41 protein-coding genes and 1 tRNA gene (1 of these 42 cut by a window edge) are annotated in these 49,261 nt (G+C 37.8%); 15 read left to right on the top strand and 27 right to left on the bottom strand.

What is annotated here, in order from left to right; all coding sequences use genetic code 11:
- Window positions 1-525: 525 nt before the first annotated feature.
- The 8 genes from FEE95_RS08945 to FEE95_RS08910 form a co-directional block, all read right to left on the bottom strand.
- Window positions 526-599 (bottom strand) — tRNA-Arg (locus FEE95_RS08945).
- Between the two features lie 80 nt (window positions 600-679).
- Window positions 680-1,540 (bottom strand): fumarylacetoacetate hydrolase family protein, encoded by an 861-nt coding sequence (locus tag FEE95_RS08940; protein ID WP_138657517.1) that lies wholly within the window; start codon window positions 1,538-1,540, stop codon window positions 680-682.
- A gap of 10 nt (window positions 1,541-1,550) precedes the next feature.
- A complete protein-coding gene (locus FEE95_RS08935) occupies window positions 1,551-2,327 on the bottom strand; it encodes an SDR family NAD(P)-dependent oxidoreductase (protein WP_138657516.1) in 777 nt (258 codons plus the stop codon).
- 27 nt (window positions 2,328-2,354) lie between these two features.
- Window positions 2,355-3,785, bottom strand: a complete 1,431-nt coding sequence (locus FEE95_RS08930) for a c-type cytochrome domain-containing protein (protein ID WP_138657515.1) — start codon at window positions 3,783-3,785, stop codon at window positions 2,355-2,357.
- Between the two features lie 3 nt (window positions 3,786-3,788).
- Window positions 3,789-5,249, bottom strand: coding sequence for a DUF1501 domain-containing protein (locus FEE95_RS08925; protein WP_138657514.1), 1,461 nt, complete (start codon window positions 5,247-5,249; stop codon window positions 3,789-3,791).
- A 2-nt stretch (window positions 5,250-5,251) separates the two neighbouring features.
- On the bottom strand, window positions 5,252-7,594 hold the full coding sequence (locus tag FEE95_RS08920; RefSeq protein WP_138657513.1) for a PSD1 and planctomycete cytochrome C domain-containing protein: 2,343 nt from the start codon (window positions 7,592-7,594) through the stop codon (window positions 5,252-5,254).
- 101 nt (window positions 7,595-7,695) lie between these two features.
- Complete coding sequence (locus FEE95_RS08915) at window positions 7,696-8,229, bottom strand: YceI family protein (RefSeq protein WP_171037010.1); 534 nt, start codon at window positions 8,227-8,229, stop codon at window positions 7,696-7,698.
- A 13-nt stretch (window positions 8,230-8,242) separates the two neighbouring features.
- The gene (locus FEE95_RS08910) at window positions 8,243-9,289 is read right to left on the bottom strand and encodes a formylglycine-generating enzyme family protein (RefSeq protein ID WP_238474532.1); all 1,047 of its coding nucleotides are present in this window, start codon (window positions 9,287-9,289) and stop codon (window positions 8,243-8,245) included.
- A gap of 159 nt (window positions 9,290-9,448) precedes the next feature.
- On the opposite strand from FEE95_RS08910, the gene FEE95_RS08905 reads away from it, so the two are divergent.
- Window positions 9,449-10,129, top strand: coding sequence for a head GIN domain-containing protein (locus FEE95_RS08905; RefSeq protein WP_171037009.1), 681 nt, complete (start codon window positions 9,449-9,451; stop codon window positions 10,127-10,129).
- 30 nt (window positions 10,130-10,159) lie between these two features.
- Here FEE95_RS08905 and FEE95_RS08900 read toward each other — a convergent pair whose 3' ends face one another.
- The 5 genes from FEE95_RS08900 to FEE95_RS08880 form a co-directional block, all read right to left on the bottom strand.
- The gene (locus FEE95_RS08900) at window positions 10,160-10,342 is read right to left on the bottom strand and encodes a CPXCG motif-containing cysteine-rich protein (protein ID WP_138657603.1); all 183 of its coding nucleotides are present in this window, start codon (window positions 10,340-10,342) and stop codon (window positions 10,160-10,162) included.
- Window positions 10,343-10,451: 109 nt separating this feature from the next.
- Window positions 10,452-11,360 carry a leucine-rich repeat domain-containing protein gene (locus tag FEE95_RS08895; protein WP_171037008.1) on the bottom strand — a complete coding sequence of 303 codons (909 nt, stop codon included), beginning with the start codon at window positions 11,358-11,360 and terminating at the stop codon, window positions 10,452-10,454.
- 238 nt (window positions 11,361-11,598) lie between these two features.
- A complete protein-coding gene (locus tag FEE95_RS08890) occupies window positions 11,599-12,507 on the bottom strand; it encodes a leucine-rich repeat domain-containing protein (protein WP_138657509.1) in 909 nt (302 codons plus the stop codon).
- Window position 12,508: 1 nt separating this feature from the next.
- The gene (locus FEE95_RS08885) at window positions 12,509-13,405 is read right to left on the bottom strand and encodes a leucine-rich repeat domain-containing protein (protein WP_138657508.1); all 897 of its coding nucleotides are present in this window, start codon (window positions 13,403-13,405) and stop codon (window positions 12,509-12,511) included.
- 169 nt (window positions 13,406-13,574) lie between these two features.
- Window positions 13,575-15,488, bottom strand: coding sequence for an ABC-F family ATP-binding cassette domain-containing protein (locus FEE95_RS08880; protein WP_138657507.1), 1,914 nt, complete (start codon window positions 15,486-15,488; stop codon window positions 13,575-13,577).
- Between the two features lie 65 nt (window positions 15,489-15,553).
- Between FEE95_RS08880 and FEE95_RS08875 the strand changes: the two genes are divergently transcribed.
- Complete coding sequence (locus tag FEE95_RS08875; protein ID WP_138657506.1) at window positions 15,554-15,943, top strand: DUF983 domain-containing protein; 390 nt, start codon at window positions 15,554-15,556, stop codon at window positions 15,941-15,943.
- Here the strand turns inward: FEE95_RS08875 and FEE95_RS08870 are convergent.
- The 7 genes from FEE95_RS08870 to topA form a co-directional block, all read right to left on the bottom strand.
- Complete coding sequence (locus tag FEE95_RS08870) at window positions 15,933-16,988, bottom strand: NAD(P)/FAD-dependent oxidoreductase (RefSeq protein ID WP_138657505.1); 1,056 nt, start codon at window positions 16,986-16,988, stop codon at window positions 15,933-15,935. The genes FEE95_RS08875 and FEE95_RS08870 overlap by 11 nt on opposite strands.
- Window positions 16,989-17,105: 117 nt before the next feature.
- Window positions 17,106-18,005 (bottom strand): type IX secretion system ring subunit PorN/GldN, encoded by a 900-nt coding sequence (gene porN, locus FEE95_RS08865; protein ID WP_138657504.1) that lies wholly within the window; start codon window positions 18,003-18,005, stop codon window positions 17,106-17,108.
- A 56-nt stretch (window positions 18,006-18,061) separates the two neighbouring features.
- Complete coding sequence (porM, locus tag FEE95_RS08860; RefSeq protein ID WP_138657503.1) at window positions 18,062-19,624, bottom strand: type IX secretion system motor protein PorM/GldM; 1,563 nt, start codon at window positions 19,622-19,624, stop codon at window positions 18,062-18,064.
- 57 nt (window positions 19,625-19,681) lie between these two features.
- On the bottom strand, window positions 19,682-20,335 hold the full coding sequence (gene porL, locus FEE95_RS08855; protein ID WP_138657502.1) for a type IX secretion system motor protein PorL/GldL: 654 nt from the start codon (window positions 20,333-20,335) through the stop codon (window positions 19,682-19,684).
- Window positions 20,336-20,587: 252 nt separating this feature from the next.
- Window positions 20,588-21,943: a T9SS ring complex lipoprotein PorK/GldK gene (porK, locus tag FEE95_RS08850; RefSeq protein WP_138657501.1), complete on the bottom strand. Its 1,356-nt coding sequence runs from the start codon at window positions 21,941-21,943 to the stop codon at window positions 20,588-20,590.
- Between the two features lie 122 nt (window positions 21,944-22,065).
- Window positions 22,066-23,223, bottom strand: a complete 1,158-nt coding sequence (locus FEE95_RS08845; protein WP_138657500.1) for a formimidoylglutamase — start codon at window positions 23,221-23,223, stop codon at window positions 22,066-22,068.
- 172 nt (window positions 23,224-23,395) lie between these two features.
- Entirely contained in the window at window positions 23,396-25,894 is a 2,499-nt protein-coding gene (gene topA, locus FEE95_RS08840) for a type I DNA topoisomerase (protein WP_138657499.1), read from the bottom strand.
- 231 nt (window positions 25,895-26,125) lie between these two features.
- Here topA and FEE95_RS08835 point away from each other — a divergent pair, with 231 nt between their 5' ends.
- On the top strand, window positions 26,126-29,266 hold the full coding sequence (locus FEE95_RS08835; protein ID WP_138657498.1) for a WD40/YVTN/BNR-like repeat-containing protein: 3,141 nt from the start codon (window positions 26,126-26,128) through the stop codon (window positions 29,264-29,266).
- 28 nt (window positions 29,267-29,294) lie between these two features.
- Here FEE95_RS08835 and FEE95_RS08830 read toward each other — a convergent pair whose 3' ends face one another.
- Window positions 29,295-30,596 carry an LVIVD repeat-containing protein gene (locus FEE95_RS08830; RefSeq protein ID WP_138657497.1) on the bottom strand — a complete coding sequence of 434 codons (1,302 nt, stop codon included), beginning with the start codon at window positions 30,594-30,596 and terminating at the stop codon, window positions 29,295-29,297.
- Window positions 30,597-30,745: 149 nt separating this feature from the next.
- On the opposite strand from FEE95_RS08830, the gene miaB reads away from it, so the two are divergent.
- The 7 genes from miaB (at window position 30,746) to groL (ending at window position 37,591) form a co-directional block, all read left to right on the top strand.
- Window positions 30,746-32,176: a tRNA (N6-isopentenyl adenosine(37)-C2)-methylthiotransferase MiaB gene (gene miaB, locus FEE95_RS08825; protein ID WP_138657496.1), complete on the top strand. Its 1,431-nt coding sequence runs from the start codon at window positions 30,746-30,748 to the stop codon at window positions 32,174-32,176.
- A gap of 31 nt (window positions 32,177-32,207) precedes the next feature.
- Complete coding sequence (locus FEE95_RS08820; RefSeq protein WP_138657495.1) at window positions 32,208-33,476, top strand: sigma 54-interacting transcriptional regulator; 1,269 nt, start codon at window positions 32,208-32,210, stop codon at window positions 33,474-33,476.
- A gap of 127 nt (window positions 33,477-33,603) precedes the next feature.
- Entirely contained in the window at window positions 33,604-34,125 is a 522-nt protein-coding gene (locus tag FEE95_RS08815) for an LptE family protein (RefSeq protein ID WP_138657494.1), read from the top strand.
- Window positions 34,126-34,131: 6 nt separating this feature from the next.
- Entirely contained in the window at window positions 34,132-35,046 is a 915-nt protein-coding gene (locus FEE95_RS08810; protein WP_138657493.1) for a hypothetical protein, read from the top strand.
- 2 nt (window positions 35,047-35,048) lie between these two features.
- The gene (gene secG, locus FEE95_RS08805) at window positions 35,049-35,441 is read left to right on the top strand and encodes a preprotein translocase subunit SecG (protein ID WP_138657492.1); all 393 of its coding nucleotides are present in this window, start codon (window positions 35,049-35,051) and stop codon (window positions 35,439-35,441) included.
- Between the two features lie 137 nt (window positions 35,442-35,578).
- On the top strand, window positions 35,579-35,857 hold the full coding sequence (locus FEE95_RS08800) for a co-chaperone GroES (RefSeq protein WP_138657491.1): 279 nt from the start codon (window positions 35,579-35,581) through the stop codon (window positions 35,855-35,857).
- A 99-nt stretch (window positions 35,858-35,956) separates the two neighbouring features.
- A complete protein-coding gene (gene groL / locus FEE95_RS08795) occupies window positions 35,957-37,591 on the top strand; it encodes a chaperonin GroEL (RefSeq protein ID WP_138657490.1) in 1,635 nt (544 codons plus the stop codon).
- A gap of 97 nt (window positions 37,592-37,688) precedes the next feature.
- On the opposite strand, the gene FEE95_RS08790 is transcribed toward groL, so the two are convergent.
- The 6 genes from FEE95_RS08790 to FEE95_RS08765 form a co-directional block, all read right to left on the bottom strand.
- Complete coding sequence (locus FEE95_RS08790) at window positions 37,689-38,765, bottom strand: DUF3179 domain-containing protein (RefSeq protein ID WP_138657489.1); 1,077 nt, start codon at window positions 38,763-38,765, stop codon at window positions 37,689-37,691.
- A 5-nt stretch (window positions 38,766-38,770) separates the two neighbouring features.
- Window positions 38,771-39,742 (bottom strand): hypothetical protein, encoded by a 972-nt coding sequence (locus FEE95_RS08785; protein WP_138657488.1) that lies wholly within the window; start codon window positions 39,740-39,742, stop codon window positions 38,771-38,773.
- 65 nt (window positions 39,743-39,807) lie between these two features.
- Complete coding sequence (locus FEE95_RS08780; RefSeq protein ID WP_138657487.1) at window positions 39,808-40,167, bottom strand: heavy-metal-associated domain-containing protein; 360 nt, start codon at window positions 40,165-40,167, stop codon at window positions 39,808-39,810.
- Window positions 40,168-40,183: 16 nt separating this feature from the next.
- On the bottom strand, window positions 40,184-42,454 hold the full coding sequence (locus FEE95_RS08775) for a TonB-dependent receptor (RefSeq protein ID WP_138657486.1): 2,271 nt from the start codon (window positions 42,452-42,454) through the stop codon (window positions 40,184-40,186).
- Window positions 42,455-42,460: 6 nt separating this feature from the next.
- The gene (locus FEE95_RS08770) at window positions 42,461-43,186 is read right to left on the bottom strand and encodes a heavy-metal-associated domain-containing protein (RefSeq protein WP_138657485.1); all 726 of its coding nucleotides are present in this window, start codon (window positions 43,184-43,186) and stop codon (window positions 42,461-42,463) included.
- Window positions 43,187-43,318: 132 nt separating this feature from the next.
- Entirely contained in the window at window positions 43,319-43,735 is a 417-nt protein-coding gene (locus tag FEE95_RS08765; RefSeq protein ID WP_238474531.1) for an HYC_CC_PP family protein, read from the bottom strand.
- A gap of 127 nt (window positions 43,736-43,862) precedes the next feature.
- Between FEE95_RS08765 and FEE95_RS08760 the strand changes: the two genes are divergently transcribed.
- From FEE95_RS08760 to mrdA, 5 genes are all read left to right on the top strand, one after another.
- Window positions 43,863-44,315 carry a GAF domain-containing protein gene (locus FEE95_RS08760; protein WP_138657484.1) on the top strand — a complete coding sequence of 151 codons (453 nt, stop codon included), beginning with the start codon at window positions 43,863-43,865 and terminating at the stop codon, window positions 44,313-44,315.
- 106 nt (window positions 44,316-44,421) lie between these two features.
- Window positions 44,422-45,951, top strand: a complete 1,530-nt coding sequence (purH, locus tag FEE95_RS08755; protein ID WP_138657483.1) for a bifunctional phosphoribosylaminoimidazolecarboxamide formyltransferase/IMP cyclohydrolase — start codon at window positions 44,422-44,424, stop codon at window positions 45,949-45,951.
- Between the two features lie 65 nt (window positions 45,952-46,016).
- Window positions 46,017-47,045 (top strand): rod shape-determining protein, encoded by a 1,029-nt coding sequence (locus FEE95_RS08750; RefSeq protein ID WP_138657482.1) that lies wholly within the window; start codon window positions 46,017-46,019, stop codon window positions 47,043-47,045.
- A gap of 87 nt (window positions 47,046-47,132) precedes the next feature.
- Window positions 47,133-47,951 carry a rod shape-determining protein MreC gene (gene mreC, locus FEE95_RS08745; protein WP_138657481.1) on the top strand — a complete coding sequence of 273 codons (819 nt, stop codon included), beginning with the start codon at window positions 47,133-47,135 and terminating at the stop codon, window positions 47,949-47,951.
- 601 nt (window positions 47,952-48,552) lie between these two features.
- Window positions 48,553-49,261: the 5' end (the start) of a penicillin-binding protein 2 gene (gene mrdA, locus FEE95_RS08735; protein WP_138657479.1), read on the top strand. 1,208 nt of this gene lie beyond the right edge of the window; the window shows 709 of its 1,917 coding nt (coding positions 1-709); it begins with the start codon at window positions 48,553-48,555; the stop codon falls past the right edge of the window.

Here is a 49,261-nt window from a genome sequence, read left to right as displayed (position 1 = left end):
TGAATCATTATCAACATATGTCTTTAACTTTTGCGACCAAGGGCCTTTAATCTAAAGGACCTTCGGGAGAAAAAGCAAGATTGTCATGACAATGACACATCTTGAATTGCCGCTCAACTTCAAATTAGACGTGATGTCAAATTGAAACAAAAATAGTATGGGTTATCACTCTAAGAAGGAGAGTATTAGGTATGTTTAAGAAAAACTGAAAATCAGTAGTAATTTAAGAAACAGATCAAATTGTGAATTGCAACAAGAAATAAATAGGGGATATAACGATTTACGCCCTATCTCGATTTTAATTAACGCTTACCTATCGGGACGCTATAAAATCGAGACAGGTTCCGGCGCAAGGTAAGTTATGGTAAGATTTGGGTTTGTAGTACGAAACTTCCCTTTGTCTGCTCACGATTAAGTACTGATTTAATTTATGTTAAAAATTGTTAAAAATTAAGGTGTTTGCAAATTGTTTGCAAATAAAAAGCCTCAGAAGTACCATATCCTCTGAGACCTTAAGTATACTAGTGATGGCACTAGGATTCGAACCTAGGACCGCCTGCTTAGAAGGCAGGTGCTCTATCCAGCTGAGCTATGCCACCGTTTTTTTCAAATGTGGGTGCAAACTTACTAAAAATTCTAGTTTCTGCTACTCTAAAAACCATCAAAAATTTAATAGAATTCAATCTAATTTAAAAGCCCTTGCCACTTGCCTCGAAGTTCCTAATCCTTCAATTCCCAACTCAACCTCATCACCGGGTTTTAGATAACGAGGTGGGTTAAATCCTAGACCTACACCAAATGGCGTTCCAGTAGAAATTATATCTCCTGGAAGCAAAGTCATAAATTGACTGATATAGCTAATTGATTCTGGAATATTAAAGACAAAATCGGAAGTATTACTGTTCTGTAATTGTTCTCCATTCACATTTAGCCATAAATTTAGATTGTGAGGGTCTGTAATTTCATCCTTGGTAGCAATAAAAGGACCCAAAGGCGCGAATGTATCACAGCTTTTTCCCTTTACCCACTGCCCTTCACGTTCTATTTGAAATTCCCGTTCGCTATAATCATTATGCAACACATACCCTGCCACATGATTCATGGCCTCTGACTCGGACACATAGGAAGCCTTTTTACCAATTACTACGGCTAATTCAACTTCCCAATCCGTTTTAGTGCTTCCTTTTGGAATAACCACGTCATCATTAGGGCCAACTATTGCTGAGGTTGCTTTGAAAAAAAGTACAGGTTCTTTCGGAATTGCCATACCCGCTTCCTCTGCATGTTTGGCATAGTTCAATCCAATACATACAATTTTAGACGGCCGACAAAGAGGAGCTCCCAAACGGGTGTTTTCATCTACTTTAGGACAATTATCCTTGTTCGCGTTCAACCAGTTTTGCAGTCTCTCCAAACTATCACCTCCAAAGAAATTTTCATCGTAATTTTGTCCAAAGCCAGTCACATCCAGACGTGTGCCATCTTCCAATTGCACTCCTGGTTTCTCACTGCCTATATCTCCAAATCGTATTAGCTTCATCCTATTATTTTTAATCTCCGTTTAACTTAATGAATCCTCCATCAATAGGGAAATCCGTTCCCGTAATGAATGAGGCTTCGTCTGAGCAAAGATAAAGTGCCAAATTGGCAACCTCGTTGGGTTTTCCCATACGCCCAATAGGTTGTGTTTGAGAAAGCTCCTTAAACTTTTCCTTTGTTGAATCAGGAAAATTATTTTTTAGATACCCATCCACGAAAGGTGTATGAATTCTTGCAGGTGAGATACTATTACAGCGTATTCCATAGTCCAAATAATCTTTTGCCACGGAATACATCATTGTGAGTGAAGCGCCTTTGGACATTGAATAGGCAAATCTATCTTTGATGCCTACCGTTGCGGCTATAGATGCCATATTAAGGATTACGCCTCCTTTTTCCTTCATGAAAGGAATTACGGCATGAATACAATTGTATACGCCTTTTACATTTACGCTATAAATTCTATCCAAGTCCGCCTCTGTTGTTTTCTCGACATTGCCGATGTGGGCAATACCTGCATTATTAATTAATATATCGATGGGTTTCCCTTCTCCAATTTCAGCGACGTTTTGAAGCACCTGTTCATGAATTGTAACATTGCAAGCGTGTGCCTCTGCCAAACCTCCTTCATTTTGAATCTTTTTAATTACCTCAGAAGCGGATTCTTCATTAAGTTCGAAAACATGAACCTTGGCGCCGTTGCCTGCCAAAGCGACCGAAATAGCTCGCCCTATTCCACTACCCCCCCCAGTAACTATCGCTGATTTTCCTTGAAGATTAAATTTCATTGATTGGCAATTTCACTTAAATATAGTTCAGTTTTTCGAAACAGAATCTTTCTTGGCAAACGAAGCCTGTATTTCTGGGTCAATACCTGTATTGATTTGTAAGGACGGATTGGCTATTCTTAACTGTTGAAGTGCCTCTTCAGTAACTTCCGTTTTCCATAAATAAATCTGTTCCAGATCTCCCATATTCCGGATAACGGATAGAGTATTATCACCGATCTGGGTGTCATATATTTTTAAGGTTCTTAGTTTGGAGAGCACCTTCAAAGTATCTGTCTCAGCATCGGTAATTGGAGTTCCATCAATCTCAAGCCACTCCAGGTTTTCAAAGGCAGCAATTTGACCCATTTCAACCTGACTTATCGGTAATCCGCTCACATCCATCTCTATGATATTTTGGGCAATTGACTTCAATTTCGTTACTAAATCTGAATGATACTCGGGCGGTTTATACATATTGATACTTAATGCGTCAACATTGCCCGCTAATCTTTTAATTGTCAAATAGTCAGAACTAAGCCTCGCAATGGTTGTATCGGCTACGGCAGGCAATTCTGCCCAAGTTCTCAGTTCATCCGGCTTTTTAAATTTCTCAATAAGTGCTGCAAGGGGTTCATCATTATCTAAATGACTAAACCGTAAAGTATCCGAAGCACCAAGGGCTATCCATCGTTCTAAGATTTGAATTTCATTTTCGGTAAGATTCTTTTCTCCCTCAGGGGGCATATGTTTTTCATCTGAAACTGGAAGATGCAACCTCTGAATCAATTCGCTTTCCTCAGAATTCCCAGGAATAATTGTCGCACCACTTTCACCTCCTTTTAAAAGTTGGGATAAACTGGTCATCAGTAATTCCCCTTTCTGTTTATTTGGATTATGACAATTTACACATGATTCATCAAGAATTCTTGCTACTATATCTTTATAAATCAATGGGTTTTCAGGAATTTCCTCTTGTCTCTTCTCAGTAGGAAGCGCCAAAAATTCTTCCCCATGGGTTACCATTCCCCCATAGTGTCCCGTGAAACCGATTATTATAGCTAAGGCAACTTGAAGAGCTTTGGTATAGATTTTCCCTCCTAAATCGGAAGCATGCAACCAATACCAGATAACAGCCAAAATTGCCGTTCCTCCTCCTAACCATTGGTGCCAAAAAAGTAAATCGCCTTTTGTGCTGGTTTCTGTTCCAAGGAAAAAACCTGAAATAGCGGTAATCAAAGCCGCAATTGTAGCAATGGTTAATAACAATTTGGGAATCGTTTTTCCTGTCAATCCCAAAAAAACAGCAATCAAAAGAAGTACAATGGGAAAATGTAGTACTACTGGATGCCATCGCCCCAACCAAGCCACAAGATTTGGTAATTCAATGTAAGATTCAAAAATCAGACAAAAAATAAGAAAGATGGAAAGGCCGAAAATCACATAATCTACCCACCGCGAGTTATTTGAGTCGGTCATAAATTATGCAAGTAAGTCTTTAACCACATTACCGGCCACATCGGTCAATCGAAAACGTCGGCCTTGGTATTTATATATCAACTGTTCGTGGTCGATACCCATTTGGTGCATCAAAGTAGCATGAAAATCATTAATATGGACCGGGTTCTCTACAACATTATACCCGAATTCATCCGTCTTGCCGTAATTGAGTCCGGGTTTGATACCCCCACCGGCCATCCAAATACTAAAAGCCCTTGGGTGATGGTCGCGACCATAGTTTTCTGGGTCAAACTTTCCCTGCGCAAAATTTCCTCGCCCAAATTCACCTCCCCAGATGACTAAAGTATCTTCCAACATTCCTCGTTGTTTTAAATCCATAACCAAAGCTGCGGAGGCTTGGTCAACATCTTTAGCTTGCCCAGCCATTTCATTATGCAAATTGCCATGTTGATCCCAGCCTTGGTGGTACAGCTGAATAAAACGAACACCATTTTCCGCTAATCTACGTGCTTGCAAAGCATTGGCGGCATACGTACCCGGAACTTGACAATCTTCACCATATAAATCGATAATTGATTGTGGTTCTTTAGATATATCCATTACATCAGGAACCGACATCTGCATGCGATACGCCATTTCGTATTGGGCAATGCGCGATTCTATTTCGTCATCTCCGGTTTCTACATGATGTAATTTGTTAAGTGAAGACACATGGTCTAATAAATGTCTTTTATCCGAACGTGAGATACCGTCTGGGTCATTTAAATACAATACGGGGTCTTTACCAGAACGCAATAGAACTCCCTGGTGCTTTGAATCCAAAAAGCCACTAGACCATAATTTAGAATACAAGCCTTGGCTATTTCCTTTTCCCCTCGAGGTCAGTACGACAAATGATGGAAGATTTTTATTTTCATTTCCAAGTCCGTAACTCATCCAAGAACCCATGCTGGGGCGGCCTGATATTTGGCTTCCTGTTTGAAAAAAGGTGATTGCTGGATCATGATTAATTGCTTCGGTATGCATACTGCGGATTACCGTAATATCATCTGCGATTTTTGCAATATGAGGGAAAAAGTCACTAATCCACGTTTGACTTTCACCATGTTGTTTGAAACCAATCTTAGGCGGCATTAAAGGAAATTTATCCTGATTTGCAGTCATGTTGGTCAAACGCTGGCCTTTTCTGATACTTTCAGGCAAATCTTCTCCCATGCGCTTTCTCAAAATCGGTTTATAATCAAAAGTTTCAAATTGAGAAGGTGCACCGGCTTGAAAGAGGTAAATAATCCGTTTGGCCTTTGGAGCAAAATGTGGTAGTGAAAGCGGCAGACCTGTCGTTTCATTTGTACCTCTTTTGAACAAATCAGGAATCAACAGAGACCCCAAAGCCAATGAACCTATACCAACACTAAGTTGCGAGAAAAAATGTCTCCTATTTACTTTTAATGGGTTTTCAGATTTCTTTTTTTCCTCTTCCATAATTATTCTTTTGTTATGGTTTCATCGAGATTATAAATGACTTGTGCTGTAAGCATCAACGCGGCTGTTTTGGATGGATCAACACCTAATTGTTTATATTCACCCAGAGAGGCTAAATCTTTCGCATCCTCTATATTCATTGAAAACTGTTCGAGCTCATCATGGTAATACTTATCTAGCATTAATAACTCGTTCTCTTTCGGAGAGCGTATTAGAATTCGTTCAAAAATATTTTTCACTATGGAATTATCATCAATTCCAGAAGCTATAGTGCTTTGAGATAAGACCCGTGCTGCCTCCAAAACTTGTATGTCATTTTGTAGAGCCAGTGCCTGCAAGGGAGTATTAGTTTTTTGCCTTCGAACCTCGCAAAAATCCCGTGTGGGAGCATCAAAAATACTCATACTAGCAGGTGGCAAAGTTCGTTTCCAGAGCGTGTAGAGCGAACGTCGGTATAACTTCTCACCCGTATCCGTAACATAAGTAGTCAAAACACCACGATTACCACCCGCATTGGTTTCCTCCCATAGGCCCGGAGGTTGATAAGGTTTAACACTTGGTCCACCAATTTCAGGATTCAACAATCCACTAGTAGCCAATATATAATCTCGAATCATTTCTCCACTCATTCGAAAGCGAGGTGCCCTTGCCAAAAGCTTATTCTCAGGGTCAATTTTCTTGAGTTCCGGTCTTAAGGTAGAACTTTGCTGATATGTTGCCGAAAGCATGATTTTCTTAAGGAGGTATTTGATATCCCAGTCGTGTTCCACGAAATCGACCGCTAGCCAGTCTAACAATTCGGGGTGCGTTGGTAAACTTCCCTGTACACCGAAATCTTCAGCTGTCTCGACTATGCCTCTACCGAAAACCATTCCCCAAATGCGATTTACAAAAACGCGTGCAGTTAACGGATTTTCTTTAGACGTAACCCATTTTGACAGTCCTAATCTGTTTTTTGGCAACTCTTCTGAAAAAGGATATATAATCTCAGGTGTATTTGGAATAACAGAATCAGTAGGCTGGTCATATTCACCACGATTTAATATAAAGGTAGTTTTGGGAGCTGAATCGTTCATGACCATTACTTTGATTTTCTTCCCTTTTTCGAGATTTACAAAATCTAGTACCCCTTCAGTTTCCTTTGATGTGAGTTCAATAAAAGGTGGGTCAGCAAAGAACTTCTGATTTGCCGCCTGAACGGCATCCATTTGAATTCCTTGTTCATCCACATAATTGAAAAAAGAGAAAAATTCAAAATAGTTTTTTTGTGAAATGGCGTCATACTTATGGTCATGACAACGAGCACATTCGAGGGTAAGTCCGAGAATCCCTTTGCCTAATGTGTTTGTCCGGTCCAATACGTAATTTGTACGATATTCTTCCTGTATGACCCCACCTTCTTGGGTAATCGGATGATTTCGATTAAAACCTGTGGCCAATATTTGTTCCTTCGTAGCATTGGGTAGCAAATCACCGGCCAATTGCCATGTCAAGAATTCATCATAAGGCAAGTTTTTGTTAAACGCATGGATTACCCAATCGCGCCATGGCCACATCGTTCGGTAACTATCATCTTGATATCCATGCGAGTCGGCATAACGTGCAAGGTCTAACCATGACTGCGTCATTCGCTCACCATAAGCTGGTAGGGCTAAAAATTTATCTATTGCTTTAGAAATAATATCTACGGTATCATTCTTTAGCAATTTGTCTATTACTTCCTGTTTTGGGGGAAGCCCGGTTAAGTCTAAACTAATTCTCCTCAGCAAGGACTTAGTCGGTTCTTTTTCAGAAGGTCTTAAGTTGTTATCCTTTAACTTTTCGAGTACAAAACCATCAATCTCGTTGTTGCCCCAGTTTGAATTTTCGGTAGCTGGAATATCTTTTTTTATCGGGGAAATATAAGCCCAATGCTTCTCGAACTTTCCACCTTGTTTAATCCATTTTTTGATAAGTTCCTTTTCATGCGATTTCAGTTTCAATTGGGAATCTGGTGGAGGCATCAACACATTGGGGTCATCAGAAACAATGTTGGAATAGATTTCACTTTCGTTTGGCTTACCTTGAACTATAGCAAACTTTCCTGGACTTTCTGGCAGCTCTGCATATGCATTCTCTGCTATATCAAGTCGCAGACCCGCTTTGCGCTTATTAGCATCGGGACCATGACAGGTATAACAATTATCTGAAAGGATAGGTTTTATATGGAAGTTGTAATCGACTACATCAGGCATCTTCATGCTGACATAATCATCAGGAGCGCCATCAAAAACACCAGACTTAAATGCCCATAAAAGAGCAGTTACTGACAAAAGAACAATTGCGATAGTGAGTTTTTGCCTCATAGAGTCTTAAATGTGTGAACATTTGGTCAGTATTAAAGATACTAAATATATAAACCGAAAATCCGAGGCAAAACCATATGACCAAAAGATTATTTCAATAGTTATCCTTTTTTGAAAACCAAATCAAACTTGATGTTTACTTCATCGCCAACAACAATCTGCCCAAACATAGCGGATGGAGGCTCTATTCCAAAGTCTTGAAGAACTATTTTTTTTCCTCCTTTGATATTCATAGTATTTCCCTCAGAAGCAATTTCAGCAGTTATTTCAACGTTTTTTGTCATTCCAGCTATTGTAAGGGCTCCGAATAAAGTTGATGTATTTTTTAGCTGCTCAAATACAAAGGACACTTTAGGGTGTTCTTCTTTTTTTAAGGCTGCGTGCATTTTTTTATCCATAGCAGCACCACGTTCACTAATGATATCAGCGACGGCAACCTTGAAATTAATGGCGATTAGAGATTCATTTTGTTGCATAAGATTCCCTTCCATTTTGTTAGCTGAAACTGTCCAACTATGAGCCGTGGAAGTGCCATCTATGGTCAACTTGCTCTCTGATGACAAATTGTATGAATCTTGAGCTAATCCGACCATCGAAAACCCAAAAAAGAGGAATAACGCTAGTATTTTTTTCATTGTGTCTAATCTTTTATTCATCCAAGACGGTCTGCCAGAATTTTTTCTGCTCTTCTTTAGACGGCTGAACTTTGGGGCTCATCAAACGGAAGCCAACAAAATTCGAATCGGTAAACCACCAAAAACTCTTCGGAATCTGTGGGTCTCTTTTTTGCAATTTCATGCTTGATGCCGATCTCGCCGCTGAACGAAGCGTTTTGGCATCATCATCCCAAGAACCCCCTCGATATACTCTAGGGTGAATTACTGTCGGAGTCACCCAAGGGTTACTCGATTCCAACGTGGTGTATGCCTCGGTTTTATATTCGTCTAATGTCCATTCCGCAGCATTCCCATGCATATCATATAAGCCCCATGCATTTGGTTTTTTCGTTCCTACTTTGGCGTATACTCCATTTGAATTTTTATAGTGCACGGCATGCTCATCAAGAGCAGCAATATCTCCAAAACTATAGGCAGTCGTACTGCCAGCCCTTGCCGCATACTCCCACTCAGCTTCTGTTGGCAAGCGATAGAACTTTCCTGTTACGGTACTCAACCATTTGCAGAATACCAACGCTGAATAGGCTGACATACTTACCGCTGGAAAACCCTCTTTACCCATTCCATATGAAGGATCTTCGTAAGGTGGGCTTGGTCTGGTTATGGCATCTATCTTCATGGTTCGGTCATCATCTAACTTTACGAACAATTCTTTGTTCTGTTTGAAAAAAAGCTCAAAGACATCCCAGGTAACTTCATACTTTCCCATATAAAAAGCATCTACAGACACCTCTCGTTGTGGACCTTCATCTGTCTTCCTTTCCGCTTCTGTCGCAGGACTTCCCATTAAAAAAGTTCCCTTAGGAATTTCAATCATATCAAAAGAAACCTCGGTTGCTGGAACTGTTTCGGTATAACTTTCCTGTACTTTTATCTTGGCAACAACATTTTTTTCCAGAGGATTTTTAGCAGAATCAGAAGTTCCGACAACTTTCTGTTTGGATTTACATGAGACAAGCAAAAGTGCCAATACGAAGAAGGCCATTTTGTGAATATTGGTTCTTTTCAAATTCATCATTGGAATACTAGTTTTCTAAAAATATTAAAAAATAAGCTAAAGCTTTCAATTCACTTCCGTAAACTATTGAGAACTCAAGATTTATATCAAAATATCTTAAATTTGATGTACTTCATGATATTATCTTGAAATCAATACAAGAACACAAAAATGAAAACAATGAAAAATACTGTTACAACCTTAGTCTTCTTATTAGTAGCTTTTAATGCATTTGCTCAACGAGAAATCGTCAAAGAATTAGATTCGTTTAACGAAATAAAAGCTTTTGACCGTATCAAAACAATTCTTATAAAAAGCGATAAAAACAAAGTAGTGATTACAGGAGACGACCAAGATGAAGTCAATATTTCATTAAAAGATGGAACCTTAAAAGTGAAGATGGAATTTGATAATCAAATGGATGGAGGAAATGTAACCGTAAAAGTATATCACTCAGAAACACTCACCTTTATTGATGCCAATGAAGGTGCAAAAATTTCTTCAGAAGATACCGCAAAAGGAGATGAAGTTAAAATTGCCGCACAGGAAGGCGGAACAATTGACCTTAATGTAGATATCGATAACCTAGAGGTCAAATCAACTTCAGGAGCGGAAATCACCTTAACAGGCAAGGCTACCATACAAGAGGCGATTGCCAACTCTGGTGGTAAAGTCTACAATGATAAATTAAAGACCATTGAAACCAAGGTAACCGTTCAAGCTGGTGGAAGCGCTAGCGTTCATGCTTCTGATAAAATGAATGCTAAAGTCAGAGCTGGAGGTTCTATTTATATTTATGGAAATCCAAAAGATTTAGAACGCGATAAAGTCTTTGGCGGTAAAATTAGGGTAATGGATTAAGTGGGTATCCTTTTAGAAATAATTACTAATCTATTGTTCAATATCAGAAGCATCAAAAGCAATTAACTCATTTTCTTGAAATTCTGGAGTTATTTGTATGGGGTTACAGCACACTTCGCAATCCTCAACATATATCTGTCTAACTACTGAAGGATCTAGAAGCATAGATATTTCTTCCCAACAATAAGGACATTGAAAAAAATGTTCATACATATTCGGAATGGTTTGAAAACAATTTTTGACCATCACAAAGTTAAGATTAATAGAAAATAAAAAAGGAAGCATTTCATGCTTCCTTTTTTATTCAGAGTTGTTATAATAATCAATTCTCTTTTTCAAATTTAGTATCCGCCATTCTGGTTTCTTTTGTCTCCCTTGATTTGACTCCCTTGGCATTTGACCTTGTTGGGTTGTATTTTGTATTTAAACTTATGTTATCACTATCAAAAGTTGCTAAGGCGTCCATTTTTAGCTCTTGTAAATTCTCATAAGAGTTGAATTTATTTCCTTGAAGTTGTACAAATTCAAGACCCTCAAGCTTTTCTAATCCTTCCGGAGCGGCACCTTCAAAATTGTTATATGCCAGAACAAGGTGGGAAAGCTGTTTTAATTTTCCAAGATCAACTTCTATTGTACCATTAAGTTTGTTTCCAAAAAGTTCAAGGCTTTTTAGTTTAGTTAGATTTTCCATTGTAATCGGCATATTCCCCTTTAAAAAATTACTTGACAGGTTTAAAACTTCTAAATTCTTCGCTTCCCCAATACTCTCGGGAATTGAACCTTCAAACATATTATTAAAAAGAACCAATTCTTGTAAGTTAGATAAGCTTCCTATCAATTTTGGTATTGTACCCTTCAATCGATTCATTTCAAGTTTCAATACCTTCAGCTCCCCAAGTTTAACAACTTCTAAAGGTAACTCCCCTGTTAACTTGTTAAAAGCTAAGTTTAAAACTTCTATTTCTTTTAGTTCTTTGATACTCTCTGGAATGGTCCCTTGAAGGTTATTTTTATGCAAATTCAATGCAACAACATGATTATTCATAATTGTAACGCCATGCCAACTATCTGGAGTTGTATTTAAATCCCAGGAAAAGGTCCACTCATCGCCAGAAGTTGAATTGTACAAATCTGTCAAGGCCTGAATTTCACTTTTGGAAATTTGGGCATTTGCTGAAGAAAAAGAAAGAATAAACAAGAGGAAGTTAAAGCAGAATAGGATTCGTTTCATACGGCTACTAATTATCATTCACACAAGTCTCCCATTAACAAAGAGTATGATTTTTCGAAAAATTCAAGTATATTCAGGGGGACATGTCATACACTTGGTATTTACCTAACGTATGATTTCGCATTTTCTGATAATTTCCTACGATTTTTTACAAAAAACCTTATTAACCCAATTAGGGGATGCTCTCACACCCCCTAAAACCAAACTACTAACTAGAAAAAAGAACTACTAATCCTCCTTACTTATTGTCAATATCGTCATCCTCGAATTTTGTATCCGCCATTCGAATTTTATCCTTATTCGGGTTGTCAAATTCAAAATTAAAATCATTACCTGCATCATGATCAAAGGCTAGAAGCTTTTCTACATTCATCTGTCTCAAACCGTTAAACGACTCAAATCTGTTATTCTGAATCTGTAATATTCTTAGACTAGCTAGTTGGCCAAATTCAATGGGAATTGCCCCGCCCAATCGATTATTGGCCAATACCAGCTCTTTTAGATTTGAGAGCTTACCCATTTCTGAAGGAATCGTTCCTTCCAATGCGTTTTCAAAAAGCCCTAAACTTTCCAACTTGCTCAAACTTCCCAGAGAATTGGGGATTTGACCTTTTAAATTGTTACTTGATAGATTCAAAACTTTCAAGTTTTTAAGACTTCCCAAACCCTCAGGAATATGCCCTGTCAAGAAGTTATTAAATGCTGTAAGCTCTTCTAATTTCTCCAACTGCCCTATTGTCTCCGGTAATTCGCCTTTTATCCTATTCATTTCTAATTTTAAGACTCTCAACGCAGTTATTTGAATCAACTGCTTTGGTAGTTCACCTGTAATGCCGTTGAAAGCAACGTTGAGATGCGTAAGGTTTTTAAATTCTCCAATACTTTCGGGCAAAACCCCAACAAGATTGTTATTGAATAAATCAATTACTACCACTGTACCTTCTTTTATTTTGACACCCTCCCAGTTCAAAACACTTTCCTCTAGATTCCATGAATTTTTCCAATTTTCACCATCCGTTTGCTCATAAAGGTCAAGCAAGGCCCGTTTCTCTTGTTCAGAAATTTGGGCATATGTAAGATTGAAAGTGGGTAAAAAAACCGCTAACACTAGTACAATACGGGTTATATGTAAAGTTTTAGAACTCATTTTACTTATTGTCGTTATCGTCTTCGTCGAACTTGGTATCCACTGTTCTTGTATCTTTTCTGCTATAGATATCCTTAAAATCTTTTCTTTCAAACTTATTAGTCCCATTATCGAAGTCGAATAATGCCAAATCCGAATCAACCGGAATACTGTTTTTTAAATGAGTTTGGTCAAAACCATTCCGCTGCAATTGCAACACCTTTAGGTTGGGCAGTGAGAAAACAAGTGAGGGAAATTCTCCTGAAAGTCTGTTCTCAGAAAGTACCAACATTTTTAAATTTGAGAGCGAACCTATCTGTTCTGGCACATTTCCATAAATATTATTGTCTGCTATTTCGAATCGCTCTAAGTTCTTTAAGTTTCCAATGTTTTCAGGAATACGACCTGTAATGTTATTATCGGAAATTGAAATAACCTTTAACTTCTTTAGCTTACCAAGACTTTTCGGGAGAATTCCGGAAACTTTGTTTGCAAAAAGGTCAAGAACAACCAACTTCTTTAAATTTCCTATTTCATGGGGAATACTTCCAGAGACTTTGTTTTTGCCTAAGCGTAGCACCGCTAAATCTTTAAGTTGCACAATACTTTTAGGGAGCTTCCCATGGATTGTATTGAAAGCAAGATTGAGAGCTTGAAGATTTTTCAACTCCCCTATTGATTCTGGTAGAATTCCTATCAAATTGTTATTCATCAAGTTGATAGAAACTACTCTGTTCCCTTTTATTTCAACACCTTGCCATGTGGAAACGTCTTTGGATAAATCCCAAGAACTTATCCAGTCATTGCCTTTAGTACTTGTATAAAGGTCTATCAAAGCCATTTTTTCCGTTTCAGGAATTTTGGCAAATACGCTGCTATATGAAATAAGGAATACTAATATGTACAGGTGTTTTTTCATTAATCTGATTTCGTATTATAAAATATTATATAAGAATTACCCTACAAATAAACGTGAATAATAAGATATAGTGCAAAAGATATCGACCAATTACACCTCCAAATATGTTTTTTGTTGTGAAATGCTAAAAAAGTGTTGTAAGAATTAAGCTACTTTTTAAAATCTTCTTTTAAGATACGTTTTCTAAATCTAATGTGAGCTTTTCCCACCTTTTCATAAGCTCTTCAAGATTAGCTTTCTTTTTTTGGTACTCTTCAAAAAAATTGGCTTTTGCGATAGTCGCATCATAGTCCATAAGCAGTTCATGGTCTATTACCGCGATTTCCTTTTCAAGGGCTGAGATATTGCTTTCAACGGTACTCAATTTATTTTTGAGGGATTTTAGCTTTTTCTGATCCTCAAAGCTTTGTTGTCCACTTTTGGGCTTCTCTTTGACTTTAGGCATGTGTTGTTTTTTTTCAATGGCTCTAAAATCCTCAACTTTACGCTGGTCCAAATAGTAATCAATATCGCCTAAATACTCTTTAATCTTTCTATCCTTAAATTCATAAACTTTATTGGTAAGCCCTTGAAGGAAATCTCTATCGTGGGATACTAGTATTAAAGTACCCTCAAAGTTTTGAAGCGCCTGCTTTAGAACATTTTTAGATTTAATGTCTAAGTGGTTGGTAGGTTCATCCATCACAAGAACATTAAATGGCTGCAATAGCATTTTTGCCAAGGCTAACCTATTTCGCTCGCCACCAGATAATACTTTAACAAATTTGTCCACATCGTCACCCCTAAAAAGAAAGGAGCCCAAAATGTCTCTCACTTTACTTCTGTTCTTTTCGTTAGCAGCATCAAGCATAGTATCATGGACGGTTTTGCTCCCATCTAAATACTCCGCTTGATTTTGGGCAAAATATCCAATTTGAACATTGTGACCTAGTTTTACTTTTCCTTCATGTTCCAATTCTCCAACCATAATTTTGGCCAATGTCGACTTTCCTTGTCCGTTCTGACCTACAAAAGCCGTCTTACTATCACGTTCAAGTAAAAGATTAATATTCTTTAAAACATGATTGTCACCATAACTTTTTGAAAGATTCTCAATTTCAGTTACTACCTTACCCGGTGTAATTGAAATCGGAAAGCGTACATTCATTACGCTATTATCATCTTCATCGACCTCGATACGCTCAATTTTGTCAAGCTTCTTAATCAACGACTGCGCCATTGAGGCTTTTGTTGATTTCGCTCGAAATTTTTCAATCAAACGCTCTGCTTGTTGAATCTCTTTTTCCTGATTCTTCTGCGCACTTAATTGCTGTTGTTTCATCTCATTTCTAAGCACCAAATATTTTGAATACGGTTTGTTGTAATCATAAATACGTCCGAGCGAAATCTCGATGGTTCGATTAGTTACATTGTCTAAAAACATTTTATCGTGCGAAACAATTACCACAGCGCCAGCATATCCTTTTAGAAAATTTTCTAACCATATAATTGATTCAATGTCCAGGTGATTCGTAGGCTCATCAAGGAGCAAAACATCATTGCTTTGTAAAAGCAGTTTTGCCAATTCAATCCGCATACGCCAACCTCCAGAAAAGGTTTCGGTTTTTTTATCGAAATCTTCACGCTTAAAACCCAAACCTTGAAGTATCTTTTCGGTTTCTCCTTGATAGTTATATCCCCCTAAAATTTCATAGTGATGCGTAATATCGCTTAAATCGATAATAAGTTGATTGTAGCTTTCGCTTTCATAATCGGTTCGTTCTGCAAGCTGATGATTGATTTCATCTAATCTTAGCTCAAGGGCTTTGATTTCCACAAATGCCTGATATGATTCCTCTAAAACCGTGCGCCCTTGTTCAAAGTCGATATCTTGCCGTAGAAAGCCAATCTTTATATCTTTTTCTTTAGCTATGGTACCTGTATCATACTGCATATCCCCTACCAACAACTTCAACAAGGTTGACTTTCCAGCCCCATTTTTTCCGATAAGTCCGACACGATCACCGCCATTCAATCGGAACGATATCTCCTCGAATAAATATTCTCCTCCAAAAGACACGGAAAGGTTATGGATATTAAGCATTTTTTGTGATGATTGTTACATTAAAAAAGTAGGCGAACCTGTACTTTTGTACAAAGATTCTGCAAATGTTAAAAAAAGGAAACAAACTATACAGCATTTTAACAGGAAGTTGCCCTAAATGTCATCAAGAGAGTATGTATGTGAATAAAAACCCATACAAGCCAGGACATTTATTCAAGATGCACCAGCGTTGTTCGAATTGCAATACGAAGTATAAAATTGAGCCTTCCTTTTTTTATGGTGCAATGTATGTCAGTTATGGAGTGGGAATTGCTTTTGCTGTTGCTGCCTTTGTAATTTCAAAGTTACTTTTGGGAGCTGATTTAATTACTACTTTCATTGCCATTACAGCCACCATGGTCGGCTTTATGCCAGTAATCATCAGATTATCACGAAATATTTGGATAAACTTTTTTTTCAAATACGATTCTGAAGCTGCTCAAGCTAGTTCTTAAAGTGTTTCTTCGTAAAACGGTATATATCCATTTCTGGATAAACAGCTTTTCCTTTTTCAATCAAGTTCAATAGATGATCGGAAGCAAAGGGAGCAATCATAACTCCTCTTGAACCAAATCCGTTTAAAACGTACAAGTTTTCATACTTGGGATGCTTTCCCACCAAAGGTCTTCTGTCGGTTACCGTGGGACGAATTCCCGCCAATTGACCCACTATCTGATAATCACATTTTAAAAAGGCATCCAATTTTTGAAGCAACTCGATTTTTGATGCCTCGGTAGGGAGGTTAGTGGTGTCTTTCCATTTGTAGGTTGCTCCTACTCTATATAAATCATCTTTCCAAGGAATTAAAAAGATAGATGATTTAATGGTATTGGTTTCCTTTAAATCGGGAGCTTTAATAGTCAGGTATTCTCCTTTTGTACTCGTAAGGGGCAAGTAGCTGAAATAGGGGTTCTTTTTTAGCCCGAAGCCTTCGGCAAAGACAATCTGTTTTGCCTGTATTGATTTATAAGAAATTTTTTCTGAAGCAATATGTAAAGTTGCGTGGTCAAAAGTATCTTCAAAGAGCAAATCTTTGGAAAGCAAAAAATTGCTATAGGAAGAAAGCAATAGTTTGGTGTCAATTCTACCGGTATGAAGGACTTCTCCTAACCCGAAGGGGGCGTCAATATTCGGGTTTTTATTTTTTAGTATTTCAGGGGATAAATAATGCCTTAGCCCTATTTTATCAGAAACTTCAAACCACAAATTCTGTTCTTCGATTGAGGCAAACCTTCTTAACACAGGTACTTGATAATCTAATGTTACGCCCAACTTCTTTTCTAAAGATTTGTAAAAAGGGATAGCCATATCCAATTGCTCTTTCGCATTCCAGGCCATCGTAAAGCGTTTTAGAATAACTGGGTTGTACAATCCACCTGCTACAATAGAAGAAGTCTGTGAGGTATCGCTAATGACTTTAAAGGTTTTGCCACTTTGCTCAAGCCGTTCGCAGAATGATACTCCGGCAAGCCCAAGACCCACAACTAGATAGTCTAACATGCAGCAAAGTTACAAAGGCAGTAGGAATTAATTGGAACAAAAAAAGTCCCCAACGGAAACGTTGGGGACTTTTCATATATTCTTGAATTGGAATTCAAATAATTGTTTTGCTTTGAGCTAGTAGCTCCACATGTCTTGCTCTCTATCTCTGATGACCTCTTTAATTCTTTTGGCCTCCAGTAATTGGAACAAGGCATTATCAGCAACGTAATCGTTAACCTTTCGGTCACCGTGAACGTTGTCTTCTTTATAAATTACGCCGTTAAACCTTCTTGCATTCAGCAACATATCAAAAGATATGGGTTGTGCGGAATTACGCTGATTGAATACCTTAGCTTCATGAAGTATCTGTCTTGAATCTGGATACCATATCCAGAAAAGTGCTACTTTGTTAGCATTGATATCCATTGATTCATCATCGATAAAGTTGACATCTGGCGCAACAGGAGCGATACCTAATAAACGGTATTTTAATTCTCCTTGGCGTTTGTCAAAATACCACATTCCTTTTATGCGATACTCTTCAATATCTGCAGCAGTAAGTTCTCTTTCGTTGATATATTCCTCAGAAAGTTCTTCACCCGCATTTATCTGCTCGTATCCGTAATCGGTTGTGTCTCTCTTCTTTAATGTAGCCGCTAAATCACCATAAACTCTTTTTTCTGTAAAATAAGAATCTGCATATGCATCCAATTTACCGCTCTTAACATTTTTTATCAAAACGTGAAATAAAGACCTTCTATCAGATCCTATATCAACAGTATCCGTTGGATAGTACATAGGGAAATTTACACGCTCATCTAAATCGATGGTTTCCCATACAGTTTTAGACCAGAGGATATCTCTATCATCTACATAACCATACTCTAATGGAGCATCATTATCTAGTGCTTTTTGAGCTTCAGTCTTAATACCTATTTCTTGAGGCTTCTTCGCGTTCAATATGTTCGCTTGGGCCATCATTGAAGCAGGCAATAAGGTTACAGCTCCGATTAGTAAAACATTCTTCCAATTCATGTTTGAATCAATTTAAAATTACCGAGCGACTTACGCCGCTCGGTTATCTATTAGTATTAGTTTGTAATCTCCACAACTACAGGAGATACTTTCTTTAATTTATACGTTTTGTTATTGCTTATGTAAGCACTGATATCAAAGATTTGTACAGCATCGCCGCGCTTCGCTCTTTTCAAGGCCGACTTAGCTCTAGAATCTAATCTACCACCTTTAATAACTACTGTAGGTTGACCTGGTACTTTGAATTTGAATCCACTTACTTTCAGATTTAAATCAAAATCAAAGTCTTCTAAAATAGCACCAACTGTAGACTTCTCTAAGTTAGCTCTTCCCATTTTAGCACTACCAGTTTCTCCTCGTATAGAACCAGATGGTCTTGGAATATCTTTAATTCTGAATTCAGATCTAGAAGATACTTTTTGTCCATCAGGCAAAGTACCAGAAGCAGTAATAGTCACTGTTCTACCTTTACCAGGATTCATTACATACTTGCTACCACTACTCTTTCTAAGACCAGTTGCTGAAGCACTAACCTTATTGTTCGGGATGCCAGGTATAGAGATACTCATTGGGTTGGCTACACCACGATAAACAACGTTCATCTTGTCTGCAGCGATTAAAGCAGCATTAGGCTTAGAAATGGTTGCGAAAGAATTCTTTACAGGAACTTCAATCTCTTCACCATCTTGCTTGAAAAATAACTTTCCAGCTACTTCATGGTCTCCGGCAGCACCAGAACCAATAAGCATTTTAACACCACCAGCTTCAATTTTATAGTCTCTTCCTTCAGAAAGCTTTCTTCCATCAAGAGTCAACTCAGCTCTAACCGGCGTTGATGAATTGTCAGTTTTGCTAATGATAATTTTACCATCATACTTCTCGCCTGTATAGTAAGCAGACTTCTTAGCGAAAAGTGAAGTAGCGAAGTTCTTCAAAGATACCTGATCAGTTAATTCACCTGCTAACATTGTCTTTAAAGCATCCTCCTCAGTTGCTCTAATATCAGCTTGCATAGCGGTAAGTTTTGTCAATGAAGCTACTAAAGGAAACCTTTCGTAGTTATAGTTAAGCCAATCTATTTTTTCACCACTACGGTTTTCTACTTTACCGTTCTCATCTCCAGTTTGGAAACGTGATTTAATATTTGATTGTACTTCCTTGTCTTTTACCAGTTTGATAACACCATCACGATACGAATTGATTCTATTTAAGAAATCTTCTCCTTCCGGTGTAAGGTTATCACCTTGCCAAAATTTACTGTCAAGAAAATCAGACTTATCCATTACTTGATAGTCCGTTGGATCTTCAATATCTTTAACTGCTGCGTCTTTCAGACCTTGCAAGTAGTCGTAGTACTCCTGTGACATTGATTTGATTTTCTTAGCATTGTCGTAAAGAGGGCCATACTTGGCCGTATCTTCACCTGCTTTTGTTGCTAAACCATCTAAGAAAGCTAGGTTACTTTCTGTGGTTTTTGCATTAGAAGCTTCCATCTTTTCGGTCATAATACCGAAAGCAGCTAGAACTTCTTTACTCATATTTAGGGCCAACATCGCGATGAAGATCAAATACATAAGGTTGATCATCTTCTGACGTGGTGTTGCTTTTCCTCCTGCCATGTTTTCTAATTGGTTTTAATTATTATTTGATTTGGGGTCGTTATAACTAAAACTCAATTAGTTTCTGGTCATTGCGGTTAACATTCCACCGTATACTCCATTCAATGAAGAAAGGTTGGTAGCTAAAGATTCCATTTGCTCTTTCAAAGCAGCAGCATTTTGCAATTGCTCTTCGTTAGCTGTAGCTTGTTTACTAGCACTTTCTAATTGTACTTTGTAAAGGCTGTTCAAAGATTCCATCTGAGCGGCAGCTTGTACCATTTCATCAGAATACTTACGAGTAGATTCCATTGCATCAACTGTTGGAGCAATACCTTTGGCAGCACCTTCGAAGTTTCTAATACTAGAACCTAAGCTCTCCATAAGCTGTGCATCAACACCAGCTTCAGCTAAAAGATTATCCAATTTAGCAGATAAAGAAGCTTCAGTTTCTTTGATTTCAGCAAGTTCGTTGCTTTGAGCTCCGGTAGAAGCACCACCAGCTAATTCTGGGTATACTAAAGACCAATCGTACTCGTCATCTACTGGTTCGAATGCACTAATTGCAAAAATAAGTGCTTCAGTAATAAGACCTACTGCAAGTAATAAACCACCAGTAAGTGGACCGAACTCCCAGTGAAGGATTTTAAATAATGCTCCGATAATAACTACCGATGCTCCAAGGCCATAGGCCATGTTAAAAAGTTTCTTTGTTGATTTTGACTGTGCCATAATTAATAGTTTAATTTAAGATTTAATGTTAATAAAAAGATTTGGTTAACGTTGCTTCCGAACTATTCGGAAATTTTTTTGGATTTGTGTATTTGAATTATTGTATTTAAGCTTTTTGTAACGCTAACTCTTTCTCAATTTTCAAGACCGCCATAGTCTCTTAAAATGTTGATATAAAATTAGTAGTTACTTTTCATTTTTGAAATACCCGTAAAAGTGTATTTATTTCTACTGGTTTTCCTTTAGTCGTTTTTATTGTGTTGAATCTTCTTCACCCATGTAATCTTGCACGGTTCTAAAACCGATATAACTACGTGCTGAATCAGAATATTCGTAATCTCTTGTACTTACTTGTAAGAAGTAGGCAACATCTTTCCAAGAACCACCTCTAATAACTTTTCTCGCGTTGGCGCCATCACCACCGTTCGGGTTCATTGTTGAAACATACTCATATGAACTTGGGTCGTAGCTTGAGTTTGTCCACTCTGCCACATTACCGGCCATATTATACAAGTTAAAGTCATTTGGTTCATACGACTTAGCTTCTACTGTATAGAGAGCGGCATCAGCTGCGTAATCTCCTCGTTGTGGTTTGAAGTTTGCCATAAAGCAACCTGTATCACTAATTACATATGGTCCACCCCATGGGTATGTTCCTCCTTCGATTCCACCTCTTGCTGCATATTCCCATTCCGCTTCAGTAGGTAATCTGAATTTGTTTACAAATTGTCTACCTCTACTTTTGTTATCGTCATTTTTGAACTTAGTTCTCCAGTTACAGAAAGCCTGTGCTTGTTTCCAAGAAATTCCGACTACAGGATAATCGCTGTACGCATCATGCCAGAAATAGTCATTATGCATTGGCTCATTGTACGAGTATTCGAAATCACGAATCCAAACTGTGGTGTCAGGATAGATTTCCAATTCTTCTTGACGGATGAAATCTTTTCTTCTTCCAGTTTTAGATCTGGCAGCAGCTTCGATATCCATCCAGCTGTATTTGTATTTTAATTTTGTTACGTCAATTGTACGTTGACCATTGTAAGACTCCTCTTCCGGAATGTACAATGAATCCATAACTTCAGTGTAGTACTCATCTGGATATTCAGAAGTATCCCAAACAAGATCTTCATCTCTGTTCAATGAATAACCTTCATAACCAGTATCTCCCATTCCGGAATAATTATCCAGCATGTACTTATCGTAAACTGACGCTTTGGTTGTATCAGCTTGTTTGAATGCATACTCACCAATTCCACCATCTTCAGAACTCAAACCTAGCTCATCTGCAAGGATGGCTAATCTGGTTCTAGCGATAGAATCTTGTACCCACTCAACAAACTGTCGGTATTCACTGTTCGTTATTTCCGTATCATCCATATAGAAGGAACGTACGGTTACTGTCTTTGTAGGGGCGTTGAGAACTTTGGCTTGGTCTTCTTCAGACTTACCCATGATAAAAGAACCTCGAGGAATCAATTCCATTCCGTAAGGTTTCTCCGGATACCATTTCTTTCCTTGGACTCCGACTAGCTCTCCTTTTGATTTAGACCCACAACTTGTGAGTAAAAAAACAAACGCTATAGATACTAACAATAGCTTCTTCATACTTTAGGTTAAATTTCGATTATGGTTATAAACTGTAAATCACTTATTTATTCTACACTCTAAAACTACGATTTGACCAAATTATTGTATCAAACCCGATTATACTGTAAAAAATTTATCGATTAATTAAAGCCTTTCTTATAAGCCTTAAACCACCTCTCAGGAATGTTTTGATCACAAGCGTCTAAATAGTCCTTTTCGGTGCAGGGTAATAACGAAGATGATTCGAGTTTAGTATTTGAGGGGAAAATAGATGGTACCTCAACCCACCATCTTTCGGTGAAATGACTCTTATAATAGATTAACTGCTCAGTCTCAGTTGGAACGGTGTACTTGGTAAAGGCTTCAGAATTCGAATATGGGGACTCTTTTATCCGAAAATTAAAGCCTTCTATGAAGTACCAGATGATTTGGGCCATCAGCTGGCTTGATTGATTGGAATTCTCCATTTCATAAATACCAAAAACACTTACGTTATCACTTATTCCGGCATAGCGCGAAATAGCACAAATCTCTCTTCCGGTAAACCCATTTGGAGAGAAATTATTAGAGTATCCGATATCGGCCGCTCTTATAGAGCGTGCATCTAAACTAACCATGTGTGCATTACGTAAAACAGGTTCGGCAAGGGTAACATCATTAATCAAATCCCCTAAGCGATAAGCATCAAAAAAGAGACGCTCCATCAAATCAATTTCCTCTTGAGCGTTGAAATAACTCTGGTAACCAATATTCGAAAAGTTAAAAAGGTTATTTGGTCTATCTGTAATAATCTTACTCATATACGAATGAGAGGAAATCAATTCATCTTCCATTCCGAAGTCAAAACGACTATCAACAGCCACGAGATTTATCATATCTTTTATTCCATCGAAAGCTCTATATGCAGGATAGGTAACATCTTGAGTTGCGCCTATTATAATTGGAATTACATTTTCTTCAATTAAACCCGCAACAATTTCTTTAACCACAAAGTAGGTGTCTTCAACCGATTCTCCTTCTTCAATATCACCCATATCTACTATCGTAGAATTCCAGTTACCCATTAACAACTTATATAGTTGTATTCGAATAGCTGAAACATCAAGTTTTTCGGGTTTCTTTTCAAACGCGTTACGCGATTCTTTAACCCCAATTATAGCTAGGGAAGCAATGGCTAAAACAGGAAGTCCATCTCGAACGGTATGCTTATGAACGTTCTTTCCTAAAGATTGTGGTGGTAGCAGTTCTGTATGAGCCAATACCTTATCTTCTATGGGGACTAAGAAATCAAATGCCATTGGGTTGAGTAATTTATGGTTAAGGGTGGGTACCCGTATTGATTTCAAAGTTAGCTAGAGTACTACCATAAAAACAATAGCTGATTGTAATTTTATAAATAAACAAGAAATAGTAAATCCCTTCGGATGACTATTCAAAAGAAGGGATTTGTATATTATTTACAGAGGTTATTTACTTCTTCTTAGCTTTTGCTTTAGTTTTGGCCTTTGCTTTTTTCTTTGGCATTTTCTTTTCAATAAGCTTCTTTGCTTCTTCTAAAGATACTTTCGTCGCATCAACGGTCTTGGCAATCTCAACCTTTATTTTTCCTTTAATTATGTTATGACGACCCCATCTCGCCTTCTCAATTCGAATACCTTCTTCGGGCCATTCTTGAATAAGTTTATCGATTTCCTTTTGCTTCTTAACCTCGATTAACTCTTCAATATCTGCTTGGCTAAGGTTATCAAAATCATACTTTTTATTTACATTAATAAACATTCCATCCCACTTGATGAAAGGTCCAAAACGACCTGTCCCCTTAGTAACATCTTTTCCTTCGTAAGCGGCTATTGGAGCATCTGCTTTCTCTTTTGCAATAATTAATTCGATGGCCCTATCCATTTCGATTTCCATAGCACTTTCACCTTTATCCATCGAGATAAACTTTGCTCCAAATTTCACATAAGGCCCAAAGCGCCCTACATTTGCCAGCACTTCCTCACCTTTATAAACCCCAAGTTTTCTTGGCAGTTTAAACAAATCCATAGCCTCTTCAAATGTTATGGTATTTAAAGATTGGTCAGGCAAGAGACTTGCAAAAGTTGGTTTCTCTTCATCATCTACAGTACCTATTTGCACCATTGGTCCAAATCGTCCCAAGCGAACCGAAACCCGTTTTCCTGATTTTGGATCTTCACCTAAAATTCGCTCACCACTGGCACGATCTGCATTCTCCTCAACATCCTTTACTATAGGATGAAAATCTTTGTAAAATGCTTTCATAACCTTCTGCCAATCTTCCTGACCTTCAGCTATTTCATCAAAATCTTCTTCTACTTTTGCCGTGAAATTATAGTCCAATACAGCAGAAAAATTACTTACCAGAAAATCATTTACGATCATTCCGATATCCGTTGGAACCAATTTTCCTTTATCCGAACCTACCATCTCTGAAAGGTTCTTTTCTTTCAAATCATTTGCCTCCAAAACCAGCTGAACATACTTTCTCTCTGTACCTTCTACAGTTCCTTTTTCAACATATTTTCTATTCACAATAGTAGAAATCGTTGGAGCATATGTTGATGGTCTTCCTATACCCAACTCCTCTAATTTCTTTACTAGCGATGCTTCCGTAAAACGATATGGAGGTCTTGAAAAACGCTCCGTAGCCGTAATAAAATTATTCAGCAAAGTATCCCCAACACTCATTGCCGGCAACATATCTTCTTGCTCCTCTGCTGCATCTTCTTCATCCAGTCCTTCCATATAAACCTTGAGAAAACCATCAAATTTGATAACCTCTCCATTTGCAGTGAATACCTCTGAATGGTTATTTGCGGTTATCTTAACGTTGGTTCTTTCTAACTGCGCATCACTCATTTGAGATGCTATGGTTCGTTTCCAGATTAGTTCATATAACTTTTGCTGGTCACGCTCCAAAGAAGGCGATTGATTTGCCATGTTAGTCGGACGAATCGCTTCGTGAGCTTCTTGTGCTCCTTTGGATTTTCCTTTGTAATTACGAACATTGCTATACGCTTCCCCATAGTTATTGACAATGGTTTCTTTAGCCGCATTGATTGCCTCACCGGAAAGATTCACACTATCGGTTCTCATATACGTAATCAAACCTGCTTCATACAAACGTTGAGCAACTTGCATAGTTCTTCCAACAGAAAAATACAATTTACGTGACGCTTCCTGCTGCAAAGTAGAAGTCGTAAATGGAGCTGACGGAGATTTCTTCGCTGGTTTTTTATCTAGACTACCAACTGAGAAATTGGCTCCCATATTTTGCTTTAGGAAAGCTTCGGCTGTTTCCTTAGATGGAAAAGTCTTGTTCAACTTCGCTGTAAAAACATTTCCTTCTGCAGTCTTAAATTGAGCTGAAATACGAAATGACGCTACTGGGGTAAAAGCTTCAATGTCTCGCTCCCTTTCAACAATCAAACGAACAGCTACTGATTGTACACGACCTGCAGATAAGCCTGGTTTTATCTTCTTCCATAAAACGGGCGATAACTGATATCCAACAAGTCGATCTAAAACACGTCTAGCTTGCTGTGCATTTACTAAGTTGTAATTTATTTCACGCGGGTTTTCAATTGCCTTTTGAATAGCAGATTTTGTAATTGAATTAAAAACAATACGTTTTGTTTTGTCTTTATCCAAGCCCAAGGTCTCAGACAAGTGCCAAGAAATAGCTTCCCCTTCACGATCCTCATCACTGGCCAACCAAATAACTTCAGCTTTCTTAGCAAGGTCTTTTAGTTTTTTTACCAAGGCTTTCTTGTCATCATCAACAATATACTTTGGCTGAAAATCATTATCTACATCTACGCCTAGTTCTTTAGAAGGCAAGTCAGCGATATGACCAAAACTGGACTCCACCTTGAAGTCCTTACCTAAAAACTTTTCTATCGTTTTGGCCTTTGCAGGCGACTCTACTATTACTAAATTCTTAGCCATCAATTAGTTTTTGAGCCAACAAAAGTAGTTCAATTTTTTAATTTCGTCCTATACCTTATTATATATACCTCTTAAATCACTAGAGTATCACCAAAATTCTATACCACAAATAGAACAGATACCAACTAAGAAACTCCCACTATTTTTGTTTAAATTTAAACTGCAATTTTTCTGGAAATTTGATAGTCCTTCCTTTTGATTTCTATCGCAACCTTGTTTAAACCGACCATCATGAAAAATCTTTACATCTCATTTTTGATACTATTTCTTGTAGTACCCTATCAATCGAATCAAGCGCAACGCAGAAATAAGAAAACTGTCACGACATCATATCAGGAGTCTTTGTATGATGGAATGAAATGGCGGCAGCTTGGTCCCTTTCGTGGTGGTCGAGCAGGAACAGCTACTGGAGTAGTTAATAATCCTAATCTATATTATATGGGTACTGCAGGCGGAGGAGTTTGGAAAACCACGGATTCCGGAAGTACTTGGGAATGTATTTCCGACGGCTATTTTGGCGGTTCTATTGGGGCCGTAGCAGTCTCGGAATCAGACCCAAATATTATTTATGTGGGCGAAGGAGAACAAACACTTCGTGGGAATGTCTCTTCCGGCAATGGGGTTTGGAAAAGTTTGGATGCAGGAGAGACATGGACCTTCATCGGGTTGGAAGGTTCGGAACATATTTCTAGAATTCGTATTCATCCTACTAACCCCGATATAGTATATGTAGCCGCCATAGGAAATCTCTGGATACCAAATGTAACCAGAGGCGTATTTCGCTCTTCGGACGGAGGCACTACCTGGGAGAAGATTTTATATGAAAGTGACAAGGCGGGTGCTGGTGATTTGGTCATAGACCCAAATAATCCACGAGTGTTGTATGCTGCGACTTGGCAAATGAAACGTAATGGGTATCGTATGGATAGTGGCGGACCCGATAGCAAGCTATTCAAAAGTACGGATGGCGGAGATACTTGGAACGATATTTCGAAATTGCCTGGACTCCCTAAAGGCCCTTGGGGAATTGTTGGAATAGCCGTTTCGCCTGTTGACTCAAATCGAATTTGGACCATAATAGAAGCCGACGAAGGTGGTGTTTATCGTTCTGACGACGCGGGAAAAACTTGGAAAAAAGTGAACCAAAATCGGGCACTTCGTCAGCGAGCTTGGTATTACAGTCGCTTAACGGCGGATACCCAAAATGTGGACAAATTGTATGTGATGAACGTGAGCTATGGTGTTTCAACCGATGGAGGGAAAACCTTTACCCTAAAGAATGCACCACACGGCGACCATCACGATCTATGGATTGACCCAAATAACAATAATAGAATGGTCATCGCCGATGATGGCGGAGCTCAAATTTCAAATGACGGAGGCAACAATTGGACTACATATCACAATCAACCTACTGCACAATTCTATCGTGTATCGACTGACAATGCATTTCCTTATCGAATTTATGGCGCTCAACAAGATAATAGCACAGTGCGTATTTCTCATAGAACTTCGGGAAAGGCAATTACTGATAGTCATTGGGAGTCTACAGCCGGAGGCGAAAGTGCGCACCTTGCCCCCGACCCAAAAAATAATGAAATTGTTTATGGAGGTACGTTCAAAGGATATATGATGCGTCAGGACCACACCATTGGACAAACGCGCTCTGTAAATGTATGGCCTGACAATCCAGCTGGTTCCGGTGCGGAAGTAATGAAATACCGTTTCAATTGGAATTTTCCTGTAAAGTTCAGTATTCATGATTCCAACAAACTATACGCGGGCTCGAATTATTTGCACATGACAGCCGATGAAGGTCAAAGTTGGCAAACCATATCTCCTGATTTGACAAGAGCAATTCCAAAGACCATTAAATCCTCTGGTGGGCTAATTACACAGGATAATACTGGGGCAGAATTCTATTCCAATATTTTTGTGATTAATGAATCCCCACTTGAGGAAGGAGTCATCTGGATCGGTACCGATGACGGACATATACAAATTACCAAAAACAACGGACAGAATTGGGAGAATATAACTCCCCCAGAGAGTATGTCCCCAAAATTGAATATGATAAATAGTATAGATCCAAGTCCGTTCAAAAAAGGAACTGCTTATGTCGCAGCTACCTCCTATAAGTTTGGTGACTACACTCCTTATTTATATAAGACAACAGATTATGGAAAAACATGGAACCGTATCACAAAAGGTATTAAATCAAATCATTATACCAGAGTTGTTCGTACGGATAAGGTTCGAGAAGGACTTTTATACGCGGGCACCGAATGGGGCATGTACGTCTCTTTTGATGATGGGGCTAGCTGGAAACCTTTTCAATTGAACTTACCCATTACCGCTATTCGTGATTTAGAGGTTCGAGACAATGATTTGATAGCTGCTACTCATGGACGAAGTTTTTGGATGATTGATGACCTTACTCCACTACATCAGTTATCTGCAGAAATTTCAAAAAGCGAAGCATTTTTATACAAACCTGACCATGCCTACAGAATGCAACAGTCTGGATGGGGAAAAGTCAACCCGAAACTTGAAGGAGAAAACCATCCAAACGGAGCTATCATTAATTACTACATTTCCAATAATAAAGAAACCGATACTTTGCATCTTGATATTTTGCAAATGGATGATACATTAATTCAACGTTTTTCTACCGCGGCCGCAGAGATGAAAAATGACCCATCCTCACCCAAAAAGTTAAAAATCAAATCAGGAGGAAATCAATTAGTCTGGAATATGAGATATCCGGGTTTCAAGTCATTTGAAGGAATGGTTTTGTACTCTTCTCCTAATGTAGGCCCAAAAGCTGTTCCTGGAAAATATAAAGTCCGCTTGACTTATAATGGAAAATCCCAAGAACAGGAGTTTAAAATTGTAAAAGACCCTAGGCTTCCTAATAGTTCTGATGATTTCAAAAATCAATTTGACTTTCTACTCAAAGTTCGAGATCAAGTAAGTCGTGCTAATGAAGCAATAGTCGATATTCGTTCCGTAAAAAAAGATTTGGACTATTTAGCTGACAAAACAAAAGATAATAAGGAATTACAGAATTTGATAAAGGATTTCAAAACAAAGATGGAGGTTATTGAAAATAATATTCATATGACGAAGAACCAAAGTAGACAAGATCCTTTGAACTATGGTATTCGCATCAACAATCGATTAGCATTTTTGTTGGCCGATTCCCAAAGAGGAGATTATCCGCCAACAAACCAATCAATAGAATTTTTTGAGGAAATCAAAAAGGAATTGGATGTTGAAGTCAGCGCCTTAAATACTTTAATGAAAAAAAATATCGGTGCCATAAATGAAAAAGTTACTTCAGATAAGATACCGATGATATCACTGAAGTAACTTTTTAATCAAAATAAAACAGCAACTACTAGTTCAAGTCAAAAGCGCTTAATAAGCGTATTTCATTATCGAGATATTCATATTGATATAGCACCTTCTCTCCTATCATTAATAAGGAATTAGATAATGGTATCACATCATAGGTATTGATATCCTCAAAATGATTTAACTGCACTAGATTATTAATATCTGTTTTATCATAAACTTTAAGTCCGTCAGGCCCATCGCATATGAATAGTTTTTCTTCCTTAATTCCCAAACCATACGGTTCCGTCATCGGGTAGGTTTTACTCAAAGTCGGATTGGTCAAATCAGAGACATCTACTATATAGAGCCCACTTTCGATATCATCACCACAAAAATTACTGCTTCTTAAAGTAACAAAAGCATAATCACCGCTTACAACAACTGGGTCACATGCTCTGCCGTGGGTGAATTCTGAAACATAGGTAGGTTTATCGGGTGAAGAAATATCATAAATGTACATTCCTTGAGTGCCTCCTAAAAACAGAATATCACCTTGATTGAATATGGTTTCTATGTTTCCTTGAGCATAAACTTCTTCTAATACCTTGGGATTGTCCAAATCTGAAATATCAAAAACATTGATACTCCAGGGTTCGACCGCATAAAGGTAATCGGATACTATTTTAAATCGTGCAAAAGAACCACCTTGACCTGTAGTAGAACTAGTTGGAACATTGGTTTCAGCGGCGGAGTCGTTTGCCAAAAATACATCAGTTCTTGTTGAACCGTACTTGCTCTCAAAATCCGCAGTCGACATTCGTACTTCATTTACCTCCCAGCCAGTTAAAGCATCTCTACTCGCATCAAAATCACTGTAGTCAAAGGCATCAGCTTCAGGCCATGCCACATCGAAACCTACGGTGCACCAAAACTCTTGGTAGATGGCATTTTCCATGCGTTTGGCAAACTTGATGTTTTCAATATCCGATATATCCATAATCACTAGGTCTCCATAACTATCAGCATATAAACGATCATCTTTAATTGATATATCATTATTCCCTTCCAGTTTTATAAAACCGATATTCTGCGGAGAAGAAGGATTCGTGTTATCCAAAATGTGGAATCCACGATACACATCATTCACAAAAACGTAGTTTTTATAAGCATAAATTTTTCCCGACTCAATAATCGGAACAGGGTCAGCAATTGCGACTGCCTCTTCTTTGAATGTAACCAAATTGCTTTTCAAAGGAGTTGCAATTAGATACGTTTGCATGGTATCAAGTGAAGACACTTGATTGTCTAAATCACAAGACTGAAAAAACACCATCGCGATTAGAAGTAATCCTATCTTTTTCATAACAATTATTTATTGGGTTGCTCTTTTAGGATACTGACAAGGGTATCGCGTTGCGCGGGTTTTAGTTAAATTTACAACTGTCAATTTGTCATAAAATTGTATTTAGCCCTATCTTTGCGATCCACTTACTTACAAGGATTTCTATATAGATGGAAAAAGCAATCGACGAAACTATTCAGGGTACTTCTTTATCCGCAGAAAAAAATTCCACGAACAAACGGAAGCTATACATAGAAAGCTATGGCTGCGCAATGAACTTTTCCGACAGTGAAATCGTAGCTTCTATTTTGGCTACAGAAGGGTTTAATACCACCCAAAACTTAGCAGATGCTGATTTAGTTTTAGTCAATACCTGTTCCATTCGAGAAAAGGCAGAATTGACCGTTCGCAAACGCTTGGAAAAATTCAACGCCATCAAGAAACATAGGCCACATTTAAAAGTAGGCGTTTTGGGATGCATGGCGGAACGCTTAAAAAGTAAATTGCTCGAGGAAGAGAAAATTGTCGATATGGTTGTTGGGCCTGATGCTTACAAAGACCTTCCCAACCTTATCAAAGAAGTTGATGCCGGAAGAGATGCGGTAAATGTTATCCTTTCAAAAGAAGAAACCTATGGTGATATCGCCCCCGTTCGATTACAAACAAATGGTGTAGGTGCTTTAGTTTCGATTACCCGTGGTTGTGACAACATGTGTACCTTTTGCGTAGTACCATTTACAAGAGGCCGAGAACGAAGTCGCGATCCACAATCGATTTTGGAAGAAGTTAATGATTTATGGGAAAAAGGATTTAAAGAAATTACACTCCTAGGTCAAAATGTTGACAGTTATCTATGGTATGGCGGAGGATTGAAGAAGGACTTTGTAAAAGCCTCTGAAATGCAAAAAGCCACCGCTGTTGATTTTTCGAATCTACTAGGTATGGTTGCTGAGGCACAACCTGGAATGCGCATTCGGTTTTCAACTTCAAATCCGCAGGACATGACTTTGGATGTTATTCGAACCATGGCCAAATACGATAATATTTGCAATCATATTCATTTACCCGTGCAAAGTGGAAGCAATCGCATTTTAAAAGAAATGAATCGTTTGCATACGATTGAGGAATATTTTGAGCTCATTGATAATATACGAGAGATACTTCCTGATTGTGCTATATCGCAAGATATGATTTCAGGCTTCCCAACGGAAACCGAGGAAGATCATCAAGCGACTTTGGCAGCTTTGGAATATGTAAAGTATGATTTTGGATATATGTATCTCTATTCTGAAAGACCAGGAACAATGGCTGCTAGAAAATTAGAAGACGATGTTCCTATGGAGATTAAACAAAGAAGATTGGCGGAAATTATAGCCTTGCAGAGAGAACATTGTAAATATCGAACTGAGGAGCATTTGGGAAATATTGAAGAAGTCCTGATTGAAGGAACCTCAAAAAAATCAGATGCTCATTGGATGGGAAGAAATTCACAGAACACAGTCGTGGTTTTTCCAAAGGAAAATTATAAAGTTGGAGATTTTGTAAATGTAAAAATAAATGATTGCACCTCAGCCACTTTGATTGGAGAGGCAATCAATTAAAAGTTTGCCTCATTCGAAGTAATAACAAGACATGGAAAGTATTCAATCAATAAAACAACGTTTTGAAATTATAGGTAATGACCCTAAGCTGAATCGTGCTATTGAAAAAGCAATTCAGGTGGCTCCTACCGATATTTCTGTTTTAGTAACTGGCGAAAGTGGTGTGGGTAAGGAATCCATTCCTAAAATTATTCACTCCTTATCCCATAGAAAACATGCAAAATATATTGCTGTAAACTGCGGTGCTATTCCTGAAGGTACAATTGACAGTGAGCTTTTCGGTCATGAAAAAGGTGCCTTTACAGGAGCTACTTCCACACGTAGTGGTTATTTCGAAGTTGCCAATGGCGGAACTATTTTTCTCGATGAAGTTGGTGAATTACCGCTTACTACCCAAGTTCGCCTTTTACGGGTGTTGGAGAACGGTGAGTTTTTAAAGGTTGGTTCTTCACAGGTACAAAAAACAGATGTTCGCATTGTTGCAGCTACTAACATCAAAATGTTCGAGGCAATTAAGAAAGAAAGGTTTCGTGAGGATTTATATTATAGGTTAAGTACTGTTGAAATCAATATTCCGCCTTTGCGTGAACGTCAAGACGATATTCATTTACTGTTTCGCAAATTTGCATCTGATTTTGGCACGAAGTACAAAATGCCAACGATTCGTTTGGAAGAAGATGCAAGAGAATTATTATTAAAATACCGCTGGCCGGGTAACATTCGTCAATTACGAAATATAGCCGAACAAGTATCCGTTCTCGAAGAAAAACGAAGTATTTCGGCCTTTACTTTAAATGGTTATTTACCAAATGCCAGCACGTCAAACCTACCTGCCGTTGTGGGTAGTGACAATAAAGAAAGTGATTTCAGTTCCGAGCGGGAAATATTGTACAAGGTTCTTTTTGATATGAAAGGTGATTTAAATGATCTCAAAAAGCTAACCCTTGAACTGTTAAATAACAATGATTCTGGAAAAGTTCAAGAAGAAAATGAGAGTTTGATTCGCAAGATTTATAGAAGTGAAGAAGAAAACATTCCTCAACAAGAAAGCAATCCTTTAGAAGTATTGCAACTTCCTGAAACGCATGAAGAACCTATTACTCAGCTGCCAGTTCAAGAAGACAAATATCATTTTGCCGAAGAAATTCAAGAAGAAGAGACTTTATCTTTACAAGAGAAAGAGATTGAATTGATAAAAAAATCCTTAGAAAGAAACCGGGGAAAACGAAAAGCTGCTGCAGCAGAATTAGGTATTTCAGAACGGACTTTATATCGCAAAATCAAACAGTACGATTTATAACATCCAAAGAAGACCTTATAGAATTCCCGTTTAAGAACATATTTCATTAAACTATTGTTAAGCTGGTATATAAGTATTTGTTCTTTTTTCTATCTTCCATTTTCTTATGAATTCTAAATACCGATAAGTGCGCATATTTAAAAACATATTGCTTAGCATACTTCTGGCCTTGAGTATTAATTCCTGTGGAATTTACAATTTTACTGGGGGCGATCCAGGTCTTGCGGAAACCTTTCAAGTAAATTACTTTCAGAATTATGCGGCTCAAAATCCTGGCTCAATTTTTGAACCCGGCATGGATCGTGATTTCACCCTTGCCCTTCAAGACCGCATTTTAAATCAAACAAATCTAGATTTGGTAAATAATGGAAGTGGTGATTTACTTTACGAAGGAGAGATAGTAGAATACAGGATTTCACCTATGAGCGCAACAGCGCAACAAACGGCTGCTCAAAATAGACTTTCCGTCGCGGTCAATGTTCGCTTTATAAATAACACGAAAGAAGATTCTGATTTTGAACAGCGTTTCTCTTTTTTCTTTGATTATGATGCTAGCAGTCAGTTATCTTCGGTTAAAACAGAAGCCCATGAAGTTATTTTTGAACGAATAACTCAAGATATTTTTAATGCATCCCTTGCGGATTGGTAATTTGAAATGAACGTAAAAGATTTCACATACATTTTACAAAACCCAAATGAACTTATTTCTTCTGAACAAACGAAGCAGTTAGAAGATGTACTTTCAGAGTTTCCTTATTTTCAAGCCGCACGAGCTGTTTATTTGAAAGGATTAAAAAACGGGAACAGCTTCAAATACAATAATGCCCTAAAAGTTGCGGCATCTTATACTACTGATAGAGATATACTTTTTGACTTCATTACCTCAAATGAGTTTTTACAGAATTCTATAGCAGATTCCATTTCGGGAAAATCAACATCTTTGGTTGAAACTGAAATAGTATCCGAAGAAGTTGTGCCAGAGGTAAGACAGAATGATATGCTTATTGAAAAATCTATTGATGAACCTTTGCCACAAACTATTGATGATGCTGATCATATATTAGATCCTAACTTGTTCAAATCAAAAGATCCTGAGGTAGATGCTGAAATAAAAAAGGCAAAAAAAGAAGCGGAAAAAGAACTGGAAATAGGCCAACCGCTAACCTTTACGCAAAAAGAAAAGTATTCTTTTAGCGAGTGGCTTCAGTTGACTTCGAAACAAAAGATTGAGCGAAAGACCGACATGAATAGCTCAAAATCCGAAGATTTTGAACTTGAAAAAACTATTTTAAAAGAAAAGAAATTCGAGCTAATCAATAAATTTATTGCGGAGAGCCCGAAAATTGTACCCAACGAAAATCCATCTCCTAAAGTAGACACTAAAAAAGCTGCAAAATTCGATGCAAATGAACTTATGACAGAGACCTTGGCAAAGGTTTATTTAGAGCAAAAAAAGTACAAAAAAGCAATGCAAGCATACCGTATTTTAAGTTTGAAATATCCGGAAAAAAGTGGTTTCTTTGCAGACCGAATTAGAGCGATAGAAAAAATACAACAAGAAAATATCTAGTAATGAGCACATTTTCAATATTCTTAATTCTTATCATCATTGTTTGTCTGCTGTTGATGTTGGTTGTTATGGTACAAAACCCAAAGGGTGGTGGGTTATCTTCTTCCTTTGGTGGAGGCGGCAGCCAAGTAGTTGGAGGCGTAAAGAAAACTGGAGATTTCTTAGACAAAAGTACATGGATTTTGGCTATTATGTTGGTCGTTTTGATTTTAGCATCCAATTGGGCACTTAAAGGAAATTTTGGAGGAGCAGATTCAAAGTTGCTAAATGATGATGGAATAGAACAAATAGATGACACTTTACCAGATGACCCAATAGATTCGGCCCCCGTAGATAATCCAGCTGACGCGCTTCCAGAGCCAACGTCAGATGATTCAACTACGGATAGTGAATAAAAAATAAAATACACTTAGAAATGCCAGCACAAATGACAAGCTGGCATTTTTATTTTTACAATATGTCAGTTTCTAGGGAATGGCATAATTTCTGTCTAAGAAAACCAAATATTAAATCAATTTAAATACAGAAGACTATGGCTAAAGTTAGCATTAAACCATTGGCAGATAGAGTTCTCATCGAGCCCATGGCTGCCGAGACGAAAACGGCATCTGGTATATATATTCCAGATACGGCGAAAGAGAAACCACAAAAAGGAAAAGTAGTAGCTGTTGGTCCTGGCACCAAAGATGAAGCTGTTACAGTTAAAGTTGGTAATACCGTTCTTTACGGAAAATACGCTGGCACAGAATTGAAGCTGGAAGGCACTGATTACCTGATGATGCGCGAAAGTGACATTTTAGCCATCATCTAATTTCATTCCCGAGTAGACGGGATTCTCTAACAAAACAACTATTTAGATAAAATAAAAGATTTCTGCCTTTGCAGGGATGAACATAAAAGAACATTTATTATGGCAAAAGATATAAAATTTGACATTGATGCTCGCGATGGCCTAAGAAGAGGTGTTGACGCCTTGGCCAATGCAGTAAAAGTAACCTTAGGACCAAAGGGAAGAAATGTAATCATCAGCAAATCATTTGGTGCACCACAGGTGACTAAGGATGGGGTTACAGTTGCAAAAGAAATAGAATTAGCAGATCCATTAGAAAACATGGGCGCCCAAATGGTAAAAGAAGTTGCTTCTAAAACCAACGACCTGGCGGGAGACGGTACAACAACCGCTACAGTTTTAGCACAATCAATCGTAAAAGAGGGACTGAAAAACGTAGCAGCAGGTGCTAATCCGATGGATTTGAAAAGAGGAATCGACAAGGCCGTAGAAGCTATCGTTGATAATTTAGCAAAGCAATCAAAAAAAGTAGGTGACTCATCTGATAAGATCAAACAAGTTGCCTCTATATCAGCCAACAATGACGAAACAATTGGTGATTTAATTGCTACGGCTTTTGGAAAGGTAGGTAAAGAAGGTGTTATCACTGTTGAAGAAGCAAAGGGCACAGATACCTATGTTGATGTTGTTGAAGGAATGCAGTTTGATAGAGGTTATCTCTCTCCATATTTCGTTACCGATTCTGAAAAGATGACTTCTGATTTGGAAGCTCCGTATATCCTTTTGTTCGATAAGAAGATTTCTTCAATGAAAGATTTGCTTCCTGTATTAGAACCCGTTGCTCAATCTGGCAAGCCTTTGTTAATTATTGCAGAGGATGTCGATGGAGAAGCTCTGGCTACTTTAGTTGTGAACAAATTAAGAGGTTCTTTAAAAATAGCTGCAGTTAAAGCACCTGGTTTTGGGGACAGAAGAAAGGCAATGCTTGAAGATATTGCCATTCTAACTGGCGGTACCGTTATTTCGGAGGAAAGAGGGTTTTCTCTTGATAATGCATCTTTAGATATGCTCGGTACTTGTGAGAAAATCACAATCGACAAAGACAACACTACAATTGTAAATGGCGGTGGTGTTCAAAAGCATATCAAGGCAAGAGTTAATCAAATCAAATCTCAAATCGAGACAACTACTTCTGACTACGATAGAGAAAAACTTCAAGAGAGACTAGCAAAGTTAGCTGGTGGTGTTGCGGTACTTTACGTTGGTGCGGCCTCTGAGGTTGAAATGAAAGAGAAGAAAGACCGAGTCGATGATGCCCTTCATGCTACTAGAGCTGCGGTTGAAGAAGGTATCGTTGCAGGTGGTGGTGTTGCTTTGGTAAGAGCAAAAACCGTTCTTTCTAAGGTGGACGTAGAAAATACGGATGAAGAAACCGGATTACAAATTGTAGCCCGCGCTATCGAATCTCCATTGAGAACAATAGTTTCAAATGCGGGAGGTGAAGGATCTGTTGTCGTAGCCAAAATTATGGATGGCAAAGGTGACTACGGTTACGATGCAAAATCTGAAAAGTATGTTGAAATGATGAAGGCTGGAATTATCGACCCTAAAAAAGTTACTCGTGTAGCTTTAGAAAATGCAGCTTCTGTTGCGGGGATGATATTGACCACTGAATGTGCTTTAACTGATATTAAAGAAGATGCACCTGCTATGCCGCCAATGGGCGGAGGTGGTGGAATGCCAGGCATGATGTAGGTCGACATCTACTTCAGATAGAGCATAATAGCTTATAAAGTAAAAACCTCGTTTGGGAAATCCAAATGAGGTTTTTTCATAACGGGGGTTTTTGTTCTTAATTACTGTTGTATATCTCAGTAGTGTAAAATGCCGGAATAGAAAACCAATACCCCATAAATGATTTTGAAGCCACTAGTTTTTGCCCTTGACCAGGACCTGAAATTGCTTCTCCAAAAACATTCCATTGTGTCCCTTCACTATCTTGAACTATCACATCTGACGAGTTATCAAAAACATATTCGTATTCCAAACTATTTTGGTTCGCATCCAGCTCAAAAGAAGTAATAAAGTTGGCATTACCTACTATTAAGTAGTTTTTACCTTTAAATGAATCCTTAATGGTATTTGTTGTTTCGAAATTAGAAAAACGATAAGTTTTCGCATCGCCATCATCGATTATAGTGTGAACTCTTTCTTTTAGAGGTAATCTCGGGTCTTTCGGTGTTGGAAAGAAAAACCTACTATCACTGGTTCGATAATCACCATAAGGATACACTCCGTAAGTTCTTGAAAAACCTGTATTATTTAAATTTATGAGTGTAGTTGTCGGATACATTGTTTTCCAGGTTTTCCAATCTGTTTCAACCAACTGAATCAACTCAGCTTTTTTCCCTTCCAGACTGCCGTTAACAGATTCGTTCAAAATCTGTGACCAATTGCTTTTGGTAGCTCGGTCAAAGGGAATAAGATTCGTTTGATATAGTAAACCTGAAACCCCAAAAGTTGTTTCTTTGCCATCTATTATTCGATTCCAACCAATACCTGTTCCCGTAAGTGGACAATACGAAATTGCTAGAGAAACATCACCGATATTATCATTCACAATTTCATGCCAATCCAATACGATATGTTGGTAGGCCCGAATATCATCTCCGTTCTTGTAACCCAAAATTAAATCCGTATCAAACAGAATAGAGGAATTTGCAGCCGTCACCATCTGCGGATTTTCCAAGGCGGGAATACCATCTCTACCAGGACCTCCATCCAAAACCTCAGCGACCGGAATACTCCATTCAGTCGAGGTATTTTCGATCTCGACAGAGTCAGGGTTTTGCGGTGAGTCTTGCGTAGTTGACTTACTGCACGAAAACAAAATAGTTAGAAAAGCGAATAAAAATATGTTCTTCTTCATAGCATTTAATTTATAGTGTTCAATACTTTATTCTTTTTTAGGAGTACTGTAATTCCAGCCGTAAACCGAAGCGTAGGCGTTAATTGTGTACCTTCAACATAACTATAAAAGGGAATTTCCAATCTTGAGTTAAAGGTTACGCTCGGTGTAATTTTCACAGCCAATTCGGGACGTACGAAAACCCATTCCCCACCTGTATTAGGTAACTCTGAGCTCTCTACCTTATCCGAAGACGCCTTACGATACTTTAAGATCAATCCAGGATTGATTATGGTGTTGAACAACAAAAATTGGTCTGTATATCCAATATTGGTCTGTACAACATTTCCAAACTCATATATGGAAGTATTATTCAAATAAGATGTATTCTCACCAGTAGCTCTATAGGTAATACTTCCTGACAATGTTGCCGATGGCCTAAAATTCAATCCCTTTGAGATGGATAACCACCCTAAGAGATCCCAGGCACCACTTCCGGGTTGCAAATCAGCCGTTAATTGAAATCCCTCAGTTGTTGTTAAGTCTGACTTCCCAAAAGGCGCTTTTGTTCCAACACCAACGTTGAAAACCGATTGGGAACCTAATACATTTGGAATCGCATATTTCACTAAAAAGACGGCATCCCCAATACCCTGCGTTTCAGAAAAATTTTCATTTCCGAATTGTGAAATGGTTCTTGTCTGATTAACCCATGTAAAAAGTGCCTCCAAGGAAAATCTATCTGAAATAGCATAACCCGCATTAAGTAAAATAGAATTAGTAATGCGAAGTCTCGAGTCATCATTCAATTTATCGGAACCAGCATTTAAAGTATTCAGGTTATTATAATCATAATTTAGACCTACTGTGAAAGAACCTTTTCCTTCGTTAGGTAATCCCAAATTATTAGATAAAGGCACACCACCTGAACAACAGGTTTGTGAAAAAACCTGATGACAGCCTAGTAGAAAAAGGCTAAAAAAGAGAATCCGTATCATTTCCTTTTCACAGAGCGATACGGATTTAGTAAAAGAATTTTGCGTTTCCTTACAAAAGGAGTCTTTTAATTAGTTTTGTGACTCTTCACAACCTCATCATCACGATACTTACAGCAGGGCATTACCTTGTTATAAGCTTCCTCTGTTGCTTTTAGCTCTTTTGTATCATGACCTACTGCGACCAAAGCCGTTTTGATTTTCATTGGGTCAGTTTTTCGCTCATCTATAATGAGAGACAAATCATGTGAGACCACATCCCATAAAGCGTACTTCACGCCTTTAACCCCCAAAGCTGCTTTCTCAATACGCATTTTACACATTTCACAGACACCATCAACCTCCATAGTCATTTTCTTATTTTTATCTTGGGCAAAAACCACTGTAGTCGCCATAAAAAGAACTATTGTAATCGCTAGTTTTTTCATATTATTATTTTAGTTGTTATAGTTTATATCGAAATCCTCCATATATCATTCGCCCCATAATCGGTGCATATACAATACTGGTATCAAAATTTGCGCCAAACGGGTTTTCCACACTCAATACAGGGTTATTTTGTCTAAAATTAGTCAAATTTTCACCTCCTGCATAAATTTCAAAATGTTCTGAAAACACTTTGGTGACCTGTGCATTCATCAAGCTATACCCATCTGCAAATTCTCCCAGCCGAAACTCTACAGGATTCACATCCGTATTCGGCAAACGTTGTTTTCCAAGCGTATGTAATGTATAGTCGAATTTCCATTGACCACCTTTCTCAGTTAGTGTGGTTTCATAACCCACATTGGCAAAAAAGCGATGTTGCGCCACCAGTGGTTTCTGTAAATTTCCGGAACGATAATCCGTATTCACATCATAAAACTTATATGCGGTTCGCAATTCCAACTTCGGTAGAATTTCGTGATTGACTTCTAGTTGAAAACTACTTGCAGAACTATTTCCATTTAGATTGTAAAAGGATATTGCCCTTGGGTTTTCCCAATCTACAACAACTTGATTCTTAAAATCTGTTTTATAGAAATCGAGGGTAACATCACCTGGTCTATCAAGAAAAGTAAATCCTTGAAGAAAACTAACTCCATAATTCCAGGCATCTTCCGCATCTAAACCATAGATACTCCCTTCGGAGTCTAAAACTTGTATCTGTCTTGAGGAGCCAAATAATTGTTGGTTCTCTGCAAAAATGTTTGCTGCTCTCCTACCCCTTCCAAAAGAACCTTTAAGACTTCCTCTTTCCCACGGGGTATATTGAATATGCAAACGAGGTGTGATAAATGTACCCAATCTGTTATGCGAATCGATTCTAAGACCTGCAGTCAGGTTTACTTTCTCTAAATTATCATAACTGTATTCGAAAAAGGCACCAACCGAAGTGTCATCTCTAGAAAAATCAGTATTGTTTACCAATTCTTCATAGCTATCATGAGCAAATGTGATTCCTGTTTTGAACTTGTTTTGTGTACTTCCCAGGATTGAATTAAAAATCAAATTTGAATAGATGCTCTCATGATTTATATCATAGCGATTCAGACCAAAATACGATTCTTGGTCATGATTGCTATAGGATGCCTGAAAACCAAAACTTTGAAACGGCAGTTCAGGAAAAACATATCCCAACTTTAAAGAGGTATCGAAACGGCGTGTCGCAATCTCGCTTCCCCACGCTTCGTCTCCGCTCAACGAACTTGCATTCCCAAAACCTCTCACTGCATCTTGAGTTTCAGGGTCAAAATCAACCTGTCCTACTTGTTTTTCATCATTTAGAAATCTAAAATTTAAAAAACTCACCCAACCGGTTTCGGCGTTTTGGTATTGCCAACGATTCATGATGTTGATTTGGTTGGCAAAAGGGACATCTAAAAATCCATCTTCATTATTATCTACTTCTTGAGTTCTAGCATTCCCATGAATATAGAGACCAGAACTCCATTTATCATTGAGTTTGCGGTTGATGTGCGTATTCAATTCCATACGACCATTTCTATTGAAATAGCCGTTGAAGAATAATTCTTTGTCCGTTAAGGGTTTGACCAATTCCGCGTTGATTTGACCCGAAATACTCTCGTAACCATTCACGACACTTCCTGCACCTTTGGTAATTTGAATACTCTCTACCCATGTACCGGGCGTAAACGTCAACCCGAAAGCTTGCGATGCACCACGTACCATAGGAATATTTTCTTGAGTAATTAACAAATAAGGACTCGTCAAGCCCAGCATTTGAATCTGTTTCGTACCTGTCAAGGCATCAGAAAAGTTCACATCAATCGCAGGGTTTGTCTCAAAACTTTCAGACAAGTTGCAGCAAGCTGCTTTTAATAATTCAGCGCTATTTACGGTAATCACATTCTGAGGACTGAAATACGCTTTTTGAACAGCGTCTCGCTTTTTTTCTACCACAACCTCATCCAATTCGTTCGAGGGTTTTAAAGTATGATGTACCATTTTTGGCTCATTGATGGTTAAGGTGTCCGATTGAAATCCGACATAACTAATTATCAACTTATTATATTCCTTTGAAAAGGGAATACTGAATAATCCCTCATCATTGGTAATCGTACCGATTTGGGAGTTCATCCAATACACATTGGCTCCGGGGAGACCAATATGTTTGTTCTCAGTATTACCCTCCATCACCATACCTTCAACCTTATCTTGCGCTAGTGAAAGTGCGGGCAATACCCCTAATATTATATATATGTATAGTTTCATTTTTGTTTAAATAAATTGAATAACCAACATTGAGATTGCCATTACCAACATGATGAAGTTTTCAATAAAGGTCGCTTCTGTCATGGGTAGTTGTAAGGCGGTACCTAAACAAGCACAACGAATGCTCTTTTTATCGAGCAAGGTTCTTGTGACCCCAATGGTCGTTATTCCTAAAATCACAATGGTAATGACAAGGGCAGCAGTGATTTGAAGTCGCATTAAGAATAAAAGTCCTAGTGCCAATTCAATAAATGGATATGCCCAACCATAAGCTGGAAATACTTTTGCCAAGGGGTCGTACTTGCGAAAACTTTCGGGAAATCCTTTTAAATCTAGAAGCTTGAAAAAGCTAAAAACGATATAGAAAAGTCCCATAAAGTCGAGCATAAACTCACCGAGATTCCAATCTTGATAGTTTAGCAAAAAGCCTGCGCTAAAGAGATAAAGGAAAATCAAAAACAAGGGTTTCAATTGTTGAAATTTTGATTTCTCTTCCGAGGAATTCGATGTGATTCCTGAAGTATGATTTCCTATTTCAGCTATTGAATACTTACTAGGCAAGGCTGATTTGAAGGCACTAAGGGCAATATGCGAAGACATTGAGATTTCGGCCTCAGCTCTTTCTAAACTAACTTCGATTTTTTGTACCCCGTCAATTTTTGAAAGCTCGTCCGCAACTGAAGCTACGCAACCGTTGCAGGTCATTCCTGTGATTTTATATGTATGTTTCATGAATTGTATTTGATTTATTGTCATTTCCTCGAAGGGAAAATTGTTCGATTAACTCCTCCAATACCAAGTTTATAGCATCTTTTGGAGTTTAAACCGAAAATAGATTCCCGTCTTCACGGGAATGACAATAAATCAAATTAGAAAAACTTCGTCAAGCAACTGAATGTCCTTGACCAAAATGGGTGGAGGGTATAGTTTGTGCGGAACGGGTTGTTCCTTTACATTTTGTAAAGAATGTAAATATGTATGAGTAAAAGCAACCAGAAAAGATTGCTGCTCCACATCTAAATCATTAAAAGAAATCTTCAAATCATCTTGACCTTCTACAAAAACCACCTCATTATCACAACAAGAGTTTTCGGTTTCTCCAAGGTTCTCATCATCCATCGACATAGGCATATCCATGCCACAAGTATCTACATCAGTGAATAAGGCAACATCCATTAAGCGCCCCATGCAATAGTGCTTTTCAACCTTCCACGAAACTGTGGAAAGCAAAAGCAAAAGTGCCATTATAATCGACATTATTTTATGAAATACTTCTTGCATTAGTGCAAAATTACGAAATAGTTACTTGGCTTTGTAAAAACCGTTTTTATCTTAACGAATATTTAAGTCGAATCGTATTGTAATTTTTCTTTAAAAATTCCACTTTTGAAGTGAATTAATTGCTCCTATGTTTGAAAAATTAAAACCACAAGTAACTGAAATAATAACCCAAAAATCTAGCAGTGTTGAAGAACGCTTACTACAAATATGTCAACTTCTCAATGCGAATATTGACTACTACGATTGGGTAGGTTTTTATTTTAAGAATGGAGATAAGCCAGAACTAAAATTGGGACCCTATGTTGGGGAACCTACAGACCATACGATAATTCCTTTTGGAAAAGGCATATGTGGACAGGTAGCCGTTTCTAACGAAAACTTTGTTGTGCCTGACGTACAGGCTCAAGATAACTACATTGCTTGCAGTATTACGGTAAAGTCCGAAATTGTAATTCCCCTATTTGTGAATGGCGAAAATGTGGGCCAAATCGATATTGATTCCAATACCCCTGATCCCTTTACAGAAGCCGATGAACGATTTTTGGAATTCGTGAATGAAAAAGTGGCGGGTATTTTATAATAAACAGTTCAAAACTTTAGCTCTATTGTTGATAACCTGACGGATTTTTTCGCAACAAAAAAAGTATTTTTGTGTGCTTATAAACGTAACCACTAGCACATAAAAAATGAGCATCAAAAAAGCCACTTCAGCCTTAATTTCAGTATTTCACAAAGACGGATTAGAACCTATTGTCCGTAAATTTGATGAACTCGGAATCACCATATACTCAACAGGTGGAACCGAGAAATTTATCAAAGATTTAGGCATTGATGTGGTGCCCGTTGAAGATGTGACTAGTTATCCTTCTATTCTTGGAGGAAGAGTAAAGACATTGCATCCCAAAGTTTTTGGAGGTATTTTAAATCGTCAAGACCATGAAGGTGATGTCGCCCAACTTGAGGAATTCGAAATACCCCAATTAGACATTGTTATTGTTGATTTATATCCATTTGAAAAAACCGTTGCCAGTGGAGCATCCGAGCAAGACATAATTGAAAAAATCGATATTGGTGGTATTTCATTAATCCGTGCCGCAGCTAAAAATTACAAAGATGTCCTCTGTGTTTCTTCCATGGAGGATTATAGCGAAGTTTTAGATTTGATTTCCTCTGGAAACGGAAGTACCACTCTTGAGGACCGCAAACGATTTGCTGCAAAATCCTTTAATGTTTCTTCACATTACGATACTGCAATTTTCAACTATTTCAATAAAAACCACGAGTTAGCCGCCTTAAAAGTTAGTGAGACAAATGGGAAGGTTTTACGTTATGGAGAAAATCCACATCAAAAAGGATTCTTCTTCGGAGACTTCGATGCTATGTTTTCTAAAATTCATGGAAAAGAGCTTTCGTACAATAACCTTCTCGATGTTGATGCCGCGGTAAATTTAATGCTTGAATTCAAAAACGACGAGCCCACTTTTGCCATTCTTAAACACAATAATGCATGTGGATTAGCTCAAAGAGACAACTTACATCAGGCTTACATAGATGCACTTGCAGGAGACCCAGTTTCGGCTTTTGGTGGTGTACTAATCAGTAATAAAGAAATCGATAAAGCAACTGCTGAAGAAATCCACAAGTTATTTTGCGAAGTAGTAATCGCACCAAGCTATGCTGAAGACGCTTTAGAAATTCTAAAGGGCAAGAAAAATCGCATCATTTTGATTCAAAACGATGTGGAAATGCCTGAAATGATTGTAAGAACTTGTTTGAATGGAATGCTATTGCAAGAAAAAGACCATAAAACCGATACTCCAGAAGACCTAACTAAAGTGACTACCAAAGAACCTTCAGCTGAAGAAATTGAAGATTTGATTTTTGCCTCTAAACTATGTAAGCATACCAAATCTAACACAATTGTTCTAGCTAAAAACAAGCAATTATGTGCTAGTGGCACAGGACAAACATCTCGTGTAGACGCCTTAAATCAGGCTATTCACAAGGCAAAGTCTTTTAACTTCGACCTTGAAGGAGCGGTTATGGCGAGTGATGCTTTCTTCCCTTTTCCAGATTGTGTAGAAATTGCGCATAAAAGTGGTATTTCATGCGTTATACAACCGGGCGGATCGATAAAAGACCAATTAAGTATTGATTATTGCAATGAAAATGGTGTTGCCATGGTAATGACAGGCACACGTCATTTCAAGCATTAATTTTACTACTTTTGTCGATGAAATGCACCCCACGCATACATGTAACATAACCAAACGAATTAATAATGGGATTTTTTGATTTCTTGACCGAGGAAATCGCGATCGATTTAGGTACCGCGAACACTCTAATCATTCACATGGACAAAGTCGTTGTTGACAGTCCGTCGATTGTTGCCAGAGACCGCATTTCTGGTAAAATCATTGCAGTTGGCAAAGAAGCTAACATGATGCAAGGTAAAACTCATGAAAACATAAAAACGATTCGACCTCTTAAAGATGGGGTAATTGCAGATTTTGATGCATCTGAAAAGATGATCAATATGTTTATCAAAAACATTCCCGCTCTAAAAAAGAAATGGTTCCCACCTGCATTACGAATGGTGATTTGTATTCCTTCAGGAATTACAGAAGTGGAAATGCGAGCGGTAAAGGAATCCGCTGAACGTGTAAATGGTAAAGAAGTTTACTTGATTCACGAACCAATGGCAGCAGCAATTGGTATCGGATTAGATATCATGCAGCCAAAAGGAAACATGATCGTTGACATAGGTGGTGGAACTACAGAAATCGCGGTTATTGCCTTGGGCGGAATTGTTTGCGACAAGTCCGTCAAAATTGCAGGTGATGTTTTCACCAATGATATCATTTACTACATGCGTACACAACACAACTTGTATGTTGGCGAAAGTACAGCTGAGAATATCAAAATCGAAATTGGTTCGGCAACGGAAGACTTACAAACACCTCCAGATGAGAAGTCAGTACAAGGGCGTGATTTGTTGACAGGAAAACCAAAACAAGTTCAGATTTCCTATCGTGAAATAGCGAAGGCGTTGGATAAATCTATTCTACGTGTTGAAGATGCGGTTATGGAAACCTTATCACAAACACCACCAGAGTTAGCGGCTGATATTTATAATACCGGTATTTATTTAGCCGGCGGAGGTTCTATGTTACGTGGCTTAGACAGAAGACTATCACAAAAAACTGATCTACCTGTGTATATAGCCGAGGACCCCTTAAGAGCGGTTGTTAGAGGTACTGGTATCGCCCTTAAAAACTTAGAACGCTACAAGAGTATTTTAATCAAATAGGAGTTTCAAACCAAAACCCTGATTGACTATTACCTACGTTTTTATAGATTTTATCTTCTAGATAACATCGCATAAAATTAAAGATGCATGCAGCAGATTATCAACTTTATCTTACGGTATAAGAATTTCATTCTTTATATCTTTTTGATGATCGTCTCTTTGGGTTTTACAATTCAATCGCATTCTTACCATCAATCAAGTTTTTTTAACTCTTCAAGCTGGATTACGGGAAATATCTATGAAACCTCTTATGGTATTACCTCCTACTTTGATTTAGAAAAGGAAAACAAAAAATTAGTTGAAGAAAACGAGTGGCTTCGCCACCAACTGTTTAATAAAAAAGATTCTATTGCGGTTCAGTTGGATTCTGTTCTAATGACTTATACCGTTACTTCAGGCCAAGTCATAAAAAACAGCTACGCCAATCAACGTAATTATATAACTATAAATAAAGGAAGAAAGGATAGTGTTAAGCCTGATATGGGTATTATTACCCCAGAAGGCATTCTTGGAATAGTAGAAAACGTATCGAAAAAACATGCTACTGTACAAAGTATCCTAAACGAGAATTCGAATATCAATGCTAAACTAAAAAACACGAATAATTTCGGCTCCCTAACCTGGAATGCTAGCAACTATAATACAGTTCAATTAGTAGATATTCCACGTCTAGTGCCGTTGGTTATTGGTGACACCATTGTAACTGGAGGCATGAGCAGTATTTTTCCTGAAAATGTTCCCATAGGAACTATTAAAAAGTTTGACCTCAATGACTCAAAGAGCTTTTGGAATATTGAGGTTGCCCTATTCAATGATATGACAAATATCAAAAATGTATATATCGTGAGTAATACGGATAGAGAAGAAATTATAGAATTACAAGAAGAGACCGAAAGTAATGATTAGTAATTCATACTTCATCAATGTTATTCGATTTGCGCTACTTGTTTTAGTGCAGGTTCTTGTATTCAATAGGTTGAACTTTTTTGGGTTTATCAATCCGATGGTATACATCTTATTTTTGTATTGGTATCCTATCAAACAAAATAGAGCTGCGTTTATCGGGCTTAGTTTTTTGTTAGGCCTTTCAATTGATTTCTTTTCAGATACCATGGCAATTAATGCTGCATCAACCATAACTATAGCTTATCTGAGACCAGCAATAATGCGTTTTGTTTTTGGTGTGAACTATGAGTTTCAAAGTTTCAAATTAGGTAATGCGACGAGGGTACAACAATTCACATTTTTAGCGTTATTAATAGTAGTACACCACTTGGTTTTCTTTACTCTGGAGATTTTCAGCTTTTCTAATTTGCTATTAATTTTGAAAAAAGTTGTCTCAATTAGTGCAGCTACCTTGGTACTTTGTTTATTATTTGGTTCTCTTTTTAGCGTAAGAAAAGAATGAAATCGACATGATTAAAAAAATAGTTAACATAAGTGGGAATGATGTTTTTAATTATCTAAGGTTACATCTGACCTCTAAAAAAAAGCTTAAAACAAAAAGATGAAAAAACTTCTACTTTCATCGATTATTGTAATTATAGGACTCACTTTTATAGGGAGACTTTCCTATTTGCAAATATTTAGTTTTTCTGCAGATCAATTAATGGAAGATCCTGCTATTAAAGCAATCTACGACTACCCAGAGCGAGGTTATATTTATGATAGGTATGGTAAACTATTAGTGGGAAACGATCCGGCCTATGATGTCATGGTAATTCCGAGAGAGGTAAAAGCCCTTGATACACTTGAATTCTGTCAATTGCTGGATATTGAAAAAGAAAAATTCAAAAAGGAACTAAGAAGGGCACGAATATATTCTCCAAGACTCCCGTCTGTTTTGGTTCCTCAACTTTCCAAACAAGATTATGCGCGGTTACAGGAAAAAATGCGCCGATACCCTGGGTTCTACATTCAAAAACGTTCTCTCCGATACTATGCGACCAACGCCTCTGCAAATGTCTTAGGGTATATTAGTGAGGTTAATGAACGTGATTTGGCCAAAAACCCAAACTATGTACAGGGAGAGTTGACTGGTCGAACTGGAATCGAAAAAGTATATGAAGATACCCTAAGAGGGAGCAAAGGCGTACAATACATTCAAAAAGATAGGTTTAATAGGGATATTGGTAAATACAAAGATGGCGTTTTGGACGTACAGCCTGTCCAAGGAAAAGAGATTCATATTACCATAGACAAAGAACTACAAGAAT

Source organism: Maribacter algarum (ex Zhang et al. 2020) (assembly GCF_005885635.1).
GTDB lineage: Bacteria > Bacteroidota > Bacteroidia > Flavobacteriales > Flavobacteriaceae > Maribacter_C > Maribacter_C algarum.
This window is presented reverse-complemented; position numbering and strand designations above follow the sequence as displayed.

What these genes read in the sequence shown, in the direction of transcription:
- FEE95_RS08890 (WP_138657509.1), bottom strand. Translation starts at nt 12,507, where the DNA reads ATGAGTTCTAAAACTTTACATATAACCCGTATTGTACTAGTGTTAGCG.
- FEE95_RS08935 (WP_138657516.1), bottom strand. Translation starts at nt 2,327, where the DNA reads ATGAAATTTAATCTTCAAGGAAAATCAGCGATAGTTACTGGGGGGGGT.
- FEE95_RS08835 (WP_138657498.1), top strand. Translation starts at nt 26,126, where the DNA reads ATGAAAAATCTTTACATCTCATTTTTGATACTATTTCTTGTAGTACCC.
- porK (WP_138657501.1), bottom strand. Translation starts at nt 21,943, where the DNA reads ATGAAGAAGCTATTGTTAGTATCTATAGCGTTTGTTTTTTTACTCACA.
- porN (WP_138657504.1), bottom strand. Translation starts at nt 18,005, where the DNA reads ATGAATTGGAAGAATGTTTTACTAATCGGAGCTGTAACCTTATTGCCT.
- FEE95_RS08905 (WP_171037009.1), top strand. Translation starts at nt 9,449, where the DNA reads ATGAAAAATACTGTTACAACCTTAGTCTTCTTATTAGTAGCTTTTAAT.
- FEE95_RS08900 (WP_138657603.1), bottom strand. Translation starts at nt 10,342, where the DNA reads ATGTATGAACATTTTTTTCAATGTCCTTATTGTTGGGAAGAAATATCT.
- mreC (WP_138657481.1), top strand. Translation starts at nt 47,133, where the DNA reads ATGCAGCAGATTATCAACTTTATCTTACGGTATAAGAATTTCATTCTT.
- FEE95_RS08845 (WP_138657500.1), bottom strand. Translation starts at nt 23,223, where the DNA reads ATGGCATTTGATTTCTTAGTCCCCATAGAAGATAAGGTATTGGCTCAT.
- FEE95_RS08830 (WP_138657497.1), bottom strand. Translation starts at nt 30,596, where the DNA reads ATGAAAAAGATAGGATTACTTCTAATCGCGATGGTGTTTTTTCAGTCT.
- secG (WP_138657492.1), top strand. Translation starts at nt 35,049, where the DNA reads ATGAGCACATTTTCAATATTCTTAATTCTTATCATCATTGTTTGTCTG.
- groL (WP_138657490.1), top strand. Translation starts at nt 35,957, where the DNA reads ATGGCAAAAGATATAAAATTTGACATTGATGCTCGCGATGGCCTAAGA.
- FEE95_RS08775 (WP_138657486.1), bottom strand. Translation starts at nt 42,454, where the DNA reads ATGAAACTATACATATATATAATATTAGGGGTATTGCCCGCACTTTCA.
- porL (WP_138657502.1), bottom strand. Translation starts at nt 20,335, where the DNA reads ATGGCACAGTCAAAATCAACAAAGAAACTTTTTAACATGGCCTATGGC.
- FEE95_RS08800 (WP_138657491.1), top strand. Translation starts at nt 35,579, where the DNA reads ATGGCTAAAGTTAGCATTAAACCATTGGCAGATAGAGTTCTCATCGAG.
- FEE95_RS08910 (WP_238474532.1), bottom strand. Translation starts at nt 9,289, where the DNA reads ATGATGAATTTGAAAAGAACCAATATTCACAAAATGGCCTTCTTCGTA.
- purH (WP_138657483.1), top strand. Translation starts at nt 44,422, where the DNA reads ATGAGCATCAAAAAAGCCACTTCAGCCTTAATTTCAGTATTTCACAAA.
- miaB (WP_138657496.1), top strand. Translation starts at nt 30,746, where the DNA reads ATGGAAAAAGCAATCGACGAAACTATTCAGGGTACTTCTTTATCCGCA.
- porM (WP_138657503.1), bottom strand. Translation starts at nt 19,624, where the DNA reads ATGGCAGGAGGAAAAGCAACACCACGTCAGAAGATGATCAACCTTATG.
- FEE95_RS08880 (WP_138657507.1), bottom strand. Translation starts at nt 15,488, where the DNA reads ATGCTTAATATCCATAACCTTTCCGTGTCTTTTGGAGGAGAATATTTA.
- FEE95_RS08925 (WP_138657514.1), bottom strand. Translation starts at nt 5,249, where the DNA reads ATGGAAGAGGAAAAAAAGAAATCTGAAAACCCATTAAAAGTAAATAGG.
- FEE95_RS08785 (WP_138657488.1), bottom strand. Translation starts at nt 39,742, where the DNA reads ATGATACGGATTCTCTTTTTTAGCCTTTTTCTACTAGGCTGTCATCAG.
- topA (WP_138657499.1), bottom strand. Translation starts at nt 25,894, where the DNA reads ATGGCTAAGAATTTAGTAATAGTAGAGTCGCCTGCAAAGGCCAAAACG.
- FEE95_RS08920 (WP_138657513.1), bottom strand. Translation starts at nt 7,594, where the DNA reads ATGAGGCAAAAACTCACTATCGCAATTGTTCTTTTGTCAGTAACTGCT.
- FEE95_RS08875 (WP_138657506.1), top strand. Translation starts at nt 15,554, where the DNA reads ATGTTAAAAAAAGGAAACAAACTATACAGCATTTTAACAGGAAGTTGC.
- FEE95_RS08895 (WP_171037008.1), bottom strand. Translation starts at nt 11,360, where the DNA reads ATGAAACGAATCCTATTCTGCTTTAACTTCCTCTTGTTTATTCTTTCT.
- FEE95_RS08790 (WP_138657489.1), bottom strand. Translation starts at nt 38,765, where the DNA reads ATGAAGAAGAACATATTTTTATTCGCTTTTCTAACTATTTTGTTTTCG.
- FEE95_RS08870 (WP_138657505.1), bottom strand. Translation starts at nt 16,988, where the DNA reads ATGTTAGACTATCTAGTTGTGGGTCTTGGGCTTGCCGGAGTATCATTC.
- FEE95_RS08810 (WP_138657493.1), top strand. Translation starts at nt 34,132, where the DNA reads ATGAACGTAAAAGATTTCACATACATTTTACAAAACCCAAATGAACTT.
- FEE95_RS08915 (WP_171037010.1), bottom strand. Translation starts at nt 8,229, where the DNA reads ATGAAAAAAATACTAGCGTTATTCCTCTTTTTTGGGTTTTCGATGGTC.
- FEE95_RS08765 (WP_238474531.1), bottom strand. Translation starts at nt 43,735, where the DNA reads ATGCAAGAAGTATTTCATAAAATAATGTCGATTATAATGGCACTTTTG.
- FEE95_RS08820 (WP_138657495.1), top strand. Translation starts at nt 32,208, where the DNA reads ATGGAAAGTATTCAATCAATAAAACAACGTTTTGAAATTATAGGTAAT.
- FEE95_RS08780 (WP_138657487.1), bottom strand. Translation starts at nt 40,167, where the DNA reads ATGAAAAAACTAGCGATTACAATAGTTCTTTTTATGGCGACTACAGTG.
- FEE95_RS08770 (WP_138657485.1), bottom strand. Translation starts at nt 43,186, where the DNA reads ATGAAACATACATATAAAATCACAGGAATGACCTGCAACGGTTGCGTA.
- FEE95_RS08930 (WP_138657515.1), bottom strand. Translation starts at nt 3,785, where the DNA reads ATGACCGACTCAAATAACTCGCGGTGGGTAGATTATGTGATTTTCGGC.
- FEE95_RS08885 (WP_138657508.1), bottom strand. Translation starts at nt 13,405, where the DNA reads ATGAAAAAACACCTGTACATATTAGTATTCCTTATTTCATATAGCAGC.
- FEE95_RS08760 (WP_138657484.1), top strand. Translation starts at nt 43,863, where the DNA reads ATGTTTGAAAAATTAAAACCACAAGTAACTGAAATAATAACCCAAAAA.
- FEE95_RS08750 (WP_138657482.1), top strand. Translation starts at nt 46,017, where the DNA reads ATGGGATTTTTTGATTTCTTGACCGAGGAAATCGCGATCGATTTAGGT.
- FEE95_RS08940 (WP_138657517.1), bottom strand. Translation starts at nt 1,540, where the DNA reads ATGAAGCTAATACGATTTGGAGATATAGGCAGTGAGAAACCAGGAGTG.